Source organism: Acidovorax sp. Leaf160 (genome assembly GCF_001424265.1).
Taxonomy (GTDB): Bacteria; Pseudomonadota; Gammaproteobacteria; order Burkholderiales; family Burkholderiaceae_C; genus Paracidovorax.
Map to the genome: position 1 here is coordinate 166,045 of NZ_LMOV01000002.1, position 56,016 is coordinate 222,060.

53 protein-coding genes and 1 pseudogene are annotated in these 56,016 nt (G+C 65.3%); 37 read left to right on the top strand and 17 right to left on the bottom strand.

The features are described from left to right. Positions 1 to 305: 305 nt before the first annotated feature. The 6 genes from ASF94_RS02780 to ASF94_RS02795 form a co-directional block, all read right to left on the bottom strand. Positions 306 to 746, bottom strand: coding sequence for a hypothetical protein (locus ASF94_RS02780; protein ID WP_056661230.1), 441 nt, complete (start codon positions 744 to 746; stop codon positions 306 to 308). A 42-nt stretch (positions 747 to 788) separates the two neighbouring features. Next, positions 789 to 1,001 (bottom strand): hypothetical protein, encoded by a 213-nt coding sequence (locus tag ASF94_RS21075; RefSeq protein ID WP_156382400.1) that lies wholly within the window; start codon positions 999 to 1,001, stop codon positions 789 to 791. Between the two features lies 1 nt (position 1,002). Next, on the bottom strand, positions 1,003 to 1,332 hold the full coding sequence (locus ASF94_RS02785) for a hypothetical protein (RefSeq protein WP_156382401.1): 330 nt from the start codon (positions 1,330 to 1,332) through the stop codon (positions 1,003 to 1,005). 504 nt (positions 1,333 to 1,836) lie between these two features. Beyond that, positions 1,837 to 2,982 (bottom strand): RelA/SpoT domain-containing protein, encoded by a 1,146-nt coding sequence (locus ASF94_RS20605; protein ID WP_156382402.1) that lies wholly within the window; start codon positions 2,980 to 2,982, stop codon positions 1,837 to 1,839. 417 nt (positions 2,983 to 3,399) lie between these two features. After that, positions 3,400 to 3,933 carry a hypothetical protein gene (locus ASF94_RS02790; RefSeq protein WP_056661236.1) on the bottom strand — a complete coding sequence of 178 codons (534 nt, stop codon included), beginning with the start codon at positions 3,931 to 3,933 and terminating at the stop codon, positions 3,400 to 3,402. Between the two features lie 11 nt (positions 3,934 to 3,944). Then, complete coding sequence (locus ASF94_RS02795; RefSeq protein WP_056661239.1) at positions 3,945 to 4,667, bottom strand: S24 family peptidase; 723 nt, start codon at positions 4,665 to 4,667, stop codon at positions 3,945 to 3,947. Between the two features lie 73 nt (positions 4,668 to 4,740). On the opposite strand from ASF94_RS02795, the gene ASF94_RS02800 reads away from it, so the two are divergent. The 35 genes from ASF94_RS02800 to ASF94_RS20620 all read left to right on the top strand — a co-directional run bounded on the left by ASF94_RS02800 (position 4,741) and on the right by ASF94_RS20620 (position 32,579). Further along, positions 4,741 to 4,968, top strand: coding sequence for a hypothetical protein (locus ASF94_RS02800; RefSeq protein WP_056661241.1), 228 nt, complete (start codon positions 4,741 to 4,743; stop codon positions 4,966 to 4,968). Then, positions 4,961 to 5,344 (top strand): hypothetical protein, encoded by a 384-nt coding sequence (locus ASF94_RS21080; RefSeq protein ID WP_156382403.1) that lies wholly within the window; start codon positions 4,961 to 4,963, stop codon positions 5,342 to 5,344. Before ASF94_RS02800 ends, ASF94_RS21080 begins: the two co-directional genes overlap by 8 nt. A gap of 462 nt (positions 5,345 to 5,806) precedes the next feature. Continuing rightward, positions 5,807 to 6,001, top strand: a complete 195-nt coding sequence (locus ASF94_RS02810; RefSeq protein ID WP_056661247.1) for a hypothetical protein — start codon at positions 5,807 to 5,809, stop codon at positions 5,999 to 6,001. A 34-nt stretch (positions 6,002 to 6,035) separates the two neighbouring features. Then, complete coding sequence (locus tag ASF94_RS02815) at positions 6,036 to 6,314, top strand: hypothetical protein (RefSeq protein WP_056661250.1); 279 nt, start codon at positions 6,036 to 6,038, stop codon at positions 6,312 to 6,314. After that, positions 6,311 to 7,057, top strand: coding sequence for a helix-turn-helix domain-containing protein (locus ASF94_RS02820; protein ID WP_156382404.1), 747 nt, complete (start codon positions 6,311 to 6,313; stop codon positions 7,055 to 7,057). Before ASF94_RS02815 ends, ASF94_RS02820 begins: the two co-directional genes overlap by 4 nt. Beyond that, the gene (locus ASF94_RS02825; RefSeq protein ID WP_056661254.1) at positions 7,054 to 7,599 is read left to right on the top strand and encodes a hypothetical protein; all 546 of its coding nucleotides are present in this window, start codon (positions 7,054 to 7,056) and stop codon (positions 7,597 to 7,599) included. Before ASF94_RS02820 ends, ASF94_RS02825 begins: the two co-directional genes overlap by 4 nt. A gap of 292 nt (positions 7,600 to 7,891) precedes the next feature. Next, a complete protein-coding gene (locus ASF94_RS02830) occupies positions 7,892 to 8,179 on the top strand; it encodes a hypothetical protein (RefSeq protein ID WP_156382405.1) in 288 nt (95 codons plus the stop codon). Further along, complete coding sequence (locus ASF94_RS21860; RefSeq protein ID WP_255355202.1) at positions 8,176 to 8,307, top strand: hypothetical protein; 132 nt, start codon at positions 8,176 to 8,178, stop codon at positions 8,305 to 8,307. Before ASF94_RS02830 ends, ASF94_RS21860 begins: the two co-directional genes overlap by 4 nt. Positions 8,308 to 8,323: 16 nt before the next feature. After that, positions 8,324 to 8,758 carry a recombination protein NinB gene (locus ASF94_RS02835; protein WP_235505237.1) on the top strand — a complete coding sequence of 145 codons (435 nt, stop codon included), beginning with the start codon at positions 8,324 to 8,326 and terminating at the stop codon, positions 8,756 to 8,758. Then, positions 8,755 to 9,330, top strand: coding sequence for a recombination protein NinG (locus tag ASF94_RS02840; RefSeq protein ID WP_056661264.1), 576 nt, complete (start codon positions 8,755 to 8,757; stop codon positions 9,328 to 9,330). The genes ASF94_RS02835 and ASF94_RS02840 overlap by 4 nt, the downstream gene beginning before the upstream one ends. Then, positions 9,327 to 9,503, top strand: coding sequence for a hypothetical protein (locus ASF94_RS21085; RefSeq protein ID WP_156382406.1), 177 nt, complete (start codon positions 9,327 to 9,329; stop codon positions 9,501 to 9,503). The genes ASF94_RS02840 and ASF94_RS21085 overlap by 4 nt, the downstream gene beginning before the upstream one ends. Continuing rightward, positions 9,497 to 10,048 (top strand): hypothetical protein, encoded by a 552-nt coding sequence (locus tag ASF94_RS02845; protein WP_056661267.1) that lies wholly within the window; start codon positions 9,497 to 9,499, stop codon positions 10,046 to 10,048. Before ASF94_RS21085 ends, ASF94_RS02845 begins: the two co-directional genes overlap by 7 nt. Positions 10,049 to 10,236: 188 nt before the next feature. Beyond that, positions 10,237 to 10,560 carry an HNH endonuclease signature motif containing protein gene (locus ASF94_RS20610; RefSeq protein ID WP_082492943.1) on the top strand — a complete coding sequence of 108 codons (324 nt, stop codon included), beginning with the start codon at positions 10,237 to 10,239 and terminating at the stop codon, positions 10,558 to 10,560. Positions 10,561 to 11,336: 776 nt separating this feature from the next. Continuing rightward, positions 11,337 to 11,687, top strand: coding sequence for an HNH endonuclease (locus ASF94_RS02860; RefSeq protein ID WP_235505238.1), 351 nt, complete (start codon positions 11,337 to 11,339; stop codon positions 11,685 to 11,687). Positions 11,688 to 12,183: 496 nt separating this feature from the next. Next, complete coding sequence (locus ASF94_RS02865; protein WP_056661275.1) at positions 12,184 to 12,504, top strand: hypothetical protein; 321 nt, start codon at positions 12,184 to 12,186, stop codon at positions 12,502 to 12,504. After that, positions 12,504 to 14,216: a terminase large subunit gene (locus ASF94_RS02870; protein ID WP_056661278.1), complete on the top strand. Its 1,713-nt coding sequence runs from the start codon at positions 12,504 to 12,506 to the stop codon at positions 14,214 to 14,216. The genes ASF94_RS02865 and ASF94_RS02870 overlap by 1 nt, the downstream gene beginning before the upstream one ends. Beyond that, on the top strand, positions 14,213 to 15,508 hold the full coding sequence (locus tag ASF94_RS02875) for a phage portal protein (protein WP_056661280.1): 1,296 nt from the start codon (positions 14,213 to 14,215) through the stop codon (positions 15,506 to 15,508). The genes ASF94_RS02870 and ASF94_RS02875 overlap by 4 nt, the downstream gene beginning before the upstream one ends. Positions 15,509 to 15,511: 3 nt before the next feature. Beyond that, positions 15,512 to 16,372, top strand: a complete 861-nt coding sequence (locus ASF94_RS02880; RefSeq protein ID WP_056661285.1) for a head maturation protease, ClpP-related — start codon at positions 15,512 to 15,514, stop codon at positions 16,370 to 16,372. A 10-nt stretch (positions 16,373 to 16,382) separates the two neighbouring features. After that, positions 16,383 to 17,573, top strand: coding sequence for a phage major capsid protein (locus tag ASF94_RS02885; RefSeq protein WP_056661288.1), 1,191 nt, complete (start codon positions 16,383 to 16,385; stop codon positions 17,571 to 17,573). 66 nt (positions 17,574 to 17,639) lie between these two features. Next, positions 17,640 to 17,840, top strand: coding sequence for a hypothetical protein (locus tag ASF94_RS02890; protein ID WP_056661291.1), 201 nt, complete (start codon positions 17,640 to 17,642; stop codon positions 17,838 to 17,840). After that, positions 17,837 to 18,172, top strand: coding sequence for a head-tail connector protein (locus ASF94_RS02895; RefSeq protein WP_056661295.1), 336 nt, complete (start codon positions 17,837 to 17,839; stop codon positions 18,170 to 18,172). The genes ASF94_RS02890 and ASF94_RS02895 overlap by 4 nt, the downstream gene beginning before the upstream one ends. Position 18,173: 1 nt before the next feature. Continuing rightward, positions 18,174 to 18,494 (top strand): phage head closure protein, encoded by a 321-nt coding sequence (locus ASF94_RS02900; RefSeq protein WP_056661297.1) that lies wholly within the window; start codon positions 18,174 to 18,176, stop codon positions 18,492 to 18,494. Continuing rightward, positions 18,494 to 18,931: an HK97-gp10 family putative phage morphogenesis protein gene (locus tag ASF94_RS02905; protein ID WP_056661300.1), complete on the top strand. Its 438-nt coding sequence runs from the start codon at positions 18,494 to 18,496 to the stop codon at positions 18,929 to 18,931. Before ASF94_RS02900 ends, ASF94_RS02905 begins: the two co-directional genes overlap by 1 nt. Further along, the gene (locus ASF94_RS02910; RefSeq protein WP_056661303.1) at positions 18,928 to 19,290 is read left to right on the top strand and encodes a DUF3168 domain-containing protein; all 363 of its coding nucleotides are present in this window, start codon (positions 18,928 to 18,930) and stop codon (positions 19,288 to 19,290) included. The genes ASF94_RS02905 and ASF94_RS02910 overlap by 4 nt, the downstream gene beginning before the upstream one ends. A gap of 87 nt (positions 19,291 to 19,377) precedes the next feature. Further along, on the top strand, positions 19,378 to 20,025 hold the full coding sequence (locus tag ASF94_RS02915; RefSeq protein ID WP_056661306.1) for a phage tail tube protein: 648 nt from the start codon (positions 19,378 to 19,380) through the stop codon (positions 20,023 to 20,025). 103 nt (positions 20,026 to 20,128) lie between these two features. Further along, a complete protein-coding gene (locus ASF94_RS02920) occupies positions 20,129 to 20,611 on the top strand; it encodes a phage tail assembly chaperone (RefSeq protein WP_056661309.1) in 483 nt (160 codons plus the stop codon). Positions 20,612 to 20,643: 32 nt separating this feature from the next. Further along, positions 20,644 to 20,949 carry a DUF1799 domain-containing protein gene (locus tag ASF94_RS02925; protein ID WP_255355204.1) on the top strand — a complete coding sequence of 102 codons (306 nt, stop codon included), beginning with the start codon at positions 20,644 to 20,646 and terminating at the stop codon, positions 20,947 to 20,949. A gap of 75 nt (positions 20,950 to 21,024) precedes the next feature. Next, a complete protein-coding gene (locus ASF94_RS02930) occupies positions 21,025 to 26,850 on the top strand; it encodes a phage tail length tape measure family protein (protein WP_056661312.1) in 5,826 nt (1,941 codons plus the stop codon). Continuing rightward, a complete protein-coding gene (locus tag ASF94_RS02935) occupies positions 26,847 to 27,773 on the top strand; it encodes a hypothetical protein (RefSeq protein WP_056661315.1) in 927 nt (308 codons plus the stop codon). Before ASF94_RS02930 ends, ASF94_RS02935 begins: the two co-directional genes overlap by 4 nt. Then, positions 27,773 to 28,888, top strand: a complete 1,116-nt coding sequence (locus ASF94_RS02940; RefSeq protein WP_056661318.1) for a hypothetical protein — start codon at positions 27,773 to 27,775, stop codon at positions 28,886 to 28,888. The genes ASF94_RS02935 and ASF94_RS02940 overlap by 1 nt, the downstream gene beginning before the upstream one ends. Continuing rightward, on the top strand, positions 28,885 to 29,601 hold the full coding sequence (locus tag ASF94_RS02945) for a hypothetical protein (RefSeq protein WP_156382407.1): 717 nt from the start codon (positions 28,885 to 28,887) through the stop codon (positions 29,599 to 29,601). The genes ASF94_RS02940 and ASF94_RS02945 overlap by 4 nt, the downstream gene beginning before the upstream one ends. Positions 29,602 to 29,612: 11 nt before the next feature. Further along, positions 29,613 to 30,215, top strand: coding sequence for a DUF4376 domain-containing protein (locus ASF94_RS02950; RefSeq protein WP_056661324.1), 603 nt, complete (start codon positions 29,613 to 29,615; stop codon positions 30,213 to 30,215). Continuing rightward, on the top strand, positions 30,212 to 30,532 hold the full coding sequence (locus ASF94_RS02955) for a hypothetical protein (RefSeq protein WP_056661327.1): 321 nt from the start codon (positions 30,212 to 30,214) through the stop codon (positions 30,530 to 30,532). The genes ASF94_RS02950 and ASF94_RS02955 overlap by 4 nt, the downstream gene beginning before the upstream one ends. Then, the gene (locus tag ASF94_RS21510; protein ID WP_082492944.1) at positions 30,529 to 31,620 is read left to right on the top strand and encodes a glycoside hydrolase family 104 protein; all 1,092 of its coding nucleotides are present in this window, start codon (positions 30,529 to 30,531) and stop codon (positions 31,618 to 31,620) included. Before ASF94_RS02955 ends, ASF94_RS21510 begins: the two co-directional genes overlap by 4 nt. Before the next feature lie 239 nt (positions 31,621 to 31,859). Next, on the top strand, positions 31,860 to 32,579 hold the full coding sequence (locus tag ASF94_RS20620) for an IPTL-CTERM sorting domain-containing protein (protein WP_082492945.1): 720 nt from the start codon (positions 31,860 to 31,862) through the stop codon (positions 32,577 to 32,579). Positions 32,580 to 33,660: 1,081 nt separating this feature from the next. Here ASF94_RS20620 and ASF94_RS02965 read toward each other — a convergent pair. Further along, positions 33,661 to 34,170, bottom strand: coding sequence for a hypothetical protein (locus ASF94_RS02965; RefSeq protein ID WP_056661329.1), 510 nt, complete (start codon positions 34,168 to 34,170; stop codon positions 33,661 to 33,663). 1,076 nt (positions 34,171 to 35,246) lie between these two features. On the opposite strand from ASF94_RS02965, the pseudogene ASF94_RS20630 reads away from it, so the two are divergent. Beyond that, positions 35,247 to 36,004, top strand: a pseudogene (locus ASF94_RS20630) (IS5 family transposase). Positions 36,005 to 36,029: 25 nt separating this feature from the next. Here the strand turns inward: ASF94_RS20630 and ASF94_RS21915 are convergent. From ASF94_RS21915 to ASF94_RS03020, 10 genes are all read right to left on the bottom strand, one after another. Continuing rightward, positions 36,030 to 37,142, bottom strand: coding sequence for a methyl-accepting chemotaxis protein (locus ASF94_RS21915; RefSeq protein ID WP_200933000.1), 1,113 nt, complete (start codon positions 37,140 to 37,142; stop codon positions 36,030 to 36,032). Beyond that, entirely contained in the window at positions 37,142 to 37,630 is a 489-nt protein-coding gene (locus ASF94_RS21955; RefSeq protein ID WP_200933001.1) for a Tar ligand binding domain-containing protein, read from the bottom strand. Before ASF94_RS21955 ends, ASF94_RS21915 begins: the two co-directional genes overlap by 1 nt. A gap of 576 nt (positions 37,631 to 38,206) precedes the next feature. After that, a complete protein-coding gene (locus tag ASF94_RS02985) occupies positions 38,207 to 38,497 on the bottom strand; it encodes a hypothetical protein (RefSeq protein ID WP_156382409.1) in 291 nt (96 codons plus the stop codon). A 150-nt stretch (positions 38,498 to 38,647) separates the two neighbouring features. After that, positions 38,648 to 40,108, bottom strand: a complete 1,461-nt coding sequence (glgA, locus tag ASF94_RS02990) for a glycogen synthase GlgA (RefSeq protein ID WP_056661336.1) — start codon at positions 40,106 to 40,108, stop codon at positions 38,648 to 38,650. Next, positions 40,105 to 45,084 carry a malto-oligosyltrehalose synthase gene (treY, locus tag ASF94_RS02995; RefSeq protein ID WP_056661339.1) on the bottom strand — a complete coding sequence of 1,660 codons (4,980 nt, stop codon included), beginning with the start codon at positions 45,082 to 45,084 and terminating at the stop codon, positions 40,105 to 40,107. Before treY ends, glgA begins: the two co-directional genes overlap by 4 nt. Positions 45,085 to 45,120: 36 nt before the next feature. After that, entirely contained in the window at positions 45,121 to 46,962 is a 1,842-nt protein-coding gene (treZ, locus tag ASF94_RS03000; protein ID WP_056661341.1) for a malto-oligosyltrehalose trehalohydrolase, read from the bottom strand. Beyond that, positions 46,959 to 49,181, bottom strand: a complete 2,223-nt coding sequence (gene glgX / locus ASF94_RS03005; protein WP_235505241.1) for a glycogen debranching protein GlgX — start codon at positions 49,179 to 49,181, stop codon at positions 46,959 to 46,961. The genes treZ and glgX overlap by 4 nt, the downstream gene beginning before the upstream one ends. Then, complete coding sequence (locus ASF94_RS03010) at positions 49,178 to 50,494, bottom strand: glucose-1-phosphate adenylyltransferase (protein ID WP_369818623.1); 1,317 nt, start codon at positions 50,492 to 50,494, stop codon at positions 49,178 to 49,180. The genes glgX and ASF94_RS03010 overlap by 4 nt, the downstream gene beginning before the upstream one ends. Positions 50,495 to 50,512: 18 nt before the next feature. Beyond that, on the bottom strand, positions 50,513 to 52,390 hold the full coding sequence (glgB, locus tag ASF94_RS03015) for a 1,4-alpha-glucan branching protein GlgB (protein WP_056661344.1): 1,878 nt from the start codon (positions 52,388 to 52,390) through the stop codon (positions 50,513 to 50,515). Positions 52,391 to 52,564: 174 nt separating this feature from the next. Further along, positions 52,565 to 54,376, bottom strand: a complete 1,812-nt coding sequence (locus ASF94_RS03020; protein WP_056661346.1) for a glycoside hydrolase family 15 protein — start codon at positions 54,374 to 54,376, stop codon at positions 52,565 to 52,567. A 38-nt stretch (positions 54,377 to 54,414) separates the two neighbouring features. On the opposite strand from ASF94_RS03020, the gene ASF94_RS21960 reads away from it, so the two are divergent. Further along, on the top strand, positions 54,415 to 55,842 hold the full coding sequence (locus ASF94_RS21960) for a GNAT family N-acetyltransferase (RefSeq protein ID WP_369818624.1): 1,428 nt from the start codon (positions 54,415 to 54,417) through the stop codon (positions 55,840 to 55,842). Positions 55,843 to 56,016 lie beyond the last annotated feature (174 nt).

Sequence of the window (56,016 nt, forward strand, 5' to 3'; positions counted from 1 at the left end):
GTCAAGCGATCGCTAAACTGATTCGGTAAAATTTCTCCACGCCCCTTGGGCGAAGGAGCAACAATGGAACGAGCGGGCGAAAAAAATCCCACGCGGTGGTGGGCAGGGTGGGCAGGGTGGGCCGGACGCCGGGCGGAGCGCGTGCGGATGCGGCGGCTTTCGGAGCGTGGCGAGTGGGGCTACGTGCCGCCCGGCTGCGTCGTCATGTCGCGCCGCAGCTATCGCATCATCGGCGCGGGCCTCTGCGTGGTGCTGCTGACCAACATGGTCATCCTCGCCGGCCAGTGGCCGTCCGTGTGGGCCCCCTACTTGGCGACCCAGTCCAGGACCACGGGCACCGCTGCAATGACCCCGCCGACTGCAGCGACCAGCGCCACCCAGTAGTTCCGGTCCTTCCACCATGCGGGCCGTTCGAAGGCGGCGGCCTGCCGCCTGAGCAGTTCAGCGTTGATGGCCATCTTCGCGCCATCGTCAAGCACTCCGTCCTCAGGCATCTTCTCGCGCGTCAGGTAGCGCATCAGCTCGTCATCCGGCATTTGGCGAATCCGCTCGACCCTCAACGAGTAGATCTGCGGCGGAGCCGGCGGCGAAGGCGGGTGGACAAAAGCAGGTGGGCGCGGGAAGGAGAAGTCTTCCTCGGCGGCTTTCGCCCGGCGCGGGCGGTACTGCTCCGGAAGCTCGTCCGTGCCAGCCAAGTCAGCAAGCTGCTGGATGCTGAGCCGCTTCTGGGGTGTCTCGTTTGCCATCGATGCCTCCTGATGGGCATCGATTCTCGCAGGGCGGCTGCTTCAGAACGGCGCCTGCGACACGGTGACGCTGGCTGGCCCCAGCCCTGACCAGATCAGCGAGCCGCTCGAGCGCTCGCGCACCTCGAACCAGCCCGGCTGCACCTGGCGCAGCTCGTACTCGGCGGCCGGCAGCGGCAGGATCGCCACGGACGGGAATGGCCCGCCCCATGAGGGCATGGTGAGCAGGGTGGGGTGGTCTGGTGGGCAGTTCATGTCATCGCTTCCAGTCGGGAGCGTCCGGGTGGGCCGCCAGCCACTTGGCGCTGGAGGTCGGCTCGTCCGGCGAGCTTTCCTCGATGGGAAGCCGCCTCACCCACTTGGAGGGATCGAAGGGCGCCAGGGGCGGCGCGTCCATGCTCATGCAAGGGCGAACCAGCCAGAGCTGCTGGTATTCGGCGCAGCGCTTGTCCTCGGGTGTGGTCTTGATCACGTACCCCCTGAACAGGAGCGCGTCGCCCACGACATCCACGACCTCGGGGTCGAACAAGTGCAGCGTAGGCACGGGCGTGGTGCCCCAGTCCGTCAGAAGCTCAGCGCTCCGCATGGACCGCCGGGACGCCATGACCCGGCCCCCATGCTGCTCGAAGACCATCCGCCCGCGGATTGGCGCCGGCCATTCGCCGGGGCGCAGCCGGATGCCATCAAGGCGGAGGGTAGTGACTTCGCAGAACACTGTTCAAATATACAGTGTTTGCAGTCCGCGGGTCCTACCTTTCGCGTGACACGTCGGTTTTAGAGTGAGCCACCTACAGGAGTTGTCATGACCGACCAACCGGCAATCGCTCCGACCAGCCGCCCATGAGAGATCGGTCTCGACTGCCTGGATGAGGTTCGCTAATAGATGAGCGGCTTTAGCGCCGCGCGAAAAGATCTGCTGGTCGGGGTGCGGGCGCGGGCACATCGCGAGAGGCTATGAAGCGCTGAAAAACCCTAGGTGCGCGAAAACCGAGTTGCTCAAACTGTTGCCAAGAAACCCGTTTCAAATCTGTCGCGCTTGCAGATTGTCTCTTGACTCGGGCTAATTTCGCAGTGAGTTTGATGCCGTTCACTACGCACCGCTTGTTACTAAACGTTCAAGCTCAGCCAGAAATGTGGTCGTATCCAAAAAGTAGTTTGGGTATGCTCGTTCTAGTGATGCTATGGAGTCGACCGAAACTAGCACCGCTTCAGAACCTGGGGTGTTAGCGATGCGCGCTTCCTCACTAACATATTTTTCTGAAGCCTCAACAAGCTGTGTCTTTTTGAAGCCCGTCACGCGCATTTGATGTTTAGATGGCTCCAAGGTAAGCAAATAGTAATGGTCCCCCTTTTTGAGCCCATCTTTTGCCACTCGAATTGCCTGCTGGTACATCGTTAGGACGGACCTGACATTCAATCTCGCCTCAATGTCGCGGATCTCGGCATTCAAACTTTTTTCTTCAAGCGGCGTACCCGGCACCATTGCAGGGCATCTTTCTTTGATTGCAAAGGCGCTGCCCATCAAAGAGAAAAACCGAAGCCATTGAGCCTCACCCATGCTTGATTTCAAAGCCTGCTGAAGGAACGTTCCCACCGTTTCCACAGCGGTTGCCCAGGTGTGCTGAAGTCTCGTCCGAATCTGCATTTCTACGAAAAGTCCGTTATAAACTGACGGGCCTTCGCGGTCGCTGTTGTACCGATAGATCATATGCACGCCGCGGTAACCAGATTCTTTTGGGTTGTTGATGTAGTCGTCCAATGAATCCAGCTTGTGCTTGATATCGCTTGTTGTATATTTTTCTACCAACCGCTCCACGTTTTTAACACTGCTCAAAATCGCTCGACATCCGCCTATATCTTGCATTTGAGACATTCGCATGCGTGGAAATCGTGCTAATTTGGCTTCGATCGACGACATTCTCTTAATTCGCTGAGCAACCAACCGACTGCCGTCAATATCTTGAGATTTTTTTCGCAGTGTTACTTGGAAAGTGTTGAGCGGAAAATTATGTGCTGCACGCCAATTGTTTACAATCACCAAGGCGCTCGTGTCTCCACCACCATCGTTAGCGCCAGGATTGACGAGCATTTTTGCGGCTCGATCGATCTGACCTTTCGAATAGATTGGTTTTGCCCATTCCATAGCGGCTCCTCGGGATAAAAAAAATCCGCCAATCACAACGATGGGCGGATGATTCGCCGGGATTCCACCGGCGTCAGTGCTTAAGTCAAGCACCTACCAGCGATCATGCCTTAAAACAAGTTCGAAGGCAACAACTGTCAACGGCTGATAACACGTTGGACGGAGGAGAGACAGCTGGGCGGTAAGAAGACAGCGGTGGATTAGCCGCCGGACCGACGCTACGTTCCGTGCCTCCCAACTATTCCCCCTCCGCCACCTCGCACGCCCTCGCCAACAGCACCATTAGCGCCCCCGCTGCGCTCGCCCCCACGACCCACCTCACGCGATTCCTGTGCGCCACCTCGGCCGACTGCTTGGGCGTGGCCGGCGGCGGCGGGCGCCAGTCCGCACAGGCGCTCCGCACTTGGGGCACTCGTCCGCCAGCTCGTCCACGTCCGCTTCGCAGTTTGTGCAGGCGTAGGTGGCCATGAGTGGGCGGCGCTCAAGCGCAGGGGTGGGATTGGGCGGAGGTCAGCGCCTAGCGCCCACTCTCAGGCACTGGCCGTCAAGTGATTGCGGCGGCACTCGGGACGCGTCTTTTTTGATGGTGGAAAGCTTTTCGAAAGGCCTTCCAGGCCGGGTGCGGAGTTCCCGTGATTCATCCACGCCCAACCCGACCCAACTGCCGTCTTGGAGAGCGAAATGGTAGACGTCCAAGACTTTCATTGCCGGCCCTTCCGGGTTCAACACCAACGCTTGCGCCTCGGCTTCGGAGGCGGCCGTCGCCCCCAGCGTGAGGTACGAAACTCTGAGCACGCCTTCGAGCGGCGACACGAGGGAATCCGTCTTCTTGACGTCGAAGCTGGTTTGCAGATCGCTCCGAGAGGTTTTCCTCCAGTTCCCATCTGGCGACTGGGAGACGATGCCGTCTGTGGCAGGAAAGAGAGCGGAGCACCGCTCCACGATCACCTTGAAGGCTGCGAGCGCTTCGGCGTCGGAGGGGTTGCGGGCAGTTGCGGCCCCGGCAACGCCGGCAACCAGTACAGCCAACAGAATTTTCTTCATCTACCTCTCCTTCAAAGCTTCGCGCCCATCCACACGGCCTGGCCAATCACTTGGTGCCCGTTGCCAAAAGGGAAATCCGGGTATCTCTTCTTGTCTGTGTTGTCAGATCTGGCGATCCAGCGACCGTCCTCTTGAACCACTCGCTTGACGACAGGACCTTCGCCGTCCACAAACACGAAGATCTTATTCTTCACCGGGTCCTTGATCTTCGTGTTGACCAGCACGACGCTCCCGTCCCAGACAGAACAACCCATGCTCTCGCCGGTGACGTTGAGGATCACCCCCTCTTCGTTCTTGTAGATGCCACAGTCGCGTAGGAAGTCGCTTCGGAAGGACAGGCCGCCGATCGCCTCGACCTCGCCATGCGGTCGGCCCTCCCCGGCGGCAACGCGGACATCCAGCCAAGGGATCTCCATCGACTTTTCCCCAACGCCTGCAGAAAACTGGCTGCCAGCTTTCTGGTTCGTCGCGCCCGGGTAAGGCTGGTCTACAGGGATGCCAAGAGCCTTTGACTCTTTCGGAGTGGGCCAGGAGTTGTTGAACCAGGCGCGCGGCAGGCCAATCCGCTCAGCCCATTCGAAGCCTGCGTCTTCTGCGAATGGCTGCGAGCCGAGGACTTGCGACAAACGGCTCTTGGAAACCCATTCGTGGGCGTCCATGAACCGCTTGCGCTCGTCGCCGTAATCCGTCTTGATGAGGTGGGCCAGCCGGGCCTTGCGGTGGTCGTCGCGCATGTTTAGCGGAAGATAAACTATTGAGGTTTAGCGATCGCTTGACCTATGGTTGCGTGATGGCTAAACTAAGGCCATGAACTTCAAAACTTGGCTTGGACAAGAGCGGGGGCGGACCAAAGCGCTGTCCTCTCACCTCGGCGTGTCGCTCGCACGGGTGAGCCAGATGAGCGGCGATGGTGTGCCCGTGCATCACATGCCCGCAGTCCGGGATTTCACCAGTGGCGAAGTCTCCATCGAAGAGATGGTTGAAGAGCGCGCAAGCGCTCGCTCCGCCCCCGCCAAGGAGGTGAGCCATGGCTAAGGTCGAGACGTCCCGCATGTTTGCGCTGGCCCTCGCCGAGGCCTTGGGCCTGCAGACGGATCGGCTCATGAGCTTTTCCGTTGATGCAGGTGGCGAGACAGGGAGTCCGGTCGTTCTCATCCGGGCGGTGTATGTCGCACCTCGGGGCGCCGGCGAGGCCGCGGCGACCCATGTGCGCAGCTTCAATCTGATTCCTGGCCCGCAGACGTGCCAGGAAGGCGAGAACGTGGATAGATCAGAGTCCCTGAAGACGGGATTCGAAACGATCCATCGTCCAGCTTCTCCAGCTCTTCCTCGCCAAGCTGACACCACCGCGCAGACACCTGCCACTCCTCCCAGCCATTGCGGAGGCTGTGAATGCGGAACTCCTTCCTGAACGGCTTCACGGGGTACGTGTTGCCTTCCAAGTCGCTCATCACCACGGTCCCCCGCTGGACCGTTCTCGTCTCCGTATTGCTCATGTCTGCCCCTTTCGTTGGCGTGGTTGGTTGCACTTCCATTCTCCAGCGTCTGAGGGCAGGCACCCATCCCCACCGCCCGGCCTGAGGCCGCGCACCCCACCAACCCCAACCCCTCATCTCGAAAGCCCAAACCATGTACGCCGATCCGGCCCACATCCGCAACGAACGTGTGAACTGCAGCTTCAGCCAAACGGAGAAGCGCGCTCTGGACGCCATCGCGGAGCTGAACGGGTGCCAGCCATCCGCCTTCATGCGCAGGCTGTTTCGTGAGTACGTGGAGCGGACTGGTCATGAGCTGAATTCTTCCGCGCCTGTCTCCGCAATGCCAGGGACGCACTAGCCCCTGACGCGTTCCGACTGCGTTACTGAAGCCCCCTGTGAGCGATCACAAGCCTACCCCCACGCCTCTGGAGCTCAGCGCTGCAGACGCCGCCGTCGCCGACCAGTACGCGGCGAAGTGGGGCTGCACGCGCGACGAGGCCGTCACGCGGATGGTGGCCGAGCAGCTGCGCCACCTCTACGCCCAGCCGCGCCGCGCCCCCGCCCGCGTGCTCCCTTTCCCCAAGCGCTGACCGTTTCCGTAACGGAAAAAGCACGGAGTCGTCCATGAACACCGCCCATCTCGTGCGCGCCCACGATCCGCTCAGCAGCGTGCTGGCGGCCGAGCGCACCCCTCAATTTGCCGGTGGCCACTGCGCCCGCATTCTGGCCGCATTGCGCAGCCATCCCGCCACCGCCCATGAACTGCAGGCCACCACCGGATTGACCGTGGTGCAGATTGACCGCCGGCTGCCCGACCTGCTGAAGGCCGGCCAGGCCCGCGTGGTTCAGTTGGGCGGCGATGACCTGATGCGCGGCGGCGCGCGGGTGTGGGAGGCGGCGTGAGCGTCCGCGTCATGACAGCGGTGTTCGACCGCTACCCGAACGGCGGCGGCGAGATGCTGACCGCGCTGGCTCTGGCCGACCACGCCAGCGACGACGGCACCCGCGTGTTTCCTGGCATCAAGGCCCTGGCCGAGAAGACGCGCCAGTCCGAACGCACGATCCAGTACCAGCTGCGCCGCATGGAGGAATCTGGCTGGCTGATCCTTGTCAGCGCCGGCAACGGTGGCCGCTCGATGACCAGCGAGTACCGCATTTCGCTCGATTGGATAAAGGGTGCAGAAATTGCACCCATTCAAAAGGGTGCAAGTGACGACGAAAAGGGTGCAACCGGCGACACGAAAGGGTGCAAACCAGCGCAGGAAAGGGTGCAACCCGTTGCACCCGCAAATAACCGTCATAGAACCATCAGTGAACCATCACTGAATCGTCCCGCCGCTGCCGCGCCGGCCAAGCCAAGCCGCGGAACCACGGTGCCATCCGACTTCGCTCCAGACCAGACTGCCGTGGGCATCGCTGCCGAAACCGGTGTGGACCTGCAGGCTGAGCTGGCGAACTTCCTCGACCACCACGCCGCACGCGGCACGGTCTTCAAGGACTGGCAGGCGGGCTTCCGCACCTGGCTTCGCAACGCCGTGAAGTTCGGCCAGCAGCGGGGGCAGGGCGCAGCAGCCCAGCGCGGCCAACAGGGCCAGCACCGATACGCCGCCGCGGCGGCAACGATCTACAAAGGGGTGAACCTGTGAACGACGTCTCCACCCTGGCGCACGACGCCATCCACCAAGCCGGCCAGCAGCCGCGCGCACGCCGCGAGGCATCGTCCACCACCCGCAAGCTGTTCGTGCTGCTGCACGGCTCCTACGGCAACCTGTTCCTGTCGAAGTTCGCCACCGGCGAGAAGTCCGATGCCGGCGGCGACAAGGGCGTGGCCGCTGCAATGCTGGTGTGGGACGCGGCCCTGGCGAAGTTCGCGCCCGATGTGGTCGAGGCCGCCGCGCACCGCCTGATGGCCGAACACCTCGAGTTCGCGCCCAACCTGCCGCAGTTCGTGAAAACCTGCGAGGCCGCCACGCCGCGCAAGACCTACGCCGAAGAGAACAACCTGCCGCGCCTGCCGGCCCCGGTGGCCGCGCCGCGCGCGCCGGTGGACTTCGAGGCGAAGAGCGACTGCAAGAACTGGGCGCGCTCGATCATGGCCCGCGACCAGGCTGGCGAAAAGATCAAGCCCTTCACGCTGCAGGCCGCGCGCCAGGCGCTGGGCATGGAAGGAAAGATGAAATGGCACTGAGCGATGACATGTCAAACCTGCGCCCACTGGTCGCCCAAAGCCAACCCCGCCATGGCGCGGCACGGCCTCGCACCGTGTGCCCTGGGCAAGCACTGGACCACGCTGCCACCGCAGCACGCCTGCCCGAAGCACCGGCCTGCGCCGGCGGATGTGCAGGCTGCCCGCGTGACGTGGCTGGAAAGGCTGCGCTGATAGAGGTGGACGAGGACGGCCGGCCGCACCAGCGTCGCGCCGCCGCGTCTGAGGTCATTCACACCACCGAGCGCGAGTGGTTCAACGTGGGGGAGCGGGTATGAACTGCAAGCCTGGGGATCTGGCAGTAACGCACGGGATGCCAATGGATAACGGCCTGATCGTGGAGGTGCTGCAATCTGTCGACAACCGGGGGTGGGAATACCTCGGGCCATGCTGGATGGTGCGATCCCTGGGCTCGCCATTCCACATGACGCCGACCACGCGGTCTCAGAATGCGGCACTGCCCGACGCTTGCCTGCGCTCCATCCGCGACCCTGGCGGCAACGCCGTGGACGAAACCCTGCAGCGCCTGCCTGCGCCGAAGCGTGAAGAGGTTGCAGCGTGAAGCCCCGCATCCGAATGATCGCCGGGGTGTGGCACTGCGGCCTGCGCGGCGCGCGCGGCAAGCAGCTGGGCGTGGGCTTCACGCCGCTGCAGGCGTACCGCGACTGGTGCGGGGTGCGCAATGGCTGAGCGCATCACCCTCTCCATGCGGGAGCCCGTCCAGGCCCACAAGGCGCTGATGCACGCGTGGACGCACGCAAAGGCTTGGCTGATGGCTGGGCATCGCCTGGTGCTGGAGGTGCGACCAGAGACCCGGCGAGACGGTCACAACCGCCATTTCCACAGCCTGATCGGCCAGATCTCCCGGCAGCTGGGCGGCCAGTTGGCTGATGCAGAGGATGCCAAGCGCATCCTGATCTCGGCCTTCAAGATTGACACGCGCAACGATCCCGACCTGGCTGAAGACTGGGCCAAGTTCGGCGAGGTTCGCATGGGGCACGGTCTGCGCGGCGAGGTGGTGCTGATGGGCGTGCAGTCGCGCGACTTCACCATCAAGCTGGCCCGCGCCTTCATCGAATGGCTGTACGCATTCGGTGTGGAGCAGGGTGTCCAGTTCAAGGCCTGGGAGGGCGACCAGTGACCTTCCGCCGCACCCGCTGCCCGCACTGCAAGGGAAAGCTCGAAGCCGGCCAGCGCATCCACCCGGACTGCATCGACGGCTACGCCGAGGCCCAGGCCGCCAAGGCCGAGCGCGCCGAAGCGAAGAAGGCCCGCGCCGCCGCCAAGGTGGAGAGGGCGGAGACGCGCCGGCGCAAGGAGGCAGCAAAGCGTCAACCGCAACTCATGGCCGAGGCCCAGGCCGCATTCAACGCATTCATCCGCGCCCGGGACGAGGGAATGCCGTGCATCTGCTGTGGCAAGCCCTTCGAACCGATGAAGCCGGGCGGGTCGGTGGACGCAGGTCACTTCCGCAGCCGCGGCGCTGCTGGGCACCTCCGCTTCCATGAGGACAACTGCTTCGCCCAAAGAAAGAACTGCAATCGCCCGGGCGGCACGACCTACGCCGCTTTCCGGGCCGGCGTGGTCGCCCGCATCGGAGAAGGGCGAGTGCTGGCGCTGGAGCAAGACAACGGCGTCCACAAGTGGACGCACGACGAGCTGCGCGGCATCCGCGATCACTACCGGGCGGCGCTCAAGGAGCTGCGCGCATGACCCGCCCGCCGCGCTTCGTCCCGCCGCCCTGCAAGTTCTGCGGCGCTTGGACTGAGGTGCTGGAGACGCGCCGCTACCCCGATGGCACCGCCCGCCGCCGCATCCAGTGCGGCAACAACCACCGATTCACCCTGCCCGAAGAAGTAACGCGAAAGAAGAAACGACCATGCTGAACGAAACCCCCCGCACCGTGGAAGAGGCCTACATCAGCGCGGGCTCATCCACGAACCTCCGCGTCGAGGCCGACCGCATGGGCGACGCCGACATCCTGATCGCCGCCGGTTGGGCGCCTTGCATGCTGGGCGGCCAGCTCACCCGCTTGCGGCGCGAGTGGGACGGCTGCAGCAAGCCGCCGCTGTGCTCGGTGACCGACGCCAAGCTCGTGATGGGTAGCCTGAAATCGCTGGGCGGCGTGCTGGACGCGCTGACCGTCTGGGCCCAGGCCAAGCGCAACCCCGAGCCGGCGCGCTTCGCCCTGGCCATCACCTCGCACTGGCTGAGCGACACTTGCAATGCCTGCCAAGGCCGGGGCAATGAGTCGATCCCCGGCACGCCGAAGCTGGGACGGACTTGCAAGAAGTGCGGCGGGAGCGGTAAGGCGGCGGTGCCGATGGGGCAGGACGGGCGCAAGGCGCTCAACATGCTGGACCACTGCGTGACGCGCGCCGGGGCCTCGATGCGAAAACGCTTGCGCGCATCGATGGGCAGGCCAGCATGAGAAAGAACGCTTCGTTGGAATTGACCCAGGAGACTTTGCGGAGCCTTCTGGATTACGACGCTGGCACGGGGATCTTCCACTGGAAGGTTCGCCGACACAGCGTTGCCCCTGGCAGTGTCGCGGGGAGCAGCGATGACAAGGGGTATGTGCGTATCTGGGTCTGCCAGCGGGCGTAAAAGGCGCATCGATTGGCTTGGCTGTACGTGAACGGTGCGTGGCCTGACGGGCAGATTGATCACATCAACGGAAACAGGGCTGATAACCGTATCGCCAATCTGCGGGTGTGCTCGAACGCCGACAACGGCCAAAACCGAGGGGTGAACGCGAACAACCGCTCGGGCTCGCCTGGTGTTTCGTTCCACAGCAAGGCGCAGAAATGGCAGGCGCACATCGGTATCCAGGGCGTGCGACACGCACTCGGGTTTTTTGCCTCGAAAGAAGACGCTGCGGCTGCATACGTGGAGGCAAAGGCGCAGCTCCACCAGTTCAATCCGTCGATTCGTCTTGCATGAACCTCGGGCGTCGGTTTATACTGCAGCCGTCGATTGCACAGCCTGCTGAGGCTGTCGCCCGGCGACTCTCTGCTCGACACCCGAAGCCCCGCACGTAGCGCCTTCGGCAGGACTCGACGGAGAAGCTCGCCCAAAGATTTCAAAGCCACCCTTGCGGTGGCTTTCTGCTTTCTGGCTGCGGATAGATTGGCCCGCCGACAGGGGGCGCACACAAGGGCCGCCCTGTGGTGCGGAGGCTAGGACTTGACCGGAGCAGCAGGTTGGGCAAAACGCTGAAGCACAGCGATGTCCGTCCCCAGGGCATTCCGACTTCCATCCCCGCCGATTTGAAAGTAGGCGCCGCTCTGGGTTGCAACTTGCATGAAACCCGCGAAGCAATCAGCGGGAAGCGACATCGACCCCACTGCGGAATTGTCCGCAAGCTGAAACGATGGGCCCTGCAGCTCTGACGATGAGCTGAATCCGATGAAGAGGGATGTCTCTCTCTGTCCCTCGCGATGGCCGTTGAGCTCAATCACTCCAGTGGCTCGCGGTAGCGCATAGAAGGGCGAGAGGAAGGGCTGGCCGCCGCCGAGCGCCAAACACCGCGCCGACTTGACCCGGAACCGGACGTAGCTTCCCCACGCTGCGGACAGGTCCAGAGGGACCATTTGGGGCATGCCCGATGAGTAACCGGGGCGGCGATGTAGTGGGTGCATGGTCATGGGCCAGTATGCGCCATAGCGATCAAAGGTCGTTCGACGTGCTCCGAGCCGTAGCCCGATGAGAGCCAGAACATGACCAAGCCCCGCATCCCCGCTGCTGCCACCCGCATCCCCATGGCCCAGGCCACTCGGATGCAGCAGGCGCCGCGCATCGGGGCCACGCACCGGGACCGGGGCAGAGTCAGGCAGGAAGCCCGGCTGCGCATCTGGCTGAGGGACGGTCCCAACTGCAAGGGCTGCAACAAGCTGATCGACATCACGCCCGGCACACCTGACCCCTTCGAGCTGGACCACACCGTCCCGCTCTGGAAGGGTGGCAAGGACGCCGACCACAACCGCCAGTGCCTGTGCCCTGACTGCCATGACGCCAAGACGAGGGGCGAGGCAGCGGAGAGGGCGAGGGCTGGCCACCCCCGGGATTGAGGGCAACCCGGCTGCTCAGTCGAGGGGAGGCTGATCGGGATCCCGCAAGCTCGCCTGGAGCAGTGCAGTCTCGACTGCGCCCCGGTCCAGTAGTCGAACCATTCCATCTTTGTGCAGGGCGTAGCCGCCGGACGACCAGCTCTGCCCAAGCGCTCCGATGACGCCGCGATACTGGATCGTCCCGAGGAAGTCCCAGCCGGGTAGTGAGAACGGTTGGTAGGCCCGCCATCCAGGGCCTACTGTCACTGCAACAGACGATCGGTTGCCAGGGTGATCCTCGTAGGGCATCTGATGATTCTGCCTCAAGGTTATGACTCTTAGGTGGCGTCAGAGAGCCTCCACGGCCCGCCTAACCCGTCCCAGCGGCGTGCGTAGGGCTGAAGGGCCAGGGGCAGGGGGGTGGGTGAAAGGCTGAAAGGCTTTGCCCCGGATACCGCACTGTTCCGCACGGAGGGAAATTTTCTCCCGTATTCAAATTAATCAAATGGAGTAGGTCATGCCCGGAGTCAAAGGACGGAGCGGCGGCGCCCGTCCTGGGGCTGGCCGCCCGAAGAAGGACCCTGCCGACGATCTGACGATTGCCACGAATGGCAACCAGACGCCGGCCGAGTTCCTGACAGCTGTGTACAACGACAACATGGTGGCCGACAAGCTGCGGATCGACGCGGCGAAGGCCCTCCTGTCGGCTGAGGTGCGGCGCGCCGAGAACGGCGGCAAGAAGGAGCAGGCCAAGGCGGCGGCGAAGACGGCCGGCGCTGGTCGGTTCGCTTCGGCCGCCCCTCCGAAGCTGGCAGCCGCTGGCGGTAAGAGGGTCTGATGCCCGAATGGACAACCGCATGCCCAGACTGGGCGGATCGCCTGCGGGCGGGTCGGTCGATCATCCCGGCACCCATCTTCCCGGACGAGGCCGAGGCCGGCCTGTCCGTTATGCGCGAGCTGCGCATCGTGGACGCGCCCGGCAGCCCGAGGATCGGCGACGCCAGCGGCCAGTGGGTGTTCGACCTGGCGGCCTCGATCTTCGGCGCCTACGACGCAGAGAGCGGCCGGCGGCTGATCACGGAATGGTTCGTGATGCTGCCAAAGAAGAATTTCAAGTCCGGCCTGGCCGCTTCGATCATGCTCACCATGCTGATCCGCAACTGGCGGAAGTCGGCCGAGTTCACCATCCTGGCGCCCACCCTGGAGGTCGCGCACAACAGCTTCGGTCCCGCGAAGGACATGGTGACCTACGAGGAAGACGGCGACGACGGCGAGCTGGCCGATCTGGTGCATGTGCAGACGCACATCAAGACGCTGACGCACCGCGAGATGAACGCCACGCTGAAGGTGATCGCCGCTGATGCGAACACCGCGGCAGGCAAGAAGTCGGTGGGCGTGCTGGTCGAAGAGCTGTGGCTGTTCGGCAAGCAGGCCAACGCCAAGGACATGCTGCGGGAGGCCACCGGCGGCCTCGCATCGCGGCCCGAGGGCTTCACGATCTACATCACCACCCAGAGCGACGAGCCGCCGCAGGGGGTGTTCAAGGAAAAGCTGGAGTACGCGCGCGACGTGCGCGACGGCAAGATCATCGATCCCCAGTTCGTGCCCATCCTCTTCGAGCACCCGCCCGAGCTGGTGCGCAGCGGCGAGGCCCGGCTGCTGGAGAACCTGCCCATGGTGAACCCGAATCTCGGGTACTCCGTGGACCGGGCCTATCTGGAGCGCGAGTTCCGCAAGGCCGAAGCTGAGGGCGAGGCGTCGCTGAAGGGATTCCTGGCGAAGTACGGGAACGTCGAAGTCGGCCTGAACCTGCGCAGCGACCGCTGGCTGGGCGCCGACTTCTGGGAGGCCGCTGCTGTCCCGGTGTTCACGCTGGAAGAGCTGCTGGAGCGCTGCGAGGTGGCCACCATCGGCATCGACGGCGGCGGCCTGGACGACATGCTGGGACTGGCGGTGGTCGGGCGCGAGATCGGCACCGGCCGCTGGCTGGTCTGGACGCGCGCCTGGCTGCACCCGATTGCACTGGAGCGCCGCAAGTCGGAAGAATCGCGCTACCGCGACTTCGCCAAGCAGGGCGACCTGGTGCTGGCCGCGCAGGTGGGCAAGGACATCGCCGACGTGGTGGGCATCGTGTCGCAGGTCGTGGAATCTGGCCTGCTGGACAAGGTGGGCGTGGACCGGGCGGGGCTCGGTGGCATCTACGACGCGCTGGTGGGCACGGATGACAAGGCGGGCCCGGTCAAGGCCGACGAAGTGGTGGGCATCCCCCAGGGATGGCAGCTGCAGGGCGCGATCAAGACAGCCGAGCGCCACCTGGCGGCGAAGCGAATGGTGCACAGCGGCCAGCCGTTGATGGCTTGGTGCGTGGGAAACGCGAAGGTGGTGGCGGTTGGCAATGCCATCTCCATCACGAAGCAGGCCAGCGGATTCGCCAAGATCGACCCGCTCATGGCGCTCTTCGACGCCGTCTATCTCATGGCTCTGAACCCGGAGGCAAAAGGCGGCCTGGATGACTGGTTGAGCAACCCAATACGGACGGGCCGGGCATGAAACAACGACCAAAAACCGGCATCGTCAGCCGCGTGCGCGCGGCCATCGACGGCTGGGTGCGATCCTTCAGCCTGCGGGACAAGGATCTCTACACCGACCGCGAGATGGACAGCGAGGCGGGCGTCGATGTGACGCCCAAGGCTGTGATGCAGGTGGATGCCGTCTGGAGCTGCGTGCGGCTGATCTCCGAGACCATCGCGACGCTGCCGCTGTCGATGTACGAGCGCACGTCGGTGGGAAAGAAGATCGCCAGCCAGCACCCGCTGCACTTCATCATCCACGACCAGCCCAACAGCGACTCCACGGCGTCGGTGTTCTGGGAGGCGGTGGTGGCGTCGATGCTGCTGCGCGGCAACGGGCGCGCCGAGAAGCTCATGGTGGGCGGCCGGGTGGTCGGGCTCATGTTTCTGGACCCGAACAAGCTGGTCATCACGCGCAACGTCAACGGCAAGAAGATCTACCAGTACCCGCGAGCAGACGGCACGCCCCGCGAGATCCCCGTCGACCGCATCTGGAACATCCCGGGCTTCACCCTGGACGGCGAGACGGGTGTTTCGGTGATCGCGTACGGCGCCAAGGTCTTCGGGTCCGCAATGGCGGCAGAGCGCGCGGCGGCCCGCACGTTCCGCAACGGCCTGCTGCAGACCGTGTACTACAAGGTGTCCACCTTCCTGAAGCCTGACCAGCGGAAGATGTTCAAGGCCGAAATTGTGGGCTCGGCGGAGCGGGGCGAGACTCCGTTGCTGGAAGGTGGGACCGATGTGGGCACCATCGGCATCAAGCCCTCGGACGCCCAGCTGCTGGAGTCGCGCTCTTTCAGTGTGGAGGCGATCTGCCGCTGGTTCCGCGTGCCGCCTTGGATGGTGGGGCACACGGAGAAGTCGACCAGCTGGGGGACCGGCATCGAGCAGCAAATGATCGGCTTCCTGACTTTCACGCTGGCCCCCTGGCTCAAGCGGATTGAGCAGGCCATCAGCAAGGACCTGCTGACGCCGGCGGAGCGGGTGCGCTACTACCCCAAGTTCGCCGTCGAGGGCCTGCTGCGCGCCGACAGCGCCGGCCGTGCCGCTTTCTTCGGCGTGATGGTCGACAAGGGCATCTTCACCCGCGACGAGGTCCGCGAGCTGGAAGACATGCCCGCGATGGGCGGTAACGCCGCGGTGCTGACCGTGCAGTCGGCCATGACCACGCTGGACGCCCTGGGCCAAGACGGCGGGGCGGAACAGATCAATCAGGCCCGGGCCGCTATCCGCGCGCTCCTGGGATTCGAAGACGAGCCGAAGAAGGGCTGATCCATGAGCATCAAGAATTTGCCGGGCGCACCGATGGGCCGCCCGAGCGCCAGCGTGCGCAGCGAGATCCTGCCGCGCGCCCTCGACCGGTGGAATCCGGAGGTGCGCGCCGCTGACAAGGACGAGGAACGCACGATCAGCATCTACGACGCCATCGGCTACGACCCATGGACTGGCGAGGGCGTGACGGCCAAGCGCATCGCCAGCGCGCTGCGCAGCCTGGGCAAGGGTCCGGTGACGGTGAACCTGAACAGCCCGGGCGGCGACATGTTCGAGGGGTTGGCCATCTACAACCTGCTGCGCGAGCACGAGGGCGAGGTGAACGTGAAGGTGCTGGGCCTTGCGGCATCCGCCGGCTCGGTCATCGCGATGGCCGGCGACACAGTGCAAATCGCCCGTTCCGGCTTCCTCATGATCCACAACGCCTGGGTGGTGGCCGCCGGCAACCGCAACGACCTGCGCGAGATCGCGGCCTGGCTGGAGCCCTTCGACGCTGCGATGGGCGACATCTACGGCGCGCGCACCGGTCTGGAGTCCAAGGCCATCGCCAAGTTGATGGATTCCGAGTCCTGGATCGGCGGCAGCGCGGCCATCGAACAAGGCTTCGCCGACGAACTGCTCGCATCCGACCAGGTGGGCAAGGGCCAGGGCAGCGCCAGCGCCAGCGCCGTGCGCCGCATCGAGGCCGGGCTGCGCGCCAGCGGCATGCCGAAGAGCGAGGCCATGCGCCTCATCAGCGAAATCAAGTCCAGCGCGGGTGATCCCGCTGGCGGCGGTGAGGGCGATCCCACCGGACGAGTCGACCCCGGCTCTCTCAGTGCAACTGCGGCCCTGGCCGCTTCCCTCATCTCCATCCAATCCTGAAAGGCCCACCATGGCACTCGAACAAGACATCCAGACGATCAACGCAAGCCTGAAGGCGGTCGGCGATCAGCTCAAGGCGCAGGCCGAAGCCGCTGCCAAGGACGCCAACCTGACCACTGAAACCCGTGCGAAGGTGGACGACCTGCTGCTCAAGCAAGGCGAACTGCAGGCGAGCCTGCAAAGCACCCAGCAGGCGCTTGCCAAGCTGGAGAACAACGGCGCCGGCGGCGACGTGCAGCACCAATCCCTGGGCGCGCAGTTCGTGGCCAGCGACGACGTGAAGGCATTTCTGGGCAAGACGACGCCGCGCGGTCGCGTCGACATGACGGTGCAAGCCGCTATCACCAGCGTGACCACCGACACCGACGGCGCCGCTGGCGATCTGGTGCAGGTCACCCGCTTGGCTGGTGTGCAGGCGCTGCCGCAGCGCCGGATGACGGTGCGCGACCTGCTGACCCCCGGCCGCATGGACGGCAGCGCCCTGGAGTACGTGAAGGAAACGGGCTTCACGAACAACGCGGGCATGGTGGCGGAAATGGCCAAGAAGCCCGAGTCGACCATGAAGTTCGACCTGGTGAGCACCACCGCCAAGGTGATCGCGCACTACATGAAGGCCTCGCGCCAGATCCTGAGCGACTCGTCCCAGCTCGCCAGCCTGATCGATGGCCGTCTGCGTTACGGTCTGGCCTTCAAGGAAGAGCAACAGCTGCTGAACGGCGACGGCACCGGGCAGAACCTGCTGGGCATCATCCCGCAGGCCACCGCCTTCGCTGCGCCGTTCGACCCGGCCGGCACCGAGACGAACATCGACAACATCCGCCTCGCGTTCCTGCAGGCTGAGCTGGCCGAGTTCCCGTCGACCGGCGTGGTGATGAACCCCATCGACTGGGCGCGCATCGAGCTGACCAAGGACACGACGGGCCGCTACATCATCGGCAACCCGCAGGGCGTCATCGGCGCCACGCTGTGGAACCGCCCGGTGGTGACGACCCAGGCCATCGCCGTGGACAAATTCCTGGCCGGCGCCTTCAAGCTGGGCGCGCAGATCTTCGACCGCTGGCAAGCGCGGGTCGAGGTGGCGACCGAGAACGAGGACGATTTCGTGAAGAACATGGTCACGATCCTGGCGGAGGAGCGCCTGGCGCTGGCCGTGTACCGCCCCGAGTCGTTCATCTACGGCGACTTCGGCAACGTGACCTGATCGCCCGTCGGCACAAATGCAGGGCCCGCTTCGGCGGGCCTTTCTTATTCCCCGAAGGAGAACGACATGCTCATCAAGTTCAAGAAGCCGGACCCTCGCGCGGGCACCGTCGCCCAGATGGACAGCAGCCTCGGCCAGCACTTCATCGAGCGCGGCTACGCTGATCTGCACAAGGAGCAGGCTGCGGCGGCGCCTGATGTGGCTGCGCCAGCGGAGTCCGCTCCTCAGGCCGCTGACACGCCCAAGGCTGGGCGGGGCAAGAAGTGACCCTGGTCGACCTGCCGACCGCGCTGGCTCACCTGCGCATCGACGCCGGTGAAGAAGATGCTCTGGTCACGCTCTACCTGGGCGCGGCCGAGGCCTCCGCCGTCGAGTTCCTGAACCGGAACGTGTACGTCGACCAGGCGGCGCTGGAGGCTGCCGACGAGCCGCCCGAGACTCTGCCTATGGTGGCGAACGCGGCGGTGCAGGCCGCCATTCTGCTGATCCTGGGCCACCTGTACGCCAACCGCGAAGAGGTCGCGCCCGGCACGATGACGAAGGTGCCGTTCGGCGCGCACGCGCTGCTGCAGCCGTACCGCATCGGCCTGGGGGTGTGACATGCGCGCCGGAGACCTGAACCGCCGCATCACCATCCAGCGCAAGGGCGCAGGCACCGACGACTGGGGTACGCCCCTGCCGGAATCCTGGGACGAGGTGGCCAAGGCCTGGGCGAGCATCCGCAACCTGTCGGGCCTCGGCGCGATCAAGGCGGACGCCCAGGCGGCGGTCGTGAAGACCTCCATCCGCATCCGCTACCGCGCCGACGTGGCTGCCGGCATGCGCGTGCTGCACGGCACCACGGTCTACGACATCAAGGCGGTGCTACCGGATGAGGCGGGGCGCGAGCACGTGGATCTCGTCTGCGAGGTGGTGAGCTGATGACCACGAAGGTGAACGTCGATGGCTTCGTGCAGGGCCTGCGGGCGACCCGGGCCAAGATCCGGCGCGCGGCGCGCCCGGCGGCCCAGGCGGCGGCGGAGCACTGCTACTCCCTGGCGAGGCTCTACGTCCCCATCTCTGAAGAGGCGCACACCTTCTACGGCCGCCAGTCGAAAAAGACCGGCGTCACCTACCACTTCAGCCCAGGCACCCTGCGCGACGCGATCTACCAGGTCTATTCGAAGTCGAACAGCACCGCGGGGCGCGCGACTTATCACCTGTCGTGGAACCACACCAAGGCCCCGTACGGGTACATGGTCCACAACGGCACGAGCAGGGCGCCCGCCCACCCCTTCATCACGCGCGCCATGAACGCCGGCAAGCCGGACGCGCTCAAGATCATGAAGGCCGAATTCATCGCGAGGGTGCAGGAATGAGCATCGAAACCCTGGTCGTCGCGGCGCTGAAAGCCCGGTGCCCCAACGTGTATCTGGTCGTTGCGCCCAACGGCGCGCCGCCCCCCCGGCTGGTGATCCAGCACGCGGGCGGCCGCACCCTGCGCTACGCCGAGAACACTTCCAACCTGCGAAACATCCTCCTGCATGTCTCTGCCTGGGCGAAGAGCTCGCCCGCTGCCTTCGCGCTGATCCGCCAGGTCGAAGAGGACCTGTGCGCACACCCGACGCTGCAGGTGGATCCCCAGGGTGAGCCTGACGCCGGCATCGCCGACGGCGCAGACGCTGATTCGCTCTACGGCGCCACGCAGATCTTCTCCATCTTCGGCCCGCGCGACTGATCACCGGCCTCCGCGCCAAACCGCCCGCAAGGGCTTCCACCGACGCCCGCACATGCGGGCTTTTTTTCGTCCCAAGAAAGGCCCACCATGGCACGCACTCCCACCGGCACCATCCACTCGGTCGCCACCGCCCTCGCTGTTGCGAAAACCATCACCGGCATCTCGAATGCCGCCGAAGCCGTCGTCAGCTCTGTCGGCCACGGCTACAGCGTCGGCGACATCGTCCTGGTGACTTCCAACTGGGGCCGCCTGAACTTCCGCGCATTCCGTGTGAAGTCCGTTCTGGCCGACAGCTTCGTGCTGGAAGGCGCGAACACCACCAACACCGAATTCTTCGCCCCCGGCGGCGGTGGTGGCTCGGTGCGCAAGGTCGCCAACTGGGTGGATCTGGACCGCACCATGAACCACAACTCCAGCGGCGGCGACGCGAAGACCGTGAACGTGAAGTTCATCGAGTCCGACGTCGAGATCGCCCTGAACGACGGCTTCACGGCTGTCCAGCGCACCTTCGACATGGACGCCGACATGATCGGCACGCCTGCCTACAACGCGCTGAAGACGCTGTCTGAAACCGGAGCAGACACGGTGATCCGCCGCCGCACCCGCGCCGGCGCCGTCTCCCTGGTGCCCGCCACCGTGAGCTTCAACGAGGAAGAAACCCTCACCGAAGGCCAGATCGTGACCGTGAAGGGCACGTTCAACGCCCAGAACATCAGCACGCGCTACGCCGCCTGATTACCGGGCTCCGGCCCACCCTCGCACCGACTGCAGCTCGCTTCGCTCTTCGCAGGGCGGGCGGGCTGCGGCACGGGCTTCTGCAACCCTGCGAAAGACCACCATGGCAAAAGAGAAAACCGTTCCCGTCACCGTCCTGACCACCCTGGGCGACCAGGTGCCCACCTTCGAGATGCCCATCACGCTGAAGAAGCTCGACGGCTCCGACGTGCAGTTCAAGGTCACCTGCAAGGCCCTGCGCAAGACCGAATGGGCCGGCCACCGCGATGCGCGCCAGCGCGCCCTGTTCGAGGGCATGCAGGCCGCCAACAAGAAGGCCGAGGAACTGACCGCCGCCGGCGGCGACGCGCCTTCGTACATCGAGACGGCCATCGCCAACATCGAGACCTATGGCGCCGAGGCCGGCATCCGCGAGGGCATCACGCTGGACGCCGCGCTGATCCTCCAGTTCGCCGAGGGCTGGAGCCTGACCGAGCCCCTGACCGCCAAGACCCTCGAGCTCATGGAAGACAAGTTCGGCGGCTCGCTGGGCAACATCATCGGCGCCTACGACAAGGCCATCTACCAGGGCCGCCTGGGAAACTGAAGCTGATCGGCCGAGCTCTGCACGAGCCGCCGATCACCGAGGCCGAAGCCCGGGCGGACGGCTTCGAACTCGAAGACTACGAGGCCGAGATCACCGAGCTCGAGGTGTGGCCCGACAACGAGCTCGCGACCCGGCTCTTCCGCCAGGTGGGCACCCGCTGGCTGTTCCCTGCCATGGGCGGAGTGCCGGTGGGCCTGCGCTGGGAAGCCATCTATCCGCTGATGGACCGGGCGGGGCTCGATGACGACGAGTGGAATGACCTGCACGAATCGCTGCAGGTGCTGGAGAGCGCGGCCGTGGTGACCATGCACGAGTTCGCGCCGAAACCGGAAAAGTAGGAGCCGCTTCGGCGGCCCTTTCAACACACGAGCCCTGCCGCATCCGCCGCAGGGCTTTTTGCATTGGATGTCCGCATGGCCGACATGAAGGTTCAGGGCGAGTTCGAGATGGACACGACCAAGGGCGAAGATGCCCTTGCGCGTGTCGAATCTGGCGCTCGTCGGATGGCGAGCACCGTCAAGCAAGCGGGGGACAGCGCCGCCAATGCCCTGGGCGGCATGGGAGACAAGGCCGAGCAGAGCGCCAAGGGGATGGAGCGCGCCAATGCCGCGCTGGCCGCTGCCGCAAAGCGCGCCATCTCCGAATCGCAGCGGGCGATTGTCGAGGCCCAGGGCTACAACCTGAAGTCGGCGGAGGGCCTGGAGCGCCTCGCGCGGCTGCGCGGCGCCGACGTGGACGCGATCTCGGGGCAGCTCGGCGCGTTGCGCACGCTGCGCGCCGAGCAGGAGCGGCTGACCAAGACGCTGCAGGAACAACGCGACGTGGAAATGCGCGCGCGCCAGCAGAACGAATTCGTGAATTCGCTGCAGAGCCAGGTCACGGCCATCGGCAAGACGCGCTCCGAGCTGCTCGCGCTGCAGGCTGCGCAGCTGGGAGTCTCGGACAAGGCCGCGCCGATGATCGCCCGCCTGCGCGAGCAGGAGGCCGGCTTCGCCAAGCTGGGCACCAGCGCCGGCCAGACCCGCGCCGCGCTGGCGCAGCTCCCCATGCAGTTCAGCGACATCGTGGTGTCGCTGCAAGGGGGACAGGCGCCGCTGACGGTGTTCCTGCAGCAGGGCGCTCAGATCAAAGACAGCTTCGGTGGCGCCGGTGCGGCGCTGAAGGCCATGGGCGGCTATGTCCTGGGCCTGATCAATCCGCTGACGCTGGGCGCGGCCGCCGCCGCCGCGCTGGCGGTGGCTTACTACCAAGGATCGAAGGAGGCAGAAGGCTACCGCAACGCCCTGATCCTGACGGGCAATGCCGCCGGCACGACTTCGGGGCAGATGAAAGCCTACGCCCAGGACATCAGCGGCATCGTGGGCACGCAGGGCAAGGCCGCCGAGTCGCTGACGGCGCTTGCCGGCTCCGGCAAGGTGTCGGCGGAGGTGTTGCGCGATGCTGGCCTGGCCGCAGTGCAGTACGAGCGCGCTACGGGTCAGGCCGTCAGCAAGACGGCAGAGCAATTCGCCTCGCTGCGCAATGAGCCGCTCTCGGGCGTGCTGAAGCTCAACGAGGGGATGAACTTCCTCACGGAGAGCACGTACCGCCAGATCAAAAGCCTGGAAGACCAAGGGCGCATCGCGGATGCCGCGCGCGTGGCGCAGGAGGCGTACGCCAATGCGCTGAGCGGGCGCTCGGCCGAGGTTGAGCGCAACCTCGGCGGCCTTGAGCGAGCCTGGAGGTCAGTGGCGGACTCGGCGAAAAAAGCGTGGGACAACATGCTCGGGGTCGGGCGCGCCCAGACCACCCAGGACCGGCTCAAGCAAGTCCGCGACGAGATCGCCGCTGTCGAAAAGCAGCTGGACGGCGGCAAGGGCTTCGTCTCGACGGAGGGCGGTGCAGCCTATGGCAGCGGTCGTGGCGCGCTGAACGCCGCAGCCCAGCAACAGCTGCGCGACCGTCTCGCAGGGCTCGGCGCTCAGGCCGCGGCGCTGGAGGGCGTTACGTTTGCGGAGAAGGCCGCCGCCGACGCTGCGCGTGAACGTGCGGACCAGATGCGCGCCGCGCAGGCTTGGGACAAGGACGGGGCGAAGTACCTTTCCGATGCGGCCAAGCTGGAGCGCGACCTCACCCAGGCGCGCAACGAGGGCACCGCCGCGGGCAAGTCGCAGGCCGAGATCAACGAGCGCCTGGCGAAGATCCGCGAGGAATACGCCAAGAAGGGTGGTGGCGCGGCAGCGGCCAAGGCGGAGCAGAGTGCCTATGCCACGCTGATCGCGTCGGTGAAGGCGCGCCTGGAGCAGAACGAGCAGGAAATCGCCACCGGCGCCAAGTTGAACGAGGCGCAGAAGCTGCGCATTCAACTCGTCGCCCAACTGGAATCTGGCTCCCGCAAGATGACGGCCGCCCGGCAGGCAGAGACGAAGGCGTCGCTCGATGATCTCGATGCTTCCGAGCGCCGGCTGGCCGTGGCGCAGGCGCAGCGCAAGTTCGAGGGCGAGCGCGACAAGGAGGCTTCACGCATTGCCGAGCAAACGGCCAAGATCAACGAGAAGGCGCAGGCACTGGAAGACGAAGCGGCGGCGTACGGCAAGACCGCCGACGAGCTCCGCGCGCTGACCGTCGAGCGACTGAACGAGCAGAAGGCGATGCTGATGGGCTTCGACGGCTCTCAGCAGCGCATCGACCAGCTCAACGAAGAGATTGCCGCGGTCCAGCGCCTCGGCGCCGCAGAAACCAAGATCGCCGACCTGAAGCTCGGCAGCAGCTCGGACGAACTGCTGAACAACGCCCGTGAACAGGCGAAGCTGTACGAAGACGAGGTGCGCCTGATCGGCCTGTCGGCTGTCGAGCGTCAGAAGGTCGTGGCGCTCCGCCAGGTCGAACTGAAGTACGCCAAGGAGCTGGAGCGCATCAAAAAGTCCGGCGCCAGCGATGACGCCAAGGAGGCGGCCCGCATCAAGGCGCTCGAGGCAAAGCAGATCGAGAGCCAGGCCGCCGTCTCCAAGGTCGTGGAAGAGGACTGGAACAAGACCTCCCAGCTGATCGGCGACACCCTGGCCGACTACATCATGGGCGGCGGCAAGGACGCGGCGCAGTACCTGAAGCGGCTGTTCGCCACCCTGGTGCTGCAGCCCCTCGTGCAGATCGGCGTGGGCGGGGTGCTCGGGGCGCTCGGCCTGGGCGGTGGCGGCGCGGGCGGCGGCGGCGGCGCAGGGAGCATCCTCAACTTCGCCAGCAACGCGCGCTCGGCCTACAGCCTCTACCAGGGCGGATTCTCGGGCCTCACCGCACCGGGCAGTGCCTACTACGGCTTCGCCACGTCGGGCGTGGGCCAGAGCCTGGGCCTGAGCAACTCTGTGGCCATCGCAGGCAACAACCCCAGCGCCTATGCGCCGGTTGGCACCCAACTGGCCACGCCCGGGATGACTGGCTTTGCCGGAGCCGCTGGCTTCCTGGCCGCTGTCGCACTGGTGGCCAATGCCTTCGGTGCCTTCGCGTCCAACAAGATCGTGGGAGGCGGCCTCCAGGGCACGCTGGGCGGTGATGACCTGTCCGCCTACCAGCTGTGGCGCACCGGCGGCACGTTGTTCAACGGCCCGAGCTACCGCACGCAGGACCCCGCCAAGCAGATCAAGGAGTACGAGAAGGAGCTGGAAACCATCCGAGGCGCCGGCAACGGCTCTTCCTACCGGGCCACGTGGCTGCAGGACCAGATCAAGTTCCTCAACGAGCGCTACGGCCCCGACATCGCCCAGGGCAAGAAGCAGTCCGACGCGATCCAGGAAGCCTACAAGGCGATGCGCACCAACGTGGGCGACATGGCCGACGTGCTGGGCCTCGACTCCAGCAAGGTCCGCAAGTACACGATGGCCGTGGGCACCGATGTCATCCACCCCGACACGGGCGGCATGGGCATCAAGTTCGACGGGCTCGACGCGAACGGCATCCAGCAGAAGATTCAGGAGGCGCTCGCCAGCGCGAACAACGCCCTGGCCGAGCAGGTGATCGGCTCGTGGGTGACGACGACGGAGACGGTGCGCCGCACCATCGAGCTCAGCCGGCCATCCAGCGGCGACTCCACCGAGAACCTGCAGGGTGACTACCGGGAGGTGGAAGAGACCGTCACCCGGACGCACTACGTCGCCAGCGAGTTCGCCCGCGACGGCGAAAACGCCATCGCCACGCTGACGCGCCTGGCGACCAGCCTGACCACTGTGAATGGCGTCTTCGAGGACCTGGGAACGACCCTCTACGCCTCCAGCCTGGCCGGTGGCGACATGGCGAGCCAATTGATTGACCTGTTCGGCAACGCGGACAACTTCCGAGGCGCGGCGAGCACCTACCTGCAGAACTTCTACAGCCAGGATGAGCAGCGGGAAGCGGTGCGCCGCCAGCTCCAGAAGCAGCTGGACACGGTGGATCTGAAGCTGCCCGACATCAACGCCGCCGACGCGCGTGCGCAGTTCCGCTCGCTGGCCGAAGCGCAGGACCTCACCACCGAGTCGGGCCGCAAGGCCTACGCCATGCTGCTGCAGCTGGCTGGCAGCTTCGCTGCAGTGACCGACGGTGCCGCGGCGTCGCTGGAGGCTGAACGCCAGAAGAAAATCGCGGACACCCGCGCCGGCCTGGAAGAGCGCCTGCTGGCCGCCCAGGGCAAAGATCGGGCCGTGCTCGACCTGCGCCGCAAACAGGAATACGACGCGCTCTGGAAACTGGACCCCGAGCTGGCAAAGCTGGTCGCCAAGATCTACGAGCTGGAGGATGCATCCAAGGCCGCAGCTGACGCCGCCGCGCGCGCCGCCGAGATCGAGGCCAAGGGCTTCGACATCGAGCAGCGTCGCCTGATCGCGGAAGGCCGCGACCGTGAAGCGCTGGACCTGCGCCGCAAGCAGGAGTACGACGCGCTGTGGAAGCTCGACCCGGCGCTGGCGAAGGCCACCGCCAAGGTCTGGGAGCTGGAAGACGCCGCGGCCGCGCTGGCCGCCGCCGAGGAAGCGCGCGGCAACGCCATGCGCGACCTGGCCGACGCCATGGGCCGCCAGCGCGAAATGTGGGAAGGGCAGCTCGAGGCCATCGACACCCAGCGCCAGGTGCAGCAGGAGGCATTGGGCCTCATCACCGGCATCTTCGACCTGGTGCGCAGCAATGCGCGGGACCTCTACGGCGAGGTGCAATCCACCGCCGCCATGCAGGCCGCCCAGGGCAATGCGTTCATCGCGCAGGCCCTCTCCGCGGCTATGCGCACGGGCTACCTGCCGGAACAGGACGCCCTGCAGCAGGCCATCAGCGGCGCGCGCGCCGGGCTCGACAGCAGCCAGTACCAGAGCCAGGTGGACGCGGACTTCGCGCGTCTGGTGCTGGCCGGCCAACTGCGGGCCCTGGAAGAGATCGCAGGCCCGCAGAAGACGGCGGCCGAAAAGCAGATCGACGCGCTGGACAGCCAGACCGAGGCCCTCAACAAGCTGATCAAGGACCAGCAGAAGGAATACGACCTTATCCAGCGCCAGGTCGATATCGCGAACGGCACCTACAACGCGACCATCACCGTGGCGCAGGCGACGGCCAACATCTTCGCGCTGCTGTCGAGCAAGACGCCGGGCGCCACCGGCAGCGGCTCGGGTGCGGCTGCCGGCGGATCGACGGGCGCAGCGGGCGAGCCGGTCTGGGGAGGCACTGCCACGAGCAAGGGCACGGGCGTCACCCCCTACGTGCCCCCGGCCTACGTGGAGCCCTCGGGCGGCACGGCCTGGGGCGGCACCATGGGCCCGGGCTCGGCCAATCCGCTCAACGCGCTGTTCGTCGACGACGACGGCCGCGTGCACTACGCCGATGGCAGCGTGGGGCCACCGGCCGACGGCTGGGTGGACGAAACCGGGCATTGGGTCTGGGCGAAGAACAACCCCAACTACGGCCGGCGCGGGATGCTGTCCTTTGCCGTGGGCACGAACTACGTGCCGCGCGACATGGTCGCCAACATCCACGAGGGCGAGCGGATCATCCCGGCGGCTGACAACCGGGCGCTGATGGCAGCAGTGAACGCGGGCGGGCAGGGCAACACCGCGCGCCTGGAGCGGCTGGTGGAGGTGCTGGCCGAGAAGCTGGAGACGGTCACGCAGGAGCTGGCCGAGATCCGGGGCAACACGGGCCAGCACGCCGAGCAATTCGACAACTGGACGATGAGCGGCACCGGCGCGGCGCCCGTGAAGGTGTCCAACACCCCCACGGTGCGCGTGACAGAGGAGGCCACCGCGTGAGCCACTACATCGACCCCATCGCCATCTCGGCCGACCAGATCCTGGCGGGCACGAGCCTCGCGGAAGACCCGACGCCGGCCTGGGCCGCTGGCACCTACGCCATCGGCTACGAGTGTCACGTCGTGGACACGCACCGCGTCTACCGCCGCACGCTCAGCACCGCCAGCACGGTGCGGCCTGACCAGGACCCGTCCGGCTGGGTGGACGTGCGGCCGACCAACCGCTGGGCGCCGTTCGATGAGTACACCGACACGCCCGCCGAGTCGGCGAGCGACATCGTGTACGTCCTGCGCTCTCGGTTCGTCAACGCGCTCAACCTGCGCGGCCTGGTGGGCACGGGCGTCAAGGTCGTCATCAAGGACCAGACCGGCGGCGAGGTGCTCTTCCAGTACCCGGAGGGTGGCGGCCTCGCCCAGCTCAAGCGGCCGGCGCGAGGCTACTACGACTATGCCTTCGGGGACCGGAAGTACCAGACCACCCTGGTGCTGCGCAACCTGCCCATGCGTGCGAACGCCGAGATCACGATCACGGTGACCGCCAGCGCCGGCCAGCCGCGCGAGATCGGAATGATCGTGCGGGGCAAGTTCCGAACGCTGCAGGGCCTGGGCATCGGCGGCGTGCAGGAAGACGCCCAGGTGATTCCCAAGACCTACACCGAGCAGCAGGAGCAGCCCGATGGCCGCATGCGCACCACCGTTCGCGGCAGCTCCACCGACCTGAGTTTCTCCATCGTGATGGAGCGCGAGTACGCCGACCAGGCCGTGCAGGCGCTGCAGGACTTGCTGAGCAAGCCGGTCGCCTGGTTCGTCAGCACGCAGTCGGGATTCGCCGGCCTCTCCACCTTCGGCATTGCGCAGCGCTCGCCCGTGCGCTACCGCAACCGCCTCGCCTACATCGACATGCAAGTAAAGGGATACGTCTGATGGCAATCACCGCCCCCACCCCCATCACCGCGGCGCCGCCGGTGCCCGACTCGGGCCAGCCCGAGCCGACCTTCGACGCGCAGTACGAGGCCTTCAACACCTGGGAGCGCCAGCAGCTGGTGCCGGGCGCCAACGCCCTGGCGCAGGTCACCTACCAGAACGCGCTGGAGGCAAAGGCAGCGAAGGACGGCACTGACGGGGCCGTGCAGATCGCAATCGAAAAAGCCAGCCAGGCGGATCAATCCCGCTCTGCCGCGCAAGCTGCTGCCGTCGCGGCGGCCGAGCAAGTGACCCTCGCCGGCAATGCCGCCGGCCAGGCCGAGGCCAGCCGCATCGAGGCTTCGAAGATCAACCTGGGCGCCAAGGCCTCCGCGCCGACCGTGGACAACCAGGGCCAGGCGTTGCGCGTGGGCGCAACCTACTACGACACGACGCTGAACAAGCTGCGCGCATGGACGGGGACCACCTGGGCCGACTCGGTCAATGTGACGGCGGGGGTGAAGTCGCTCAATGGCGAATCGGGCGACCTGGTCAAAACTACGCTCGCCGGCTACGGGCTCACCGACGCCATGGCCAAGACCACGGCACTGGCAGCCGGGGCCAACCTTAACGCCGTGCTGACTCCAGGCTTTTATCTGCTGGGCTCCACCTACACCAACGGATTGGCCGGATTTGAAGGGGGACACCTCATTGTCTCGGCGTTTGGCTCTACGGCGATTCAGTTGCTGGTTTCCTCCTCCAATGGCAACTCCGCATCGCGCGGCGTTTCGGGTATCGGCGGCACAGCCGTTTTCACGCCCTGGCGCCGTGACCTGAAAACCAACTCGACCCCGGTCGCGATGACGGACTCGACCATCCGGACCGCGCTCGGCGACTATTTCACCGACACCGTCTCCGCGAACAAGAGCTACTCGTTCGACAACGGGCTGTCTGCCGCGTCTTTCGCAATTGAGATCACTCACACCGGCGGCGCGATCGCTTGGCCAGGCTTCGTGGTGTGGCGAAACGGGACTGCTCCATCTGGTCTGATGACCGGGCGCCGTCACCTGTTCTTCTTTCAACTGGCCGCAGACAACACGCGCTACTACGGCTCCTGCATCGAGAACTTGCCATGAGTACGCGCGGGATGATGTCGTCATCGGCGTCCTCGGGCGCCGCGCCAGGGCCATCCAACACGCTCAACATCCAGGGCAGCCAGATCGCCCCGGACCTGCGCAGCATGGCCATCGCATCCGGGTGGGACCAGGCATCGAAACTGTTCGTCAACATCACGGCGCCGTACATCAACCGCCTGGTGGTGTCGCAGTCCTTCCCCGCTGGCATCGAAATCACCATCGGCGCGAACACCATCGTGTCGAGCGATGGATCTTCAGCTGCACTCACTGCCAGCGTGCCGGTCTCCGTGCGCAACCTCGGCCAGGTCCTGGCGAGCGGCGGCAACGGGGGATATGGCGGACTGATCACGGTCTTCTACCAAAGCCAGGCAGTCAGCGGGTACGGCGGGGCAGGGGGTGCGGGGGCCGGATTCGCGCCCGGCAGCCTCGCCTACTCGTCCACTGGCGGCGGCGGAGCGTCGGGCAGTTCGCAAACCTACACCGGCCCAACCTTCCCCGGCGACGTGCCCGCAACCGCGCGGGGCGGCGATGGCGGCGGAGGCGGTGGGCACGGACAGGCCGGCCTGTCCGGCTTCCCCGGCAGTGCCTCCGGGACCTACACCTCATCGTCCAGCAGCCCACCAGGTGGTGTCGGCTCGCCGAGCAACGCCGTCACCGGCAATTCATACATCACCTGGCTCGCCACCGGCACGCGCACCGGCGCCATCACCTGAGAGGACTCTCCATGTACGTCAACACCGAAACCGGCGAGTACCCGGTCAGCGAGGCGCAGATCCGCGAGCGTCATCCCGAGTGGTGCTACCCGATCCCCTTCGAGCCCTGCGATGGGTACGCGCTGCCCGCGCCTGCCGAGCCGCCCGCATACAACCCTGCGACGCACCGGCTGGTCGAGTCGGCGATCAAGGACGGCGACGGGTGGCGCCAGAAGTGGACGGTGGTCAAGCTCAAGGCCGCCGAGTCCGCAGAGCTGCTGGCGACCGAGAAAGCGCGCCTGCTGACGGCTGTCACCGCTCGGCGCTGGGAGATCGAGACAGGCGGCGTGACCTTCCCGGACGGCACGCGCATCGGCAGCACGACCGAAGACCAGAACCGCATCACCACGGTGATCGCCAACGCGGCGCTGGCGGGCGTCAGCAGCGTGGACTTCAAGGCCGCATCGGGCTGGGTGTCGCTGACGCTAGCCGAGCTGCAGAGCGTGGCCGCCGCCATCGCGCTGCATGTGCAGGCCTGCTTCTCCGCCGAGCGCGCCCACCACGAGGCCATCGATGCGCTGACCACCCTGGCGCAGGCCCAGGCATACGACATCAACGGAGGCTGGCCAGCATGACCCGCACGACCCCAACCACCAACCCGCGCCGACTCATGAAATTCGATCCTACCGTCAGCACCGGGACCATCATCCAGACGCTGGTCTTCATCATTGGCGTGGCTACGGCCTACGGCGGCTACCGCGAGGACCAGGTCAAGCAGGACGGGCGCATTGCGATGGTCGAAGCGCTGGCCGACAAGGATCGCGACAGCACCAAGGAATCGCTGAAGAAAATTGAAGGCCAGGTGGCTGATCTTGCCAAGAGCAATCAGGACATCAAGGAATCCCTGGCCATCCTGCGCGGCCGCGCGGCGGAACCGGGGAGCCGTAAGTGACCACGGCGACCCACGACCCTATTGCGCTGGTCGAAGCCCTGACGCACGGCAACGTGCGCGCCTTCCTGCGCATGCTGCGCCACGGCGAGGGCACGGCCGGGGAGGATGGCTACCGCGTGATGTTCGGCGGCGGCCGCTTCGACAGCTTCGCTGACCACCCGCGACAGGCCATCACGCGCAAGCTCGGCGGCAACCCGATCACCAGCACGGCTGCCGGCGCCTACCAGTTCCTCTCGCGCACCTGGGACGGCCTGGTCAAGCAGTACGGCTTCGCCGACTTCAGCCCGAAGAATCAGGACCTGGGCGCTGTTGCGCTCATCACGGGACGCAAAGCCCTGGACGACGTGATCGCCGGCCGCTTCGAAGTCGCAGTGCGCAAGTGCGCGCGCGAGTGGGCCAGCCTGCCGGGCAGCCCGTACGGCCAGCCCGTGGTGACCATGGCCCGGGCCCGCCAGGAATACGAGGACGCAGGCGGCACGTACTCGGCGGAGTTGCCGGCCATCACCATCAATCCCATCGCATCGATCACCCCAACCACCCAGGAGGCTCCCGTGACCCCATTCGTCTCAGCCGTGCTGCCATCCCTCATCGACCTGGTGCCCAAGCTGGGCAAGATCTTCAGTTCCGGCTCCGATACGGCCGAGCGCAACATCAAGGCAGCCGAGGTGGTCGTGTCCGCCGCCAAGGAGGCCATCGGCGCGCGCAACGAGCAGGAGCTGATGGAAACCATCAAGGCGGATCCGGAGGCGGCGGCGCTGGTGCGCTCAGCCATCGAGGCGCAGTGGTTCCGCCTGGAAGAACTGGGCGGTGGCATCGCCGCAGCGCGGGAGGCCAACGCCGCCTACCTGCAGCCCAACGCGCCAGGCTTCTGGCTCAATCCCGCGTTCTGGGTGTCCGCAGGCTTCCTGCTGATGCCACTGATGATCCTTTTGGACATGCTCTTCGTCCACCCGGCGGTCTACAACGACACTTTGCGGATCCAGATCGTGACGGCCATCCTGGCGCTGCTGGGTGTGGTGGGTGCGTACTGGCTGGGCACCAGCTTCAGCAGCCAGCGAAAGAGCGACCCGCGGGTAGCAGGAGGGTAGGAAATTGATGAGTACGGAATGCACCCCGGGCGACCGCGCGATAGGTCAAGTCGGTCGTCACCCGGATGCAAAGCTCTCAGGGTTTTTTAAACTGAAGAGTGCTGTGTCATGTTCGCTGTCCCACACCTTTCGTACCTCTGCCGTTAGAAGAGCGTTAGTTCCATTCCCGTGTAACGCGTCACCACTGCTGACAGAACGAAGCTAGAGTTACCGCCTGTCGCAACCCTTCGAAGGTCGAAATGAGAATTCGAAACAGCTTCGTGTGCCTGACCCTGACGCTGACCGGTGCGGTCGGGTTCGCACAAGGTGCGGCCCCCGGCCTTTACGTGCCACCGGGCTCATCGTTTGACACTTCAGTTTTTGGTAGTTCTCTAGACCTCGGTTGCACTTCAGTCTTGGTGGAGGGTGCTTTAACGGTCGGCGGCTCCACAGTGCAGGGCGCAACGGATGTTCTCGTTAACGGCGGTAGTGTTGCCGGCGATACGGGCACCATTAGCCTCAGCGGCACCTTTAGCAATGCGGGCAGCTTCGACCCTGGCACCGGCACGGTGGCATTTGTGGACTCCTGTGGGGCTGGAGACGCGAAAATCGTCGGTCCGACGACTTTCACGAACCTTTCTTTCGCAAGCACCGCCGGCCGTAGGCTCGTGATTCCCACTGGCACTTCCATCACGGTAACGGGCACCTTGACGTTGCAGGGCACGCCAAGCGCGCCTGTTTCGATCGTCACAGCTGATGGCTCTCCTGCAATCATCAATGTCGCTCCTGGCGCAACGGTAGTGAGATCGAACGTCACCCTCCAGCCGGGTGTGACCATCGGAGCACCGGTCGTCGGAACTGCTTCACCCATCCCCACCTTGAGCGAATACGGCTTGATGGTGCTTTCAGCGCTCGTTGGAGTGTTGGCCTTCGCCAACCGCCGCCGCTTCAGTACAAAGGACTCAAATGCACCTGCTTAACCCATCCCTGGTCCGTTCATTGATCGCTGGCAGTGCGGTGCTGTCGACCGTCGCAATGGCAGCGGACATCACCGCTACAGTGCCGCAAGGCGGCGGCTTCGTAGTCAAGGGCGCAACAGCGAATCAGGAACGTTTCCGCGTCCAGGACAACGGCGATGTGTTTCTGCCGGCGATCGGCGGTGCTGCAACTGCCGCTACCCTGACTTGTTTCGACGCAGCTACCGGAAAGCTCGGTCCTTGCGCTGCGGGAGTCGGGGCAGGGCCCGCTGGTCCAGCGGGGCCTGCAGGCCCTACCGGCGCAGCGGGACCCGCTGGCCCACAGGGCCCGGCAGGTCCGATCGGCGCCGCGGGGGCTGCGGGAAGTTCAGGCATCCAGGGCCCAGCTGGACCGCAGGGGCCTCAGGGGGTGCAAGGGCCAGCAGGCCCCGCTGGACCAGCCGGGGCTGACGGCGCTCAGGGCCCACAGGGGGTGGCAGGCCCTGCTGGTCCTTCCGGCTCTGGCTCCAGCGCAAAACTGGTCGATGCCAACAACGTCGTGCTGGGGACCGTACTCACTGCAGCGCGAAACACCGTCGACATTCTCACGACAACTGGGAATGTGGTTTCGTTGCGGTGGACCGGGGCATATGCTCCCGCCCAGATCTACTACTCAGCATTTAGCGGTGGTACGTGTAGCGGCACCGCTTGGCTGAACTCTGGCAATAACGTTCCCGCTTACGAGTATGCGAAGTGGACTGTGTACTCCCTTAGCAAGAGCTCGCTGATGGTTCCTGTGGCGTCAAGCATTCAGCCGGATGGCTCTGCCGTTACGACCACGGTAGCTGCGCAGGGTATCGACAACGCTTCAACCGGCTGTACCGCCAGCTCAAGTACCCAGCAAGGTTGGGAGTTGACCCCTGTAACGCCTGCCTCGATTGGACTTCCAGCCCAAGTCGTTCCTCCGATACGCATTCAGCAGTAAATGCCTCAGCCCTGTGAGTTGAGCCTGCGCCGCACCACCCTTATGGCACGGCGAAGATTGAACGGCTACAGGGGTATGAGGGGGAGTTGCTGGCGGCGCTAGTCGCTTGTCAGCGTCCAATCACGTAGAGGGCCCGTGCTCTAACTGCAGATATGGACGGAACAAGTTGGCGAGCTGAAGATGCTGATCCTGCAGTGCAGCACCCATGTCGTTGAACTTCGTGTACTGCTGCATGTCCACCGGGTGCCCATTTACAAACACCAGCATCGCGCCTTCTAAGTGGTAAATCGCCACCTGCGGCAAAAGTTCACCGTACAACCAATCGGCAATCTTTTCGTCGAACAGCCACTTCACGGGAGCGAATCGCGGGATGTAGTCTCCCATACCGCCTCGTTCCGCTACAGATTCCGGAGACAGGTTGATGTACTCGGCAATCGCGTTGTAGACAGCCACCCGCTTATCGAACAAATCCAGCTTGAGTTTGTTCTGCGCAGTTCTGGCTTGCTGCCGAGCGATGTCTGCTTGGATGGAACCAAATCTCCATGCAATGAAACTGGCAGACATAGCGCCTATGAGCGCTACGGCGGGTGTCAGGTAAGGCTGGACGTCCATGAGCGTGAGACTGGGCATACGGAAATTATGAGCTTGCACTGTTCGCCGACGGCCGAAATCCGGGCCGCCTTCAATTCGTTCTTCAGATCACGGCGATTCCGTGGGATGCGATATCCCCTAAATTCCATATACCGTGATTCAGATGCATCGCAAATTTCCCACCAATCGGGCGCCAGGCCGCGCCAGCTCTACGTCGATGGATGAACTTGTGATTCCTGTTGTCGTGGGTTCGAGCCCCATCAGCCACCCCAAGTAAATGAAGCCGCTACAACTTTCAAGGTTGTAGCGGCTTTTCTGTTTTGTTCACACGGTGGAAGCATGTGCTCAAAGGGCCTCGCGTCTCACTCCGCGCGGACGGCCACAAACCTGGGCCTTGACTGCCGGGCTCGTGTGCATCTCCAGCAGCTGGCTGTGGCCAACTCGCGCACGAGATCGCCGCCGATCCAGAGCTGATGCAACCCCTCATTCCCGCCAGCGTGCGCCTCGTGTGCCACGGGCGGCCCCGAAAGTTGAAGGAACCGGCAGGCCGCACTCGGGGCGGTGTGTGGACCCTTCTCATCCAGCGGCAGCGCCGGCTGTTGGTTGCTTTGGCCGCAGCGTAAGACGCCGGAATTTCCAACGAACGCTCTGCCGAGATCAATAAGGCTGCGCAACCGGAGCACGGCTGCGCGGCTCTCGGCTGCATGGCGCCGTCCACATGCCCGGTTTCAAAACCGCAGGCAATCAGGTAGCCAACGTGCGCGCTGCGACGAGAGAAGGGGAGGCCTTCCATTCGCATCACTGATCACGGCCAGACCTGCTCTCGGACACTGGCCCGTCGGCGCGAGCTACGTGCGGGCCCGGCGTTCCGGTGTTTGGATTGAGCAGTTGCAGAACCAAGCCACCAGCGACGAACTGGTCAGCAAGCACATGCGGGTGGAGCACATCGCGGCCTTTCAGCCCGGATCCGCCGACGCACTTGCAGACTATCGGAATACCCGCAGCGCAGTGCGCCGCGTGGAGGGAGCAATGTCTCTACCGGCAGGGCGATGCCGGCGGCCGGTCGGCTCCTAGGGCGTGTCATCAAATCTGATGGATGCTCCGTTATCAGGAGCATGAGTCGCAGATATGCCCTGACAGATCGCCAATGGAGCCAAATCCAAGAGCTGCTGCCCGGCAGGGCCGGACACGTTGGAGCCCCCGCCAAGGACAACCGGCTGTTCGTCGATGCGGTGCTCTATCGCTACCGCGCCGGCATTGCCTGGCGCGACCTGCCCGAGCGCTTCGGCGATTTTCGCGTCGTGCATTTGCGCCATATGCGATGGAGCCGCAGCGGTGTGTGGCAGCGTGTTTACCAGGCCCTGGCCCAGGACGCGGACAACGAGTACGCCATGATCGACTCGACCATCGTGCGAGCGCACCAGCACGGCAGCGGTGCCAAAGGGGGGGCTCGGCACAAGCCATCGGCCGCAGCCGAGGAGGCCTGAGCACCAAGATCCACGCCACGGTGGATGCGTTGGGCAACCCCACGGGCTTTCTGCTCACGCCGGGGCAGGCCTCGGATCTGGACGGTGCGGACGTCCTGCTGCGGGGCATCAAGGCACGCATGGTCATCGCCGACAAGGCGTACGACGCCCAGCAGAGGGTGGTCGATCCCTTGCTCAAAGCTGGCAAGGCCGTGGTCATCCCCAGCATCCGCACGCGCAAGCAGCAGCGCGAGTACGACCAACATCTGTACAAGGCGAGCCACCTGATCGAGAACTTCTTCGCTCGGCTCAAGCAATACCGCGCCATTGCCACCCGCTACGACAAGACCGCTGCGGCCTTCCTGGGTGCCATCCATCTGGCTGCCGCTGTCGTCTGGCTCATTTGATGACACGCCCTAGCCTCATCAGCGATTACGCGGGTCGAAGCGCAAGGGTCGCAGGCAGGGGCCGCGCCGGGCTGGTCAGCGCCAACTTGTCAGCCGGGAGTTTGAAGACTTCCACCGCTTCCACCAAGGCCTTCGCTTGATGGCTCAGGCTTCCGGCTGCCGCTGCCATTTCCTCGACGAGCGCAGCGTTCTGCTGAGTCACCTGGTCCATCTGGGTGATGGCCTCTCCCACCTGGGTGACGCCCTGACCTTGCTCAGTGCTTGCGGTGCTGATCTCTCCCATGATCTCAGTCACGCTGCGGATGGAGGAAACCACTTGCAGCATGGTGGTGCCGGCCTTGTCGACCAGGGCCGAGCCCTGTTCCACCCTTTGCACGCTGGCGCTGATCAGTTCCTTGATTTCCTTTGCAGCAGTCGCACTGCGTTGGGCCAGACTGCGCACTTCAGTCGCCACGACCGCGAACCCTCGTCCTTGCTCGCCCGCTCTGGCCGCCTCCACTGCAGCATTCAAGGCCAGTATGTTTGTCTGGAAGGAGATGCCATCGATGACACCGATGATGTCGGCGATCTTCTTGCTGCTCTCGTTGATGCCCTTCATGGTTTCAACCACTTCCGCCACCACCTGCCCGCCCTGACCAGCAACGGTCGCCGCTTCGCGCGCGAGTGCATTGGCCCTGTGCGCATGGTCGGCGTTCTGCCGCACCGTGGAGCTGAGCTCCTCCATCGACGCGGCGGTCTGCTGCAGTGCGCTGGCTTGCTCTTCCGTGCGGCTGGAGAGGTCGGTGTTGCCTGCGGCGATCTGCGAACTCGCCGAGGAAACGCCCTGGGCGTTGCCACGCACGCCTGTGACGACGTCGGTCAGGTTGTCTCTCATCGAGGCCAAACCTGCCATCAGTCGGGCGATTTCGTCCTGGCCATTGACTGCAATCTCGGGAGTGAGATCGCCTCGAGCTACCGTTGCGGTGACCTGCACCGCCGCGTTCAACGAGCTCGAGATCTGGCGGATCATCGCGCCGCCGATGAGCGCAGCGAGCAGTACGGCAGTGACCAGCGAAACGAGGACGACGGCCCTGATGGTGTCATAGCTGGCAGCGGCCGCGTCGTATTCTGCTTTGGCTTGCGTCAGCTGGATGCTCATCAATTGAGACAGAACGTCTGCAGCGGGTCCATCGCGGGATACATGTCTTTCGCCGCGAAGGCTGCGACCCCGGCCAGATCATTCGACCGGAAGAGCTCCAGCAATCTATCGGTGGCTGCATCGGCCTTCACGCGCAACGGCTTCAGTTGGTCGGCTAGCCGCAATTCCTCAGGCAGCAACTTGGTCTGGAGGTAGGTTCCCCACTGGGTTTCGATGTCCTTGCGGGCCTCCTGAATCGACTGAACCCCTTGGGCTGCAGTCATAGAGCCATCGCGGACTTTGTGCGCGGCATCGACGATGCTGACCGCGTATCTGTCCGCCACGATCTTGATTTCGTTGAGCGGCACCACGCGATCTTCATAGACCGTTTTCAGGCCCTGGTTGGCACGGCTCAGGCCCGACAGTCCCATTGCGCCCACGATGGCTACGAACATGCAGAGGGTTGCGAGCAACGCCACCAAACGGGTCGAGATGTTGAACTTGTTCACGGAGTCACTCCAGCCGGGCGTAGCTGCCCCTATGTGTTGCGGTATCCCACAGCCTTGGTAGCCATCGCTATCGACTGCTGTCAACTCGGGGAGGGGTTGGACGGTAAGAGGTGAATAAAGAAAATTTGAACACTAGTTCACATTCATTCACATATTCTATCCTGCGGAAAGTGCTGAGCTTTAGAGCGCGCGCTCGAATCACACGGCGCGGTTGCATGCGGGATCGGCCATCTTCGACGCGCGGACCCCTGTTATTGCTTTGGGATCGCTTGGGTTTCCGCTTTGCGGCATCACCCGCACGCGCAATTCAGGCCCTCACTGGCGAAGTCAGAAAAGCTATCGAAGTTGTAGCTGTGTTGTCTTTCTGTACCAGTGCTGAGGCCCCCGTTGCGCGGCCATGTGTCCCGGTTGGTCTGACATGCCCTGCACCCGGGCTGCAACTGCCACGTCGTCTCCATCTCCGGCCGCCAGTGGCCGGGCCGGGTTGCAGAACCGGGTCCGTTCCGGCTGCGTCGATTCAGCGGGGTACCGTGACCAGTCGTGCCTGGCGATGTCGGGCCTGCCGTGCGGGCACGCTCACTTCTTGCGGGCTTCCGGCAGTTTGTATTCAGCCAGCAACGATGCGGTGCCGTCGTGCGCGATCATCTCCCCCGCGCTGGCCGGGCTCACCTCGATCGGCACGTCCATGAACGGGCTGCCGCGCGGTACCGGCTTCCCGGTGATCGCGAGGCCCAGCGCATCACGGGCGTCGTCCAGCGTTCTGGACTGATCGGGACTCAGAACGAACTTTTGCGGGTATGCGCTGGAGTGGGTCTTCCAGTGCGCCTGGAGCGCCTGGACGAGGTGTTCGTAGATGTGGTGGTCCATGCCGGTATTGTGGGGCTGCACTCGCGACCGGTCTGGATGCCATGCGAGTTCGTCGCCGCTCCGGATCTGCCAGCCTGCCGAGTGCCCGCTTGCTCGATCCCCGGGGTTCATCAGCGCAGCAGAGCCGGACCGACCCTGAGGTGGGTCTTTTCAGTGGGCCGACGCCGTGGTGCGCACCAACGCCGCGTACAGATCCACATACTGCCGAGCCGCGTTGCCCCAGCCGAAGTCGCGCTGCATCCCACGCCGCTGCAGAGTCTGCCAAGCGCGCGGATTGCCCCACAAACGCAGCAAGTGGTCCATCGCCTGGTCGAACGAAGCCTGGTCGGCCCGCGGCATGACGAAGCCCGTGCCATCGTCGGGAAACCGGGTCACATCTGCCACGGTGTCTGCCAAGCCTCCGGTGGCGGTCACCACCGGCGGTGTGCCGTAGGCCTGGCTGTACATCTGGTTCAAGCCGCAGGGCTCAAAACGGGAGGGCATCAGAAAACTGTCGGCGCCGGCCTCGATCTGGTGGGCCAGCGACTCGTCGAAACCCAGGGTCACGTGAACCTGGCGGGGATAGGCCGCAGCCAGCTGCAGCAGCGCATCTTCCAGGCGCGCATCGCCCTTGCCGAGCACGACGAGCTGGAAGCCCTTCGCAAGCAGTCGCGGTGCGCCAGCGATGATGAGATCCACGCCTTTTTGCTCCGTCAGGCGCCCGATCAGACCCAGCAGAGGCTGCTTGCTGTCAGGCAACCCTGCGCGTTTTCTCAGGGCAGCACGGTTCTTCGCTTTTCCTGCCAAGTCGTCCACGTCGTAGCGCTCGGCGATCAGCCCATCGGAGCAAGGGTTCCAGACCTCGGTGTCGATGCCGTTGAGCAAGCCGTGGAGTTGGTGGCTGCGTGCCCGCAGCACGCCATCCAGCCCGAAGCCGAGCGCAGGCTGCTGGATCTCTCGGGCATAGGTGGGGCTGACGGTGGTGATGGCGTCCGCTTGTTGCAGGCCGGCCTTCAACATCGACAGCTGGCCCCAGAACTCGACGCCTTCCACACCGCGGTAGGGCGGCGCCACATTTAGCAGGTCAGTGGCTTCGATGGGGAAGACGCCCTGGAACGCCAGGTTGTGGATGGTCATCACGCTGCGCGCAACCGAGCTACCACCCGCCGAACGTTCTGCCTGCAGGTAGAGCGGCGCCAGCCCGCAAGGCCAGTCATTGGCGTGCACGATTTCCGCCTGCCAGCCTGTGGGGCTGCGCTGCGTGCCGATGAGCGCTGCAACGTGAGACAGCAGGCCGAAGGGGACCGCCGCGTGGCCAGGTGCTCCTGCACCCGACGGACCATAAGGCGACTTCACGTCACCAAACGCATAGGGGCAGGACAGAAACAGAAAGTGTTCGCCACTCGGCTGCACGACCTCCAGCAGCTGGGCATCGGGCCAGCGGGCCGTGCGGGGGAGGGCGATGACGCGCTGCAAGGTTCCGCCCGGCTGCATGCCCCCGTAGGCCGGCATCAAGGTGACGACTTCATGGCCCAGCATGCGCAGAGCCTTGGGCAACGCGGCGGCGACGTCACCGAGGCCGCCGGTTTTGACGAGGGGAGCGCACTCGGGCGTGACGAACAGAATCTTCATGCTTCGCTTTGTACTGGAACCCAGACGGAGAACGGCAATGGAGCGCGTTCTGGGGTCTGCCCGAACAGCGACTGCAGCTTCCACGGGGCTCCATGGGAGTCGATCTCGTCTCCCGTCAGCCAGTTCATCCACCGATGAACGCGGGCCAGGGCGGGGTGGGCGGCCGCCACATCGATGCACGCCTCGCCCCAGCGGCCGTCGAACCGGCTCATGACCCGGGTGGTGATCACCACGAAGGCATCGGCATCGCGGATGCGGGCGAAAGCGAGCGCATGAGGGCCCGCTTCGTCATCTGCAGTCACCGGCAGCGGCAGGTATGTCGACTGCCGGCACAGCGCAGCATAACGATGGCGCAACTGCAGCAGGCGCCATGCGACGAGCTGTTTGGCCAGGGGAGGCATCGCGCTCTGCGTCCCGAGCACGTCGTTCCACTCTTGCTGTGTCGGGAAGCGGCCGGCGTACAGGGCCTGGGCCGACCGCAGCGATTCCGCCAGTGGCGCGTAGTCCACCGGACGGCGGTTGTCGGGATCGACCAGCGAAAAATTCCACGTCTCGCAGCCCTGGTAGATGTCCGGCACGCCGGGTACTGTCAGTTTCAGGGCAAGCTGGCACAGGCTGTTTCGGTAGCCCTGGGGTGCGACTTCTCGCACGAATGCTTCGAGCCGTGTGACGAACCGCTCGGTGGCCAGGCACTTTTCGATGTACTGCGCCACGGCGGCCTCGTAAGCCTCGTTCGGAAACAGCCAGTTCGTCGCCAGCTTGGCCTCCCGCATGGCCTTGACCATGTACTTTTGCAGTCGATCCAGCAAGGATTTCCGACTCTCCGCCTCGCACCCGTCCGCAGGCCAGATGCCCACCATCGCCTGGTAGAGGCTCCACAAGTCGTGCCGGCTGGGAGCCTCTGCGTCGTCGACCGTGCTGGTGAAGCGCGCCCCCAGGGCGTCCAGATCGTGCACCAGCGCTTTCCAGTCACCCGGCATTTCGGAGAGCACGTTCAGTCGCGCCCGGACATCTTCCGATCGCTTGCTGTCGTGGGTGGAGGTGCCCAGCATGCTGTGCGGAAGATGCTTCGCGCGCTGCAGGTTGGCTTGATGGAAGGCGGCGATGGACAGGCCGAAGCGCCGAGGCTCCGCGCCGACGTCGTTCAAGGACACGAGCCGCGTATAGCGATAGAACAGCGTGTCTTCGATGGACTTGGCCATCACGGGAGCGGTGAACTGCTGCCAACGGCGCACGAAATGCGCCCGCAGCTCGGGCTCCGGGCCCGGCTCCCCCAGCAGCACCGACTGCAGATACGCCAGCACGCCGCCTTCCGAAGTGCCGATGCGCCGCCGCGCGGCGCTGACGGCCCAGGCGATGTGGCGGCGGTCGGTTTCGCTGGGCGGCTTGGCGCCCGGCACCACGTAGGTGCGGTACACCGGGAAAAACGCGGCCACTTCCACCAGCGCCAGCCGAAGCTGGTTGCGGGTGAAGTCGCACACCATGCGGTCGACGCGGGTGATCTGGCTCAGCGTGTGAACCAGCCAGTTCAGATCGCACGCCAGGGCGCTCTGGATGATGAGCCGCTTGCACTCGTAGCCTGCTTCTTCGAATGCCTGGGTGTCGCCTGTGAACTCTGCGTAATGGGTGTCGAATTCGGCCTGGGCGTCCGCATCGACAAACAGCCCATTGACCAGGGTGCTGAAGCGGTAGCCGGTGCCGCCGTGCACGCGCCAATCGGCGGGCAGCGGCTCATGATCGGCCATGATCTTTTCGACCAGGACGTACAGGGCCCGCGGGGCCTCGACACCCTGGGACGCCTGGATGGACGCGTAGCGTTGCTGCAACTGCTCGAAGTAGCGGGCTGGGTCGGCCAGCCCGTCCGGGTGATCGATGCGCAGCCCGGTCAGCTTGCCCTCCGCCGCCCACCGCAGCGGCAGGGCATGCACGGCCTCGAAGACGGCCGGGTCTTCCATGCGGATCGCGGCGAGCGAATTCACGTCGAAGAAGCGCCGGTAATTGATGTCGTCGCCCGCGACTCGCCAGTCTGCCAGGCGGTAGGCCTGCGCCTGCAGCACCGCGTCGAGCGCGGCGTAGCTGTCCGGTTCGCCGGCCGTGCCGTTGATCTTCGAAAGGCAGCGCTCGACCCACTGCACCACCCAGTCATGGGCGATGGCCAGCCGGGCGAGCCGTTGGCAGAGCAGCGGGGCATCGCGCAGCCGGGCCGACTTCAGCTGCGCATCGCTGGTGGTTTGGGGCGGCAGCGACGCGAATGCGTGAATGATCGATTCGAGGTCGGACAGCACGGACGCGGACACCTCGGCACCGGCCACGGGCAGCGGCATGCCCCCCAGCACCGTGGCGAACGACCGTGGATCAAGAGGAAGCTGCCGTTCCCAGTAGGCGAGAACCAGCTTGCCGCTGCCTTCGTCGAAGCGGATCTGCAGCTCCCCGGCCTCCAGGACCTTGCCGTAGTGGTCGCCCAGCACCGGCAACAGCACGCGGTGCCCGGTCTGCGGTGTGGGCGGGTTCCACTCGATGTCGAAGGTGGCCGCATGCGCCGACGCCTGGCCGTGCTCCAGCACGTCGTGCCACCAGCAATTGCCGGGGTCGTCGATGCCCATGTGATTGGGCACGGTGTCCAGCAGATGGCCCATGCCGAGCGATTTCAGCGCCCCGCACATCGCCGCGTGCTCGGCATCCGTTCCGATCTCGCTGTTGATGCGCGCGGGGTCCACCACGTCGTAGCCGTGCGTGCTGCCCTTGGCCGCCTGCAGGTAGGGCGAGGTGTAGAGGTGGCTGATGCCCAGCGCATGCAGGTAGGGCAGCACCGCCGTCGCATCGTTGAAGGTGAAGCCGGCGTGCATCTGGACCCGGTAGGTTGCCAGCGGCACATCCGCGGAATCCAGGGGCGCCTCTGGCGCAAGCGCGGTGGGCGACGGCGAGACAGCCAGCGCACGTTCGGCGTGCAGCGCCTGGGTGATGGCGACGAAGTACGGGCTGGCGGCGAGCTGCTCCAGCGGAACGGCCATGCGCTGACGCCAGTTGGGGTGCATGTCTTCGGTGGTGCCGGGCACGTTCGGCTGGTGCAGCTGCCCGGTCAGATCCTCCAGCTGCACGCCCACCAGCTGGCTGGCCGTGGTCGCCAAGAAGCCATGCACCGCTGCCGAAAGCTCGGGCGTCATTTGCGGTGCGGACTGGGCGTCCATGGTGATGCCTTCGGGCAGCAGTCCGGCGTGGTGCAAGGCAGCCAGTAGCTGGGTGCGGTCCTGCGCTCGGGCGAGCAGCGCGCGCACCTGGTCGTCGCCCTCGCCCAGCCAACCCAGCCGCCGATGGGTGGCGATGTCATCCGCCGCCCAGAAGCCGGCCAGGGTGGGCAGGTCGTGGGTGGTGACGACGGCCAGGGCCTGCCGGCTCCATTCGCCGGGCGGCTTGAAGGCTCCCCCTTCCAGGCGCTCGAATATCAGCGGACGGTAGGAGAAAAGGTCATGGCGGGCCATGGCCTCACGCATGGCCGGCGCGACATTGCCCAGGTCTTCGCCGATCACCATGCAGCGATGGCGATGGCTTTCGACCCGCAGGACCGCCAGTTGCGCATCGAGCGGGTACTGCACGTAGGTGCCGCCGCCCTGGCCCTGCCAATACAGGCGCATCAAACCCATGACATGGTCCATGCGCACGGCACCGGCATCTCGCATCAGCGTGGCGATCAATTCGCGCAGCGGCAGGAAGTCGGCGTCCTGCAAAGCGACCGGATTGATGGGTGGCAAACCCCAGTCCTGCCCCTGCAGGCTGAGCGGGTCGGGCGGGGCGCCAATGTTCATGCCCCGTGCGTAGAGCCCCGGATGGATCCAGGTCTCCGATCCACCGTCGCTCGACCCGACCGCCAGGTCGCAGTAGAGCCCGAGCGGCATCACCGCGCGCGCCCGTCGTGCCGCATGCCCCAGTTGCTCATGGGCCACCCACTGCAGCCAGAGGCGCTGTGACACCAGCTGCGCATGGTCGGCGGCGAAGGCCTGGGCGGCGGCGCCCGACGGATCCTGCAGTTCGGCGGGCCAGGCAGGCCAGCCCCAGACCGCCGCATCGGCGGCGTGCAGCGTCAGCTGGATGGCCTCGAAGAGAGCGTGCAGCCCCAGCGTGTTCCGGTGCTTCTCGGCAAAGGTTTCAAAAGCGCGCCCGCGGTCGGTGCCAAGCAGGAGTTCCTGGCTGCGGAAGTCTTCCCAGAGCCGCGCCAGAGCGGCCTCCTTCAAGGCCGCCACCTCCGCATACAGCACCGTGCCGCTGGCCTGCACGGCGGTCAGCCGCTGCTGGAAGCTGCTGTCGTTGACCAGATCCTTCACCGCCTGGCTGCGGTGAAACCCCGGCACTGCGGTCACGTCGATATGCAGGACGTTCAGGGCCAGCCGGCTGCTGGGGCTGTAGGGGCTGGCGCGGTCCGGCGTGTCCGGCCGCAAGGCATGGATCGGGCTCACGCCGAGGAAGGCCGCGCCATGGGCTGCCGCCGTTCCCGCCAACGCCGCCAGGTCGGTGAAGTCGCCAATGCCCCAGCTCGTGGCGGAGCGCAGCGAATACATCTGGGCCGTCACGCCCCACCAGCGCTGGCCGTGCGCCAGTCCTTCCGGAATCCAGCAGGTTGCCGGCGCCACGATGACCAGGCGCGCCCCCGACGGGGTCCGCAAGTGGTAGTAGCCTGCGGCCAGTGTGTCCGGCAACTGCACTTGGTCACTGTGGCCGTGCGCCAGTTCGCTCTCCGGTCCACCGTCAGCCGCCATCAGGCTCCAGGGCTGCGAAGTATCGAGGACCAGCGTCGCGGGTGATCCTTCCGTCACGATCCAGGGCGAGGGTTTGCCGGGCACCGTGTGCGCACCCATGGAAGACAGTGCCTGCGCCAGCACCGCCTCCGGAACATGAACCGACGCCCCCCAGAAATCGGTGAAGGCTGTCGCGATGCCGGCGCGGCGGGCTTGCTGGATCAGGTCGTCGGGAGGTGATTGCATCAGAAGGTCAAATGATTCGAAACGGCAAGGCCGCCGTCAAGCGGCGGCGGAGATCAATGTCCATCGGGCGGACCACGGTGCCCAGACACTGTCATCGGACGGGCGCCGCAGCGCGAAGACTTCGGTACTTCGGCAGTCAGCGGGCAGGCCCACCGGCACCACATCGACCGGGTCTTCACCCAGGTTCAATTCCAGCCGCAGCGTGGTGCTGCCGGCGTAGTGCCACTGCACACGGAGGGCCTGTGGCGCCACCCGTTCTGAGGTGTGGCCACCCGTTTTCAGCTGGGACGCGAGCGGCACCAGCCACGAGCGTCGCGCCTGCAGCGCCTGCTGGAGCAGCCCGCTGCGCGCGGCGCCTTGCGGCTGGCCGGCTTCCTCCCATCGCAATTGGCTGGCGTGCAGCGAACTCACGGCGCAGGGATCTGGCAACTCCTCGCCCTCCGGCACCGCGTGGCTGAACTCCTTCTGGCGCCCGGCCCGCACCGCTGCGCGCAGCTCACCTTCCCAGTTCGCGAAATAGAGGAATGGCGTGGACGCATCGAATTCATCGCCCATGAACACCATGGGCGTGGCGGGGGTCAACAGCGAGAGCAGGAGCGCCACCTCGGCAGCAGGTGCTGGAATCAGGTGGGCCAGCCTCTCGCCGACCGCACGGTTGCCGATCTGGTCATGGTTGCCCATGAAGTTCACCATCGAAGACAGCACGACCGGCTGCGGCGATGGTGGACGTGCGGCGGGGTCCAGATCCGTGTCGGGGAATGCGAAGCCGTGGGTGAGCACGCGGGCGAGCAGCGCGACCGGATCGTTGCCGAACTTGGCGTAGTAGCCCTGGGTCTCGCCCGTCAACGTCACGTGCAGGGCGTGGTGGAAGTCGTCGTTCCACTGTCCGTCGTACTGCCCGGGCGCATGCTGGTCGGTGAGCCGGCTCGGCTGGTTGTGGTCGTTTTCCAGCATCAGGTGGACGTGCCGGCCCGCGCGCCGGGCGAATGCCCGAGCCTCGGTGCTGATGTGCTCCAGGATGTCCGGGCTGCTCTCGTCCACGATGGCATGGACGGCGTCGAGCCGAAGACCGTCGATCCGGAACTCCTCCAGCCAGTAAAGCGCGTTGTGCGTGAAGAACGACCGCACCATCTGGCTGCCCGCCTGGTCAAAGTTGATCGCGGAGCCCCAGGGGCTGTCGTGGATGCACGAAAAAAACGCCGGGGCGTAGGCGTTCAGATAGTTGCCGTCGGGCCCGAAGTGGTTGTAGACGACGTCGAGAAAGACGCTGAGACCCAGCGCGTGCGCGTCGTCCACGAACCGTTTCAGCTCGTCAGGCGTTCCGTATGCAGGGTGGGGGGCATAAGGCAGTACACCGTCGTAGCCCCAACCCCAGTCGCCACCGAAGGTGGCAAGCGGCATCACCTCGATCGCCGTGAAACCCAGGGCGGCCAGCCGGGGCAGGTGCCGGGCCGCGGCGGCATAGGTGCCTTCGGGGGTGAAGCTGCCCATATGCAGTTCGTAGAACACCAGCTCCGGCCACGGGCGGCCTTTCCAGTCGGCACAGCGCCAGGCATAGCCGTCCGGGTCGGTCACCCGGCTGGGCCGGTGCGGGCCGTGCGGGTTGTGGCGGGAGGCGGGATCCGGCACCGTCAGCGATCCGTCGATCTGCCATTGGTACGGGGTTCCTGCAGGCGACATCGGTGGGCGGGCATGCCACCAGCCGTCTGGCGCGCGCTGCGCGGGCATCGGCACGAGCGCAGGCTCCGCCTGGGCAAGGTCGTCGGAGGCCGGGTACAGCAAGGCAACGCTCCGTGCGGCAGGCGCCCAAAGGGAAAACAGCCTCTCGCCCGAAGCGAGAGGCCGTTCACCGAATGGCATGTCATGCCGCGTGGTCATCGAGCGTCCTGAGCGCTACCCGTGCCGTCTGTGTGTGCGGGAGCGCCGGTGAGCACCGCCATGGAGTGGGCCAGCAACGTCAACTGCCCTCCGGCATCGATGCGGCGCGCCTCGGTGGCGTCCTTCGCAGTGACGACGCCGTCGCGGGTGTCCAGCCGCACCTGCCACGAGCGACCCGCAGGTTCCGCAGGCAGCGTGAACGTGGTTTCGTCACCCGACGAGTTGAACAGGAGCATGACGGAATCCTCCTCGGCCACGCGACTCTCCATCACCGCTGCCACGCAGCGCACGGCCGGGTCGTTCCATTCTTCCGGACTCATGCTCAGGCCCCAGACGCTGCGCCATTCGATGGTGACCAGCGCGGGGGAGCCCACGCCGTGGTGGGGCCATTCGCTGAGCCGCACCACAGGCAGCGACCGCCGCAGCTCGATCAGCGCGGCCGTGAAGGCTTGCAGATCCTGCGCGAAAGGCTGCGTGGAGCGTTCCCAGTCGTACCACGACAGGGCGGAGTCCTGGCAGTAGCCATTGTTGTTGCCGCCTTGCGTGCGGGCCACCTCGTCCCCGCCCAGCAGCAGGGGGGTGCCGTGCGAGAGGAACAGTGTGGTCAGGAAGTTGCGCGTCTGGCGAGCCCGCAGAGCGATGATCTCCGGGTCGTCGGTATCACCTTCCGCCCCGCAGTTCCAGCCCCGGTTGTGGTTCTCGCCGTCGTTGCCACCTTCGCCGTTTGCGTCGTTGTGCTTCTCGTTGTAGCTCACCAGGTCGGCCAGGGTGAAGCCATCGTGCACCGTCACCAGGTTCACGCTGGCCGTGGGGCGGCGGCGGCGCGGCTCCAGCATGTCGGCCGAGCCGCAGATGCATGCGGCCAGCGCCGGCAGACTGGCGTCTGCGTTGGCCCAGTAGTCGCGCACGGCATCGCGGTAGCGGCCATTCCATTCCATCCAGCCGGTGGGGAAGCCCCCCAGCTGGTAGCCGTCCGGACCGAGATCCCAGGGCTCGGCAATCAGTTTCACGCGGGAGAGCACCGGGTCTTGTGCGATGGCGGCAAAGAAAGGAGCGCGCCACGTATAGGCGCCGACCGTGTCCCGCCCGAGCGCGGATGCCAGGTCGAAACGGAAGCCATCCACGTGCATTTCCGTCACCCAGTAGCGGAGGCTGTCCAGCACCAGGCGCAGGGCAGGGGGGCTGCTGGTGTCCACCGTGTTGCCGGTGCCGGTGTAGTCCACGCAGAAACGTGGGTCTTCCGACAGGCGGTAGTAGGCCGCGTTGTCGATGCCCTTGAGGCTCAGCGTAGGGCCGAGGTGGTTGCCTTCGCCGGTGTGGTTGTAGACCACGTCCAGGATCACTTCGATGCCTTCGGCGTGCAGCGCCTTTACCATCGCCTTGAATTCGTCGACGCCGCCGTCCGCTCCATTGGCGGCGTATCGCGGCTCGGGTGCGAAGAACCCGACCGTGTTGTAGCCCCAGTAGTTGGCCAGGCCGAGTTCGACGAGCCGCTGGTCGTCGATGAACGCCTGTACCGGCAGCAATTCGACGCTCGTCACGCCCACCTTCTTCAGATGCGCGATCGCCGGGGCAGACGCCAGTCCCGCGTAGGTACCGCGCAGCGCCTCGGGCACATCGGGCATCGTCTGCGTGAAGCCTTTGACGTGGACTTCGTAGAACACAGTGTCTTCCGGCGCGATGCGAGGCGGCTGGTCGTCGCCCCAGTCGAATCGTGAGCGCACGACCAGCGACTTCGCTGCCGTCGCGCCGTTGTCCACGTCGCCGATGACCAGGTCTTCCTCTTCCTGGCCCACCGCGTAACCGAACTGGTCGATCGCTCCCACCACCTTGCGGTCGAGGCCGCGGGCGTAAGGGTCCATCAACAGCTTGGCCGGGTTGCAACGCTGGCCTGCCTGCGGTGCATAGGGGCCATGCACACGCAGCCCGTATCGCTGGCCTGATTTCAAGCCGGGAACGAAGCCATGCCAGACATCGTCGATCAGCGCGGGCAGCACGATGCGCTGCAGCTCGCGGTCGTCGTCGCCGTACAGGCAGATTTCCACGCGGTCGGCAATGCTGGAGTACACGGCGAAGTTCACGCCGTTGCGGTCGGCGGTCGCGCCCAGCGGCCACGGGCGCCCGCGCTCCGCAACGTAGCGCGTGGTGCGCGTACGTCGGCTGCTCTTGCCTGGCGAGGAACTGGGGCTGAGGTCGGCTCTCATCATCAACGTGGTCATGCGGTCAGCTCCGCCACGGGCTTGACGGCCGCTGCTGCGGGGGCCATGTTCAGCTTGCCGTCTTCCGTGCCGTTTCCGGTCACCACGGCAGCGCCCCGCTTGGGCGGGAAGTAGGAACGGGGCACGACCACGATGCCGCTGGGCGTCACCGGGAAGCGCGCACGATCGGCCTCCAGGTCGAAGCCGATGCGCTCGTTCGGCGGAATGTCGTTGTCCTGGTCGATGATGGCGCGACGGATCTGCGCGCCGTGTCCGATGCGCGAACGCTCCATCACGATGCAGTGCTGCAGGCGTGCGTTGCGTTCGACCAGCACGGACCGTCGCAGCATCGCGTGGTCCAGCATGGCTCCGTCCACGATGCTGCCGGAACCCACCACCGAGCGGTGGATCACGCCGTCCTCGATCTGGGCCGACTCGGCCTGGTCCGGGCTGGCATAGATCGGCCACTGGCGGTTGGTCATGCGAAAGCGCGGCGTCGCGCCCAGCGTGTCGAAATGCGCGTCGAAGTAGGCGTCGATGGTGCCCACATCGCGCCAGTAGGCATGCTCTTCGTAGGGCTCGGTGCCAGGGATCTCGTTGGTGGTGAAGTCGTAGGCCATCAGGCGGTGCGACTGCAGCATGGTCGGCAGAATGTCGCGGCCGAAGTCGCTGTGACCGGTGGCATGCGCCTTCTTCAATTCTTCGAGCAGCACGTCCGCATTGAAGAGGTAGTTGCCCATCGATGCGAGCGCGTGTGTGGAGCTGCCGGGCATCGGCTCGGTCGTGGCAGGCTTCTCGACGAAGTTGCGGATGCGATGGTTCGAGTCGATGTCCACGATGCCGAACTGGTTCGTCTGCGAGAGGGGCACCGGCAGGGTGGCCACGCTGACATGGGCGTTGTTGGCAACGTGGAAATCCACCATCTGACGGACGTCCATCCGGTAGATGTGGTCCGCACCGAACACCGCCACGATGTCGGGCTGGAACGACTCGATCAGGTGGATGTTCTGGTAGACCGAGTCGGCCGTGCCTTGGAACCATTCCGGGCCGTTGCGCATCTGCGGGGGCACCACGGTCACGAAATGCTCGGGGATGAAGCGGGTCATCGTCCACGACTGGCGGATGTGCTCGATGAGCGACTGCGACTTGTACTGCACCAGCAGGTAGATCGAATAGATCTCGGAGTTCACCAGGTTGGACAGCACGAAATCGACGATGCGGTGCTTGCCGTTGAACGGCACCGCAGGCTTGCAGCGCTCTGCGGTCAGGGGGTGGAGACGGGACCCTTCGCCTCCGGCCATCACGATGGCGAGGACATTGCGTGTGCGAGACATGGGGAAACTCCGGTTGAATCAAGCCCGGGCGGGCAGGTTGGTGAACAAAAGGGTGGAAAGCGGGGGCAGCGTCACAGTGATGGCCCACGAATCGTTCGAGACTGCGGTGGCACGGACGCCGCCGGCGTTGCCCACCCCGCTGCCGCCGTAGCAGGCCGCGTCGCTGTTGAGGGCCTCGCGCCAGATGCCTGCGGTGGGCACCTGGACCTGCTGGCCGTGCAATGGGCGGGGGGTGAGGTTGTGGATGGCCAGCACCACCTCTTCGCCGCACTGGCGGAAGAAGGCGAGCACGGTTGCATCGGGCATCGACAGGCTGGCCCAGCGGAAGCCACCGCGGTCGAAGTCGGTGGCGTGGAGCGCAGGAGACTGCCGGTACAGCGCGTTGAGGTCCACCACCCAGCGCGCCAAGCCCGCATGGCGAGACTGCCCCCACAGGTGCCAGTCCAGCGTTCGCTCGTGGTGCCACTCCTCGATCTGGCCAAACTCGCCGCCCATGAAGAGCAGCTTCTTGCCGGGGTGGGACCACATCATTCCGTACAGGGTGCGCAAGCCGGCGAAGCGTTGCCACTCATCGCCGGGCTGCTTCATCAGCAGGCTGTGCTTGCCGTAGACCACCTCGTCGTGCGAAAGCGCGAGCACGAAGTTCTCGTCGAAGGCATAGACCGCGGAAAACCGGATGTCGTCGCCGTGCCAGCCGCGGTGGATGTGCTGCCGCTGCATGTAGCGCAGCGTGTCGTTCATCCAGCCCATGTTCCACTTCATGCCGAAGCCCAGGCCGCCGTCGTGTACCGGGCGGCAGACGCCCGCCCAGGCCGTCGATTCCTCGGCGATCACCTGCACGTCCGGAAACGCCGCATAGACCGTCTTGTTCAGATCCTGCAGGAAGCGCACGGCGTCCCAGTTCTGGTTGCCGCCATCCTGGTTGGGAATCCATTCGCCCGGCTTGCGAGAGAAGTCCAGGTACAGCATGGAGGACACCGCATCCACGCGGATCGCGTCGAAGTGGTACTTCTCCAGCCAGAAGAGCGCGTTGCCGATCAGGAAGTCGCGCACCTCGAAGCGGCCGTAGTTGAAGATCAGGCTGTTCCATTCGGGGTGGAAGCCTTGCCGGGGATCTTCGTGTTCGTACAGGGAGGTGCCGTCGAACCGCGCCAGCCCGTGGGCATCGGCGGGGAAGTGCGACGCCACCCAGTCCATCATCACGCCAATGCCATGCTGATGGAGCGTGTCCACCAGCTGCATCAGATCCTGCGGCTCGCCGTAGCGGGCAGTGGGCGAAAAATATCCCGTCGTCTGGTAGCCCCACGATCCGTAGAAGGGGTGCTCGGACACCGGCATCAACTCGACATGGGTGAAGCCCATGGCCTCGCAATGCGCCGCCAGTCGCTGACCGATGTCGCGGTAATTCAGAAAGCGCCCATCGTCATCGCGCTGCCACGAGCCCAGATGCACCTCATAGATGGAGATGGGCGCGGCGAGGGCTTGCCGTTCCGCGCGGGACTGCATCCAGGCGGAGTCGTTCCAGGAGTACTCCAGGTTCCAGATCTGCGACGCGGTGCCGGGCGCCAGCTCGGAGCGGGTGGCGTACGGGTCCGCCTTGTCCACGCACCGGCCATCGGCGCCGTGGACGCGGTACTTGTAGAAGTCGCCGTGGCGCGCATTGCTGACATGCGCCGTCCAGCGGCCGGACCCGTCGCCTGCACGTTGCATCGGCTGCGGCTGCCAGCGGCTGAAAGAGCCTATGAGTTCGACGTGGGTGGCGTTGGGCGCCCAGACTGCGAAGTCTGTGCCATGACCCGAACAATGGGCGCCGAGCTTTTCATACTGGCGAAGGTGTTCCGCCACGCCAGCAAGAGGCGGCGGAGCAGCAATGGTGGTGAGACTGTGGTCCAGCATGATGTGGATACCATCGTCTGCTGCACTGCACCATGGCCATGCAAGTGCTTGTCGCCACGGCGCGTAGGCGCCGGACTACGGCGCGTGTGGGCGCTCCGCAAGGTTCCCCCACGCCACGCTACGCCAAGCCAGGCCCTGCGCGCGAGAGATGGCTTCTCGCCCGCTCCACGATTCTCAAGGCTGCCAGATCGGCCGGTAGCTTGGGTCCAGTTGCCGGTCCAGAAAGTAAGCGGCGCTGATGAATGCCAAATGGCTGAGCGCCTGAGGAAAGTTGCCGAGCGGCAGGCCGCGCATATCGACCTCCTCGGCAAACAGTCCCAAGTGGTTGGCGTAGGCGAGGCCCTTTGCCAGATGCACGCGTGCTTCGTCCAGTCGGCCCGCCCGGGCGAGGCACTCCGTGTACCAGAACGTGCAGGTGGTGAACGCGCCTTCCTGCCCGCCCAGTCCGTCGTCGACGCGATAGCGGTAGACGAGGCCGTCGTCGCAGAGCTGCTCGCCAATGGCTTCCAGCGTCTTGAGCCAGACGGGGTCGGTGGAGGACACGAACCGGACCAGCGGCATCATCAGCAGCGCCGCGTCCAGCTCCGTGCCGCCGCGCTCCTGCACGAAGTAGCCGTGTTCCGGGTGGCGGAAGTTGGCCCAGATGTCGGCCACGATCTCATCGCGCGTCTCGGCCCAGGCCACCAACGGCGCGGGCAGCGAACGCTTCTTCGCCAGGCGGATCGCGCGGTCCAGCGCCACCCAGCACATCACCCGGGAATGCAGGAAGTGGCGCGGCTCCGAACGCATCTCCCAGATGCCCGCATCCGGCTCGTTCCAGTGCTCGATCACGTAGTCGACGATGGTGCGGACGTGCTGCCACCCTTGGTAGTGGATCGGATCGCCATACTTGTTCGAGAGGTAGGCGCTGTCGAGCAGCTCCCCGAAGATGTCGAGCTGCGTCTGCTTGTGCGCGGCGTTGCCGATCCGCACGGGCCGGCTGCCCGCATAGCCGGCCATGTGCGTCAGCTCCTGTTCCTCGGCCGTGGCCGACCCGTCGAGCGCATACATGATCTGCAACGGGTTGTCGCGGTCCGCGCCCACCACGCGTGCGCCCACCCAATGATTGAAGTGATTCGCTTCGTCGGTGAAGCCCAGGCGAAGAAACGCGTACACGGTGAAGGACGCGTCCCGGATCCAGGTGGCGCGGTAGTCCCAGTTGCGCTCCCAGCCTTCGGCTTCGGGCAGCGAGAAGGTCGCAGCGGCTGCAATCGACCCATGGCGGGCAGAGGTCAGCAGTTTCAACGTCAGCGCAGAGCGCAGCACCTGTTCGCGCCAGCGCCCGGTGTAGGTGGATGTGGCGTGCCACGCGCGCCAGGCATGGGTCGTGGCATCCAGCTGCTCTTGAATGGCATCGTCGTCAGGGCAGGGCATCGCCTGGTCGCCGATGACGAACCAGGCGCTCTGCCCCTTGCTCAGCGTGACTCGCGCGTGGGCGCTGCCCTCCTGCGCATCGAGTGCGAGCGACGAGAACAGGTTGAGCGCGATATCGCCAGCCCCAAAGCGCACACCTCCTTCGATCGCGTCGGCCTTCGGGATCTGCCGGGCGTAGTCGAAGCGAGGGGCGCAACGCACGTCGAAGGTCACCGTTCCGCTGGTCACCGTCAGGCGCCGGACCAGCCCGCGCGCGCAGTGGCCGCTGCGCTGGCGCGCTTCGGGCTGCGGCATCCAGTCCATCACTTCCGCGCTGCCCTCTGCGCCCATCCAGCGCGTGACCAGCACGTTGGTGTCGGGCACGTACAGCTGGAGGTGGCGTGGATCCGTCAGCTCAGGCTCGATCTCGAAAGCGCCACCCCGGCCTGGGTCCAGCAGGTCCGCGAAGACGGTGGGACTGTCCAGGGTTGGCCAGCAAAAATAGTCGATGGCGCCGTCGCGCGCGACCAGCGCCACCGTCTCCAGATCACCCACGATGCCGTGGTTTCCAATCGTGCGAAGCGCTTCGGTCATGCGTGGGGGCCTTGGTGTGGGAACGGGTGGGGAAGGGTTTGCGGGTCACGATCAACTCGGGCCCAACGCCCGCGGTGGTCGCGAGGCAAATCCTCGAACCTGTTAGGGGCGGACTCCGCCGGGCGCCGGATATCGAAGGTGGGGTCGGTATCGTGGTGGCCTGCTGCCAGGTCGCCACGCCGATGGTCGGAGCAGTGCTGGATGTGGACGAGCCTTCGTTCCCAGAGCGGGTCGTCGCTGCGCTCTGCCGGCTGCTCGCGCTCAGCAGCAAGCCTTTCGGCGCGACCCACGACAGCTCCAGTGCACCCAAATCCAAGTCCGCAACACCCATGGCGGGGGATGTTTTCATACGGGCAGCACGCTGTCCATCGTATGCGCTGCTTGCAGGTGAAACTGCGGCCCTGTCCCACACGGAAGCGTGGTTCCAAAGCCGTCTTGCTCAATGCCGCACTGCGCGGGTGCGCTTTGGCGGGCATCCTAGAATCGTCGCTCCAGGAAAGAACCGGCACGGCCCGCGCCATGAGAGGCTTTCATCCTTGCAACCAACTGTGGTGAAGATGAGCCAGCCCTTCGTTTCTTTGTGTCCGGAAATCACCCGCTCCGATGCCCTGCAGGTGATGCATTGGCTGGATAACGAGGCTGTCATCCGCTATTTGGCCGACTCCCGCGACGTCTCCGCGTCCATCGGGCGGGCGCTCAGCCGGGTACACCTGCCTATCCTCACCCACGTGTTCAATCACGGAGGCCGCTTCTTCATGGCCTTCGACAGGCGGGACAGGCCGGTGGGCTTCGTGCGACTCGTGAATGCGCCATCCCACTGCGAGATGGTGACGGTCATCGGCGACCGGGAAAACTGGGGCCGCCGCCTTGGCACCAGCGCGATCCATCAAGGCATGAAGCTGGCCTTCATGGAGATGCGGGTGAAAACGCTCATCGCGAAGATTCAGCCGGAAAACATCCGCTCTTTGAAAGCGTTTCTGGGATGCGGTTTTTCGCATGCCTGTGAAACGCCGTTGCTGACGTCGCTGTCAATGACAGCGGAGCGCTATCGCGCGCTTTTGGGGACCGGCATGTTCCTTGGGTCCTCGGAAATTTTCATTACCGAGATCGACAAGGGGCGGCTGACGGAACTCATGGAGGAGCACGAAGCCTCGGTGGTTGATCTCGAGTACGAGGTGGCGCGGGCCATCGTGGTGCGAAGTGAGAATGTCACGGCCGACGTGGTGACGCTCAATTCCAGAGCTTTAGTACAAATGGATGGTCAGAGCGTCGAGGTGGTGCTGGTGTACCCGGATGAGGAGGACCCGGCCACCGGCAAGCTATCGGTGTGTTCCGAAGTAGGCACAGCAATCCTCGGCTGCAAGGCTGGCGACTCCTTTGCGTGGCGGGTCGGCGGAAGGACGCGGCATATCTCGATCCTCCAGGTGCTGTATCAGCCCGAGGCGGCTGGGCACTTCCACCTGTAGATCGCGAGCCTTGCGCGCGTTCCGCACGAATGGATGCACCAATAAAAAAGCGCCCGGGAGGGCGCTTTTTTGCTTGCTTTGACCCGTCCTACCCAGAGTTGACACCTGGGCCTTGCACAAAGGGCAGGAGTCATGGAATCGAGTGTCAAACGGACGCAGCGCGACTACACGCTA

Coding starts and splice junctions, on each gene's coding strand:
- ASF94_RS02780 (WP_056661230.1), bottom strand. CDS start 746: ATGGCAAACGAGACACCCCAGAAGCGGCTCAGCATCCAGCAGCTTGCT.
- ASF94_RS21075 (WP_156382400.1), bottom strand. CDS start 1,001: ATGAACTGCCCACCAGACCACCCCACCCTGCTCACCATGCCCTCATGG.
- ASF94_RS02785 (WP_156382401.1), bottom strand. CDS start 1,332: ATGCGGAGCGCTGAGCTTCTGACGGACTGGGGCACCACGCCCGTGCCT.
- ASF94_RS02790 (WP_056661236.1), bottom strand. CDS start 3,933: ATGAAGAAAATTCTGTTGGCTGTACTGGTTGCCGGCGTTGCCGGGGCC.
- ASF94_RS02795 (WP_056661239.1), bottom strand. CDS start 4,667: ATGCGCGACGACCACCGCAAGGCCCGGCTGGCCCACCTCATCAAGACG.
- ASF94_RS02800 (WP_056661241.1), top strand. CDS start 4,741: ATGAACTTCAAAACTTGGCTTGGACAAGAGCGGGGGCGGACCAAAGCG.
- ASF94_RS21080 (WP_156382403.1), top strand. CDS start 4,961: ATGGCTAAGGTCGAGACGTCCCGCATGTTTGCGCTGGCCCTCGCCGAG.
- ASF94_RS02815 (WP_056661250.1), top strand. CDS start 6,036: ATGAACACCGCCCATCTCGTGCGCGCCCACGATCCGCTCAGCAGCGTG.
- ASF94_RS02830 (WP_156382405.1), top strand. CDS start 7,892: ATGAACTGCAAGCCTGGGGATCTGGCAGTAACGCACGGGATGCCAATG.
- ASF94_RS02835 (WP_235505237.1), top strand. CDS start 8,324: ATGCGGGAGCCCGTCCAGGCCCACAAGGCGCTGATGCACGCGTGGACG.
- ASF94_RS21085 (WP_156382406.1), top strand. CDS start 9,327: ATGACCCGCCCGCCGCGCTTCGTCCCGCCGCCCTGCAAGTTCTGCGGC.
- ASF94_RS02845 (WP_056661267.1), top strand. CDS start 9,497: ATGCTGAACGAAACCCCCCGCACCGTGGAAGAGGCCTACATCAGCGCG.
- ASF94_RS02860 (WP_235505238.1), top strand. CDS start 11,337: ATGACCAAGCCCCGCATCCCCGCTGCTGCCACCCGCATCCCCATGGCC.
- ASF94_RS02865 (WP_056661275.1), top strand. CDS start 12,184: ATGCCCGGAGTCAAAGGACGGAGCGGCGGCGCCCGTCCTGGGGCTGGC.
- ASF94_RS02870 (WP_056661278.1), top strand. CDS start 12,504: ATGCCCGAATGGACAACCGCATGCCCAGACTGGGCGGATCGCCTGCGG.
- ASF94_RS02875 (WP_056661280.1), top strand. CDS start 14,213: ATGAAACAACGACCAAAAACCGGCATCGTCAGCCGCGTGCGCGCGGCC.
- ASF94_RS02880 (WP_056661285.1), top strand. CDS start 15,512: ATGAGCATCAAGAATTTGCCGGGCGCACCGATGGGCCGCCCGAGCGCC.
- ASF94_RS02885 (WP_056661288.1), top strand. CDS start 16,383: ATGGCACTCGAACAAGACATCCAGACGATCAACGCAAGCCTGAAGGCG.
- ASF94_RS02890 (WP_056661291.1), top strand. CDS start 17,640: ATGCTCATCAAGTTCAAGAAGCCGGACCCTCGCGCGGGCACCGTCGCC.
- ASF94_RS02900 (WP_056661297.1), top strand. CDS start 18,174: ATGCGCGCCGGAGACCTGAACCGCCGCATCACCATCCAGCGCAAGGGC.
- ASF94_RS02905 (WP_056661300.1), top strand. CDS start 18,494: ATGACCACGAAGGTGAACGTCGATGGCTTCGTGCAGGGCCTGCGGGCG.
- ASF94_RS02910 (WP_056661303.1), top strand. CDS start 18,928: ATGAGCATCGAAACCCTGGTCGTCGCGGCGCTGAAAGCCCGGTGCCCC.
- ASF94_RS02915 (WP_056661306.1), top strand. CDS start 19,378: ATGGCACGCACTCCCACCGGCACCATCCACTCGGTCGCCACCGCCCTC.
- ASF94_RS02920 (WP_056661309.1), top strand. CDS start 20,129: ATGGCAAAAGAGAAAACCGTTCCCGTCACCGTCCTGACCACCCTGGGC.
- ASF94_RS02930 (WP_056661312.1), top strand. CDS start 21,025: ATGGCCGACATGAAGGTTCAGGGCGAGTTCGAGATGGACACGACCAAG.
- ASF94_RS02940 (WP_056661318.1), top strand. CDS start 27,773: ATGGCAATCACCGCCCCCACCCCCATCACCGCGGCGCCGCCGGTGCCC.
- ASF94_RS02945 (WP_156382407.1), top strand. CDS start 28,885: ATGAGTACGCGCGGGATGATGTCGTCATCGGCGTCCTCGGGCGCCGCG.
- ASF94_RS02950 (WP_056661324.1), top strand. CDS start 29,613: ATGTACGTCAACACCGAAACCGGCGAGTACCCGGTCAGCGAGGCGCAG.
- ASF94_RS02955 (WP_056661327.1), top strand. CDS start 30,212: ATGACCCGCACGACCCCAACCACCAACCCGCGCCGACTCATGAAATTC.
- ASF94_RS20620 (WP_082492945.1), top strand. CDS start 31,860: ATGAGAATTCGAAACAGCTTCGTGTGCCTGACCCTGACGCTGACCGGT.
- ASF94_RS02965 (WP_056661329.1), bottom strand. CDS start 34,170: ATGCCCAGTCTCACGCTCATGGACGTCCAGCCTTACCTGACACCCGCC.
- ASF94_RS21915 (WP_200933000.1), bottom strand. CDS start 37,142: ATGAGCATCCAGCTGACGCAAGCCAAAGCAGAATACGACGCGGCCGCT.
- ASF94_RS02985 (WP_156382409.1), bottom strand. CDS start 38,497: ATGGACCACCACATCTACGAACACCTCGTCCAGGCGCTCCAGGCGCAC.
- glgA (WP_056661336.1), bottom strand. CDS start 40,108: ATGAAGATTCTGTTCGTCACGCCCGAGTGCGCTCCCCTCGTCAAAACC.
- treY (WP_056661339.1), bottom strand. CDS start 45,084: ATGCAATCACCTCCCGACGACCTGATCCAGCAAGCCCGCCGCGCCGGC.
- treZ (WP_056661341.1), bottom strand. CDS start 46,962: ATGACCACGCGGCATGACATGCCATTCGGTGAACGGCCTCTCGCTTCG.
- glgX (WP_235505241.1), bottom strand. CDS start 49,181: ATGACCACGTTGATGATGAGAGCCGACCTCAGCCCCAGTTCCTCGCCA.
- ASF94_RS03010 (WP_369818623.1), bottom strand. CDS start 50,494: ATGTCTCGCACACGCAATGTCCTCGCCATCGTGATGGCCGGAGGCGAA.
- glgB (WP_056661344.1), bottom strand. CDS start 52,390: ATGCTGGACCACAGTCTCACCACCATTGCTGCTCCGCCGCCTCTTGCT.
- ASF94_RS03020 (WP_056661346.1), bottom strand. CDS start 54,376: ATGACCGAAGCGCTTCGCACGATTGGAAACCACGGCATCGTGGGTGAT.